This is a genomic window from Sulfitobacter sp. JL08, assembly GCF_003352045.1.
In the GTDB taxonomy this organism is placed as follows: domain Bacteria; phylum Pseudomonadota; class Alphaproteobacteria; order Rhodobacterales; family Rhodobacteraceae; genus JL08.
The window spans coordinates 3,984,488-4,042,158 of sequence record NZ_CP025815.1 but is presented as its reverse complement, the minus strand read 5'-3'; the positions used below and the strand labels follow the sequence as shown (position 1 = coordinate 4,042,158).

General features: G+C 55.8%; 48 protein-coding genes, 2 tRNA genes and 1 pseudogene (2 of these 51 running past the window's edge). 18 read left to right on the top strand and 33 right to left on the bottom strand.

What is annotated here, in order from left to right; translation table 11 throughout:
- The 8 genes from C1J05_RS19835 to C1J05_RS19800 form a co-directional block, all read right to left on the bottom strand.
- Positions 1-936, bottom strand: the 5' end (the start) of a protein-coding gene (locus C1J05_RS19835; RefSeq protein ID WP_114871771.1) for a hydantoinase/oxoprolinase N-terminal domain-containing protein. Its footprint begins 1,071 nt before the window's first position; 936 of the gene's 2,007 nt are visible here — the first part of the coding sequence; the start codon lies at positions 934-936; the stop codon falls past the left edge of the window.
- 76 nt (positions 937-1,012) lie between these two features.
- Entirely contained in the window at positions 1,013-2,062 is a 1,050-nt protein-coding gene (gene queG / locus C1J05_RS19830; RefSeq protein ID WP_114871770.1) for a tRNA epoxyqueuosine(34) reductase QueG, read from the bottom strand.
- Positions 2,063-2,125: 63 nt separating this feature from the next.
- Complete coding sequence (gene fzlA, locus C1J05_RS19825; protein ID WP_114871769.1) at positions 2,126-2,791, bottom strand: FtsZ-binding protein FzlA; 666 nt, start codon at positions 2,789-2,791, stop codon at positions 2,126-2,128.
- A 58-nt stretch (positions 2,792-2,849) separates the two neighbouring features.
- Positions 2,850-3,599: a monofunctional biosynthetic peptidoglycan transglycosylase gene (gene mtgA / locus C1J05_RS19820; RefSeq protein WP_114871768.1), complete on the bottom strand. Its 750-nt coding sequence runs from the start codon at positions 3,597-3,599 to the stop codon at positions 2,850-2,852.
- A 157-nt stretch (positions 3,600-3,756) separates the two neighbouring features.
- Positions 3,757-8,289: a glutamate synthase large subunit gene (gene gltB / locus C1J05_RS19815; protein ID WP_114871767.1), complete on the bottom strand. Its 4,533-nt coding sequence runs from the start codon at positions 8,287-8,289 to the stop codon at positions 3,757-3,759.
- The gene (locus tag C1J05_RS19810) at positions 8,286-8,723 is read right to left on the bottom strand and encodes a GFA family protein (protein WP_114871766.1); all 438 of its coding nucleotides are present in this window, start codon (positions 8,721-8,723) and stop codon (positions 8,286-8,288) included. The genes gltB and C1J05_RS19810 overlap by 4 nt, the downstream gene beginning before the upstream one ends.
- Positions 8,720-9,121: a GFA family protein gene (locus tag C1J05_RS19805; RefSeq protein ID WP_254684659.1), complete on the bottom strand. Its 402-nt coding sequence runs from the start codon at positions 9,119-9,121 to the stop codon at positions 8,720-8,722. The genes C1J05_RS19810 and C1J05_RS19805 overlap by 4 nt, the downstream gene beginning before the upstream one ends.
- Before the next feature lie 38 nt (positions 9,122-9,159).
- Complete coding sequence (locus C1J05_RS19800) at positions 9,160-10,593, bottom strand: NAD(P)-dependent oxidoreductase (protein WP_114871764.1); 1,434 nt, start codon at positions 10,591-10,593, stop codon at positions 9,160-9,162.
- Between the two features lie 233 nt (positions 10,594-10,826).
- Here C1J05_RS19800 and C1J05_RS19795 point away from each other — a divergent pair, with 233 nt between their 5' ends.
- Complete coding sequence (locus C1J05_RS19795) at positions 10,827-11,630, top strand: undecaprenyl-diphosphate phosphatase (protein ID WP_114871763.1); 804 nt, start codon at positions 10,827-10,829, stop codon at positions 11,628-11,630.
- Here the strand turns inward: C1J05_RS19795 and C1J05_RS19790 are convergent.
- Positions 11,621-12,607 carry a complex I NDUFA9 subunit family protein gene (locus C1J05_RS19790; RefSeq protein WP_114872473.1) on the bottom strand — a complete coding sequence of 329 codons (987 nt, stop codon included), beginning with the start codon at positions 12,605-12,607 and terminating at the stop codon, positions 11,621-11,623. The two genes, C1J05_RS19795 and C1J05_RS19790, sit on opposite strands and share 10 nt — an antisense overlap.
- A gap of 218 nt (positions 12,608-12,825) precedes the next feature.
- On the opposite strand from C1J05_RS19790, the gene C1J05_RS19785 reads away from it, so the two are divergent.
- The 5 genes from C1J05_RS19785 to C1J05_RS19765 all read left to right on the top strand — a co-directional run bounded on the left by C1J05_RS19785 (position 12,826) and on the right by C1J05_RS19765 (position 17,119).
- Positions 12,826-12,911, top strand: a tRNA-Leu gene (locus C1J05_RS19785).
- Positions 12,912-13,012: 101 nt separating this feature from the next.
- Positions 13,013-14,149 (top strand): hypothetical protein, encoded by a 1,137-nt coding sequence (locus C1J05_RS19780; protein ID WP_114871762.1) that lies wholly within the window; start codon positions 13,013-13,015, stop codon positions 14,147-14,149.
- Positions 14,150-14,268: 119 nt separating this feature from the next.
- Entirely contained in the window at positions 14,269-15,087 is an 819-nt protein-coding gene (locus tag C1J05_RS19775; RefSeq protein WP_162798148.1) for an FkbM family methyltransferase, read from the top strand.
- A gap of 60 nt (positions 15,088-15,147) precedes the next feature.
- Positions 15,148-15,831 carry a sulfotransferase family 2 domain-containing protein gene (locus tag C1J05_RS19770; RefSeq protein ID WP_114871760.1) on the top strand — a complete coding sequence of 228 codons (684 nt, stop codon included), beginning with the start codon at positions 15,148-15,150 and terminating at the stop codon, positions 15,829-15,831.
- 292 nt (positions 15,832-16,123) lie between these two features.
- The gene (locus C1J05_RS19765) at positions 16,124-17,119 is read left to right on the top strand and encodes an O-fucosyltransferase family protein (protein ID WP_162798147.1); all 996 of its coding nucleotides are present in this window, start codon (positions 16,124-16,126) and stop codon (positions 17,117-17,119) included.
- Positions 17,120-17,313: 194 nt separating this feature from the next.
- Here the strand turns inward: C1J05_RS19765 and C1J05_RS19760 are convergent, their stop codons facing one another.
- Complete coding sequence (locus C1J05_RS19760; RefSeq protein WP_162798146.1) at positions 17,314-18,333, bottom strand: glycosyltransferase; 1,020 nt, start codon at positions 18,331-18,333, stop codon at positions 17,314-17,316.
- Positions 18,334-19,165: 832 nt separating this feature from the next.
- On the opposite strand from C1J05_RS19760, the pseudogene C1J05_RS19755 reads away from it, so the two are divergent.
- From C1J05_RS19755 to C1J05_RS19750, 3 genes and pseudogenes are all read left to right on the top strand, one after another.
- A pseudogene (locus C1J05_RS19755) lies at positions 19,166-19,291 on the top strand (recombinase family protein); the annotation flags it as partial.
- Between the two features lie 283 nt (positions 19,292-19,574).
- Positions 19,575-19,733, top strand: a complete 159-nt coding sequence (locus tag C1J05_RS21615) for a hypothetical protein (RefSeq protein WP_162798145.1) — start codon at positions 19,575-19,577, stop codon at positions 19,731-19,733.
- A 581-nt stretch (positions 19,734-20,314) separates the two neighbouring features.
- On the top strand, positions 20,315-21,427 hold the full coding sequence (locus C1J05_RS19750; protein ID WP_114872472.1) for an alpha/beta hydrolase: 1,113 nt from the start codon (positions 20,315-20,317) through the stop codon (positions 21,425-21,427).
- A gap of 274 nt (positions 21,428-21,701) precedes the next feature.
- On the opposite strand, the gene C1J05_RS19745 is transcribed toward C1J05_RS19750, so the two are convergent.
- The gene (locus tag C1J05_RS19745) at positions 21,702-22,727 is read right to left on the bottom strand and encodes an AraC family transcriptional regulator (RefSeq protein WP_114871757.1); all 1,026 of its coding nucleotides are present in this window, start codon (positions 22,725-22,727) and stop codon (positions 21,702-21,704) included.
- 79 nt (positions 22,728-22,806) lie between these two features.
- Here C1J05_RS19745 and C1J05_RS19740 point away from each other — a divergent pair, with 79 nt between their 5' ends.
- Together C1J05_RS19740 and C1J05_RS19735 are read left to right on the top strand one after the other, a co-directional pair.
- Positions 22,807-24,414, top strand: a complete 1,608-nt coding sequence (locus C1J05_RS19740; protein ID WP_254684658.1) for a DUF1254 domain-containing protein — start codon at positions 22,807-22,809, stop codon at positions 24,412-24,414.
- Between the two features lie 71 nt (positions 24,415-24,485).
- Positions 24,486-25,508, top strand: coding sequence for a DUF1254 domain-containing protein (locus tag C1J05_RS19735; RefSeq protein WP_114872471.1), 1,023 nt, complete (start codon positions 24,486-24,488; stop codon positions 25,506-25,508).
- 413 nt (positions 25,509-25,921) lie between these two features.
- Here the strand turns inward: C1J05_RS19735 and C1J05_RS19730 are convergent, their stop codons facing one another.
- From C1J05_RS19730 to C1J05_RS19645, 18 genes are all read right to left on the bottom strand, one after another.
- Complete coding sequence (locus tag C1J05_RS19730; protein WP_114871755.1) at positions 25,922-27,592, bottom strand: adenylate/guanylate cyclase domain-containing protein; 1,671 nt, start codon at positions 27,590-27,592, stop codon at positions 25,922-25,924.
- Between the two features lie 295 nt (positions 27,593-27,887).
- On the bottom strand, positions 27,888-29,576 hold the full coding sequence (locus tag C1J05_RS19725; protein ID WP_114871754.1) for an adenylate/guanylate cyclase domain-containing protein: 1,689 nt from the start codon (positions 29,574-29,576) through the stop codon (positions 27,888-27,890).
- Between the two features lie 519 nt (positions 29,577-30,095).
- A complete protein-coding gene (locus C1J05_RS19720) occupies positions 30,096-30,356 on the bottom strand; it encodes a hypothetical protein (protein ID WP_254684657.1) in 261 nt (86 codons plus the stop codon).
- Positions 30,357-30,599: 243 nt separating this feature from the next.
- Complete coding sequence (locus C1J05_RS19715) at positions 30,600-30,908, bottom strand: hypothetical protein (RefSeq protein ID WP_114871752.1); 309 nt, start codon at positions 30,906-30,908, stop codon at positions 30,600-30,602.
- Positions 30,905-31,300 (bottom strand): winged helix domain-containing protein, encoded by a 396-nt coding sequence (locus C1J05_RS19710; protein WP_205389001.1) that lies wholly within the window; start codon positions 31,298-31,300, stop codon positions 30,905-30,907. The genes C1J05_RS19715 and C1J05_RS19710 overlap by 4 nt, the downstream gene beginning before the upstream one ends.
- 16 nt (positions 31,301-31,316) lie before the next feature.
- Positions 31,317-31,508, bottom strand: a complete 192-nt coding sequence (locus tag C1J05_RS19705) for a helix-turn-helix transcriptional regulator (protein WP_114871750.1) — start codon at positions 31,506-31,508, stop codon at positions 31,317-31,319.
- A 74-nt stretch (positions 31,509-31,582) separates the two neighbouring features.
- The gene (locus C1J05_RS19700; RefSeq protein WP_114871749.1) at positions 31,583-32,389 is read right to left on the bottom strand and encodes a hypothetical protein; all 807 of its coding nucleotides are present in this window, start codon (positions 32,387-32,389) and stop codon (positions 31,583-31,585) included.
- Entirely contained in the window at positions 32,389-33,582 is a 1,194-nt protein-coding gene (locus tag C1J05_RS19695) for a tyrosine-type recombinase/integrase (protein ID WP_114871748.1), read from the bottom strand. Before C1J05_RS19695 ends, C1J05_RS19700 begins: the two co-directional genes overlap by 1 nt.
- Before the next feature lie 309 nt (positions 33,583-33,891).
- Entirely contained in the window at positions 33,892-34,278 is a 387-nt protein-coding gene (locus C1J05_RS19690) for a hypothetical protein (RefSeq protein ID WP_114871747.1), read from the bottom strand.
- Between the two features lie 287 nt (positions 34,279-34,565).
- The gene (locus C1J05_RS19685; RefSeq protein WP_114871746.1) at positions 34,566-35,474 is read right to left on the bottom strand and encodes a dihydrodipicolinate synthase family protein; all 909 of its coding nucleotides are present in this window, start codon (positions 35,472-35,474) and stop codon (positions 34,566-34,568) included.
- A gap of 22 nt (positions 35,475-35,496) precedes the next feature.
- Positions 35,497-36,456, bottom strand: a complete 960-nt coding sequence (locus C1J05_RS19680) for a D-2-hydroxyacid dehydrogenase (RefSeq protein WP_114871745.1) — start codon at positions 36,454-36,456, stop codon at positions 35,497-35,499.
- The gene (locus C1J05_RS19675; protein ID WP_114871744.1) at positions 36,453-37,796 is read right to left on the bottom strand and encodes an MmgE/PrpD family protein; all 1,344 of its coding nucleotides are present in this window, start codon (positions 37,794-37,796) and stop codon (positions 36,453-36,455) included. Before C1J05_RS19675 ends, C1J05_RS19680 begins: the two co-directional genes overlap by 4 nt.
- Positions 37,793-38,545 carry a maleate cis-trans isomerase family protein gene (locus C1J05_RS19670; RefSeq protein WP_114871743.1) on the bottom strand — a complete coding sequence of 251 codons (753 nt, stop codon included), beginning with the start codon at positions 38,543-38,545 and terminating at the stop codon, positions 37,793-37,795. The genes C1J05_RS19675 and C1J05_RS19670 overlap by 4 nt, the downstream gene beginning before the upstream one ends.
- On the bottom strand, positions 38,542-39,624 hold the full coding sequence (locus tag C1J05_RS19665) for a pyridoxal phosphate-dependent aminotransferase (RefSeq protein ID WP_114871742.1): 1,083 nt from the start codon (positions 39,622-39,624) through the stop codon (positions 38,542-38,544). The genes C1J05_RS19670 and C1J05_RS19665 overlap by 4 nt, the downstream gene beginning before the upstream one ends.
- Positions 39,617-41,260 (bottom strand): hydantoinase B/oxoprolinase family protein, encoded by a 1,644-nt coding sequence (locus C1J05_RS19660; protein WP_114871741.1) that lies wholly within the window; start codon positions 41,258-41,260, stop codon positions 39,617-39,619. The genes C1J05_RS19665 and C1J05_RS19660 overlap by 8 nt, the downstream gene beginning before the upstream one ends.
- Entirely contained in the window at positions 41,257-43,350 is a 2,094-nt protein-coding gene (locus C1J05_RS19655; protein WP_114871740.1) for a hydantoinase/oxoprolinase family protein, read from the bottom strand. Before C1J05_RS19655 ends, C1J05_RS19660 begins: the two co-directional genes overlap by 4 nt.
- Positions 43,351-43,559: 209 nt before the next feature.
- Entirely contained in the window at positions 43,560-44,747 is a 1,188-nt protein-coding gene (locus tag C1J05_RS19650; RefSeq protein ID WP_114871739.1) for a winged helix-turn-helix domain-containing protein, read from the bottom strand.
- Positions 44,748-44,751: 4 nt separating this feature from the next.
- A complete protein-coding gene (locus C1J05_RS19645; RefSeq protein ID WP_114872470.1) occupies positions 44,752-45,777 on the bottom strand; it encodes a LacI family DNA-binding transcriptional regulator in 1,026 nt (341 codons plus the stop codon).
- Between the two features lie 120 nt (positions 45,778-45,897).
- On the opposite strand from C1J05_RS19645, the gene C1J05_RS19640 reads away from it, so the two are divergent.
- The 6 genes from C1J05_RS19640 (at position 45,898) to C1J05_RS19615 (ending at position 51,078) form a co-directional block, all read left to right on the top strand.
- Positions 45,898-45,974, top strand: a tRNA-Arg gene (locus tag C1J05_RS19640).
- Between the two features lie 146 nt (positions 45,975-46,120).
- Complete coding sequence (locus C1J05_RS19635; RefSeq protein ID WP_114871738.1) at positions 46,121-47,332, top strand: aromatic ring-hydroxylating oxygenase subunit alpha; 1,212 nt, start codon at positions 46,121-46,123, stop codon at positions 47,330-47,332.
- Between the two features lie 71 nt (positions 47,333-47,403).
- Positions 47,404-48,273 (top strand): ABC transporter permease, encoded by an 870-nt coding sequence (locus C1J05_RS19630; protein ID WP_254684656.1) that lies wholly within the window; start codon positions 47,404-47,406, stop codon positions 48,271-48,273.
- Complete coding sequence (locus C1J05_RS19625; protein ID WP_114871737.1) at positions 48,270-49,106, top strand: ABC transporter permease; 837 nt, start codon at positions 48,270-48,272, stop codon at positions 49,104-49,106. Before C1J05_RS19630 ends, C1J05_RS19625 begins: the two co-directional genes overlap by 4 nt.
- 23 nt (positions 49,107-49,129) lie before the next feature.
- Positions 49,130-50,221: an ABC transporter ATP-binding protein gene (locus C1J05_RS19620; protein ID WP_114871736.1), complete on the top strand. Its 1,092-nt coding sequence runs from the start codon at positions 49,130-49,132 to the stop codon at positions 50,219-50,221.
- Positions 50,222-50,295: 74 nt separating this feature from the next.
- Positions 50,296-51,078, top strand: a complete 783-nt coding sequence (locus tag C1J05_RS19615; protein WP_254684655.1) for a methyltransferase domain-containing protein — start codon at positions 50,296-50,298, stop codon at positions 51,076-51,078.
- A gap of 67 nt (positions 51,079-51,145) precedes the next feature.
- Here the strand turns inward: C1J05_RS19615 and C1J05_RS19610 are convergent, their stop codons facing one another.
- Positions 51,146-52,210 (bottom strand): ABC transporter substrate-binding protein, encoded by a 1,065-nt coding sequence (locus C1J05_RS19610; RefSeq protein ID WP_114871735.1) that lies wholly within the window; start codon positions 52,208-52,210, stop codon positions 51,146-51,148.
- A 157-nt stretch (positions 52,211-52,367) separates the two neighbouring features.
- Between C1J05_RS19610 and C1J05_RS19605 the strand changes: the two genes are divergently transcribed.
- Positions 52,368-54,404: an oxidoreductase gene (locus C1J05_RS19605; RefSeq protein WP_114872467.1), complete on the top strand. Its 2,037-nt coding sequence runs from the start codon at positions 52,368-52,370 to the stop codon at positions 54,402-54,404.
- On the opposite strand, the gene C1J05_RS19600 is transcribed toward C1J05_RS19605, so the two are convergent.
- The 3 genes in view from C1J05_RS19600 to C1J05_RS19590 are tightly spaced (at most 22 nt apart) and all read right to left on the bottom strand, a layout consistent with a single transcriptional unit that may run on beyond the window.
- Positions 54,401-55,804 carry an aminotransferase gene (locus C1J05_RS19600; RefSeq protein ID WP_114871734.1) on the bottom strand — a complete coding sequence of 468 codons (1,404 nt, stop codon included), beginning with the start codon at positions 55,802-55,804 and terminating at the stop codon, positions 54,401-54,403. The genes C1J05_RS19605 and C1J05_RS19600 overlap by 4 nt on opposite strands.
- Positions 55,805-55,826: 22 nt before the next feature.
- Complete coding sequence (locus C1J05_RS19595; protein ID WP_114871733.1) at positions 55,827-57,032, bottom strand: aminomethyltransferase family protein; 1,206 nt, start codon at positions 57,030-57,032, stop codon at positions 55,827-55,829.
- Positions 57,032-57,671, bottom strand: the end of a protein-coding gene (locus C1J05_RS19590; protein ID WP_114871732.1) for a phytoene desaturase family protein. Its footprint extends 926 nt past the window's final position; only the last 640 of its 1,566 coding nucleotides appear in the window; its start codon lies off the right edge, out of view; its stop codon occupies positions 57,032-57,034. Before C1J05_RS19590 ends, C1J05_RS19595 begins: the two co-directional genes overlap by 1 nt.

Sequence of the window (57,671 nt, the reverse complement as noted above, 5' to 3'; positions counted from 1 at the left end):
CCCCAGACCGGTCGTGCGCATCGCGACGGCTTCGACCATTGTCCGGTAAGGCCCGACACGTGCGCCACCCGGATCAATGGCGGGCCGCCCGTCTTTCAGAACGGCCACATCCGTGGTGGTGCCCCCGATATCCGAAACCAGCGCGTGATCCGCCTTGGTTAACCACCGCGCCCCGACAATAGACGCCGCAGGCCCGCTCAGGATCGTTTCAATCGGCCGCTCCCGTGCCATCTTTGACGATATCAACGCACCATCACCCCGAACGACCATCAAGGGTGCGGATATGCCCAGATCGCGCAGTTTGTCTTCGGCCCGCCCGATCAACCGATCGATCATGCCGATCAGACGCGCATTCAGAACCGCTGTCATCGCGCGCTTTGGGCCATTCAGTTTCGCCGACAGTTGATGAGACGACGAAACAGGCCGGCCTGTCACCGAATGGACAAGTTCGGCGGCGCGCAATTCGTGTGCCGGGTTGCGGGTTGCGAATTGCGCCGCAACGGCAAATCCCGAAACATCGTTTTTATGGTCTTCCAGAAAGGCAACCAGCGCCGTCTCGTCCAATGGTGCCGCCTGTCCGCCTGCGTGATTGTGGCCCCCGCCCAGCACCAGATAGGGATCGCCTTTCAAGGCTTCCAACAGGCCATGTGTTGCCAGATCGCGTTCCTTGAAACCGATATAGATCAAGGCAACACGGCCCCCCTGACCTTCGACAAGCGCGTTGGTGGCCAGTGTCGTCGACAGCGACGCCATCGCGATGTCCGCAACATCAATGCCTGACCGGTCCAGAACCGCAGCCACCGCGCCGCCGACGCCCACCGCCAGATCGTGCCGCGTGGTCAGCGATTTGGCGCTGGCAATTACGGTTTCATCATCCCGGATCAGAACCGCATCTGTATAGGTGCCGCCCGTATCTACGCCCAACAATACTGACACGTCTGTCTCCTTCCTGTTTGATAGCGGTTTAATCAAAAGACGGGACGTTGCCAGTCTTTAAACGGCATTGGATGGCCTATTTTGCCGATCCGGCCCGGCCCAGCCGGTCAATCGCCCAGCGTGCCGCATCGGAAACCGCCGGATCCGGATCCTCAACCAGCGAGCGGGCGGTTTCTGTCAGGCCCGCATCGGCCGAATTTCCCACGGCGTAAAGAACATTTCGCACAAAGCGGTTGCGACCGATCCGTTTTACGGGCGAACCGGAAAACAGGCTGCGAAACCCTGCATCATCCAGTTTCGCCAGATCAGCCAGTTTTGGTGCTATCAGGTCATCGCGTGCGGCATATCTCATGTCGGATGCTTTGAGTGCAAACTTGTTCCATGGGCAAACAGCCAGACAATCGTCGCATCCGTAGATGTGATTGCCCAGCAACGGCCGCAGATCTGTGTCAACCGGGCCGGAATGTTCGATCGTCAGATACGAAATGCAACGCCGCGCGTCCAACTGGTAGGGTGCAGGAAACGCGTTTGTCGGGCACACATCCAGACAGGCACGGCAGGATCCGCAATTGTCGGTTTCCGCGGGATCGGTCGGCAGTGTCAGAGTCGTGAAAATAGACCCTAAAAAGGCCCAATTGCCCCATTCCCGACTGACCAGGTTTGTGTGTTTCCCCTGCCATCCCAGCCCTGCTGCCTGCCCCAGCGCCTTTTCCGGAACCGGTGCGGTATCAACAAAGACCTTCACTTCGCAGGGTCGCTGTTCGATCAGCCAGCGGGCCAGCCTTTTCAGGCGTTTTTTGACCACATCGTGATAATCCCGGTTTTGCGCGTAAACCGAAATGGCGCCACTTTCGGAGTGGTTCAGCACGTCAAGCGGGTCGTGTTCAGGCGCATAGCTGTCGGCAAGCATGATAACGGATTGCGCTTCGGGCCAGAGTGCGGACGGATCACCGCGCCAGTTCATCCGGTCTGCCATCCACGACATCTGTCCGTGGTATCCAGACTCTACAAAGGCATTCAGCCGCGCGCGCACCTCTGGCACGTCCCACGGGCGGCACAGTTTGCAGGCAACAAATCCAAGGTTTCGGGCTTCCTCGATCAGCCTTTTCTTCAGATCGTCGCTCATGTCGAAAGTTGAGGGCCGGGGGTGGCACCCTTCCTGCAAAGGCAATTGATCGCGGCGGAAAGATCAGAAATCAAGGTCATTGTAATGGCGTGGCGGCGGAAAGCCGGGGACCTGATCGGCCAGTATGGACCGGAATGCAGGCCGTGATTTGATCTTGGCATACCAGTCCTTGACCACGTCAGAGCGGTTCCAGTCGACGTCGGAAATGTAATCCAGTGAACTCAGATGTGCAGCCGCGGCAAAATCAGCCAGTGACATGTGATCGCCGGCCAGCCAGCGGCGGTGATCCAAAAGCCATGTCATGTAATCAAGATGGTACTTGATGGCCTTGGCGCCGTCCTTGACGTTCCGGCTGTCGGGAAACCCATGCCCCATGACCTTTTTGTTCACCCGTTCGTACAAAAGCTTTGATGTCACTTCGTGATGGAATTTGTCATCAAACCAGTTCACCAGGCGGCGCACTTCCAGGCGGCCCACTGAATCCTTGGGCAACAAAGGCGGTTCGGGTCGGGTTTCTTCGATGTATTCGCAGATCGGGCCGCTTTCGGCCATCATCAGCCCGTCAAGTTTCAGCACCGGCACCTTGGCGGCGGGGTTGCGACGCAGAAAATCCGGATCCGCCTCCCAGTACCTCTCTTCAACCAGTTCAACCTCGATTTTCTTTTCGGCAAGGCTCAGCCTTACTTTCCGGCAGAACGGTGACAGGGGAACATGAAATAGGCGGGCCATGCATTCTAATCCAGATCGAACAAAGGTTCTTCTTCAATGCCCGCTGGCGCGTGATATTTCAACTCTCGAAACACGCTGACCGGCCATCCGCGCGGATCGTGGCCGCCCCGTCCTGAATGGAAGCGGCACGTTTGCGCGTTGTCGCGGACGGATCAGAGGCGGATCGTGTTTTTGGTGCGGGAAGGATGGCGGCCAGTCGTGCTGCCTGAGCATCTGACAACCTGTCAGGCGTTACACCAAAATAGTGATCTGCCGCCGCTTTCACCCCAAACACGCCTTCGTCGAATTCGGCGACGTTCAGGTAGACTTCGATGATCCTGCGTTTGGACCAGATCGCTTCGACCAGCGGCGTCAGGCCCGCCTCCAGCGCTTTTCTGATCCATGTGCGCCCATGCCAAAGTAAGACATTCTTGACTGTTTGCTGGGTGATCGTCGATGCGCCGCGATTGCTGCCCGCTTCGATTGCGGCCTTGATCGCGGGTAGATCAAACCCCCAGTGGTTGCAGAAATTCGCGTCTTCCGCAGCAACGACAGATCGTGCCATCGCCGGATTGATCTGCGTCAGCGCGACCCATTCCTGTTTCACGCCGCCCAATCGGCGGGATTCTGACATCATGTAAAGATTTGTGGGGGGATTTACCCAGTTCAACAGCAAAACAGCCAATACGAAAAAGGCGAAGATCGCCAATGCGCCGCGCGCGGCCCAGCGCAATACGCGTCTTATCGGGCCGGTTTGGGGTGTCTTGCCCGCCTTGGCCTTGGATTTGGTTTTGGACCGGGTCGTTTTTGATTTCGATGCCTGTGACATGTGCCTAGCTATAGGCGGCAGCGCGCCCCGAGAAAAGCGCAAGATCGCGCAACCGGCAGCCCGGCCGCTTTGAAAAACGACCTGACGGATCGGCGATACAAATCAGGGCGCGGAACCGGTATCCGGACCGCGCCCCAGAAAGACGTGTGAAGAACTGCTATTCCGCGGGCATTGCGGTATCCGACAACCCCAGCGGAGCGGCGAGGTGGACCAGCATTTCTTTCGGGCAGATCTGCATGAAATTGCCAATCTCAAGATCCCAGTGCTGTAGCAGGTCGATTGCTTTGCGACTGCCGGTTTCAGCAGCATGGCGCTGCACCAGTTCTTCCAGTTCCTTCAGCCAATGCGGCACTGTTACAGGGCAAGTTACAACAGTTTCCATGTTCATCAGCGTTTTCGAATGGCCGGTCGGGTCGTACAAGTAGGCCATACCCCCCGTCATGCCGGCCGCGAAATTCGCACCGATTTCACCCAGAATGACCGCAACACCGCCTGTCATATATTCACACCCGTTGCTGCCACAGCCTTCGATCACGGCCTTGGCGCCCGAATTGCGCACGGCAAACCGTTCGCCGGCGCGACCTGCCGCAAACAGATAGCCGTCGGTCGCGCCATAGAGCACCGTGTTGCCGATGATCGTGTTCTTGGACGCATCCAGCGGGCTGGCCATTGGCGGGCGCACAACGATCGTTCCGCCGGAAAGACCCTTGCCCACATAATCGTTCGCATCGCCACTGACCTCAAGTTTCAGCCCCGGTGCCGCAAATGCGCCAAGGGATTGGCCGGCAGAGCCTGTCAACTTGACCGTCAGATGGTTGGGTTGCAGCGTGTTGCGCATGCCAAACCGTTTCACGATGTGGCTGGACGTGCGGGCACCTACCGTGCGGTGAGTGTTCTGCACCGCATAGGACAGCTGCATTTTTTCGCCATCTTCCAGGAATCGCGCCGCATCGCGGACGATTTCTGCATCCAGCGTATCCGGCACGGCATTTCGTGGCCGGTTGCGATCGTAAACGATTTCAGATGCGCCATCTACGGTGATCAGCAACGGGTTAAGATCCAGATCGTCCAGATGCGCAGACCCGCGCGATACCTGTGTCAGAAGATCGGCACGGCCAATCACCTCGTCCAGGGATCGGGCACCGATTGCAGCCAGCAATTCACGCACTTCGGTGGCATAGAACGTGATCAGGTTCACAACCTTGTCTGCGTTACCGGTGAACTTTGCCCGCAATGCATCATCCTGCGTGCATACGCCCACAGGGCAGGTGTTGCTTTGGCACTGGCGCACCATGATGCAGCCCATCGCGATCAGCGCAGCGGTGCCGATACCGTATTCTTCGGCACCCATCATCGCGGCCATGACAATATCGCGGCCGGTGCGCAAACCGCCATCGGTGCGCAACGTGATCCGGTCGCGCAGCTTGTTCATGCTGAGAACCTGATGTGCTTCGGTCAGACCCATTTCCCATGGCAGGCCCGCGTATTTGATGGATGTCGCAGGCGACGCTCCGGTGCCGCCATTGTGACCCGAAATAAGGATAATGTCGGCTTTTGCCTTGGCCACACCGGCTGCAATTGTCCCGACACCCGAGCTGGCGACGAGCTTTACAGTCACCTTGCAGCGCGGGTTGATCTGTTTGAGATCATAGATCAGCTGGGCCAGATCCTCGATCGAATAGATGTCGTGATGCGGCGGCGGTGAAATCAGTGTCACACCGGGGGTGGAATGGCGCAAACGTGCGATCAGTTCGGTCACTTTCATGCCGGGCAACTGGCCGCCTTCGCCGGGTTTGGCCCCCTGGGCCACCTTGATTTCCAGTTCTTCGCATTGGTTCAGATATTCGGCCGTTACCCCGAAGCGGCCGGATGCCACCTGTTTGATCTTGGCAGACGGATTATCGCCGTTGGGTTCGGGTACAAAATGGGCGGGGTCTTCGCCGCCTTCGCCGGAATCCGATTTGGCACCGATCCGGTTCATTGCCACGTTCAGCGTCTTGTGCGCCTCGGGGCTAAGGGCGCCAAGCGACATGCCAGGGGTGACAAACCGCTTGCGGATGCTGGTGATGCTTTCCACTTCCTCGATCGGTACGGGCGCGCCCAATGGCTTGATCTCAAGAAGGTCGCGCAGATGAATGGGCGGATTGCTTTTCATCTTGGCGCTGTATTGCTTCCACATTTCATAAGATGCCTTGTTGCAGGCCATCTGCAACATGTGCATCGACGTGGCTTCCCATGCGTGGGTTTCACCGCTTGTGCGCGCCTTGTAAAAGCCTCCGATCGGCATGACGGTTCCGTCACCCTGCCAGCCGCGTGTGTGCACCTCTTCGGCCTTGCGCTGGATGCCGACCACGCCAATGCCGGAAATCCGGCTTGTCATACCGGGGAAATATTCGGCACACATGGCCCGGCTTAACCCGACGGCCTCGAAATTCAGACCGCCGCGATAGCTGGAAATGACCGAAATGCCCATTTTTGCCATGATCTTGAGCAGACCCTGATCAATGGCTTCGCGATAACGCGCAACTGCTTCTGTCAGCGGACCATCCAGCAATCCGCGACTGATGCGGTCGGCCAGAGTATCCTCGGCCAGATAGGGGTTCACGATAGTTGCACCGCACCCGATCAGAACGGCGAAATAATGCGGATCAATGCATTCCGCCGACCGCACCGTGACAGAACAGAATGTGCGCAATCCCTTGCGGATCAAGTGGCTGTGCACGGCGCTGGTTGCCAGAATCATCGGCATCGCAACCTTGTCGTTGTTCGACAGATGATCCGACAGAACGATATGCCCGGCGCCGGATCGCACGGCATCTTCGGCTTCGGCCCTGACGCGGGCCAAGGCGGCATTCAATGCCCCGGTTCCGGGCGCGAAACTACAGTCGATCTCGACCAGATCGGCGTTGAAATGTTCGCGCAACTCTTCAAACTGGGTGTTCCCGATAAACGGGCTTTCCATCACCAGAATTTCGGTCTGGTTGCTGTCTTCGTCCAGCACGTTCTTCAGGTTTCCGAACCGCGTCTTAAGGCTCATCACGCGGTATTCGCGCAAACTGTCGATGGGCGGGTTTGTGACCTGCGAAAAATTCTGGCGGAAAAAATGGCTAAGCGGCCGGTACTGTTTTGACAACACGGCCGAAGGCGTATCATCGCCCATGGACGCGAGGGTTTCCTTGCCATCTTCGGCCATAGGCGCAAGGATTTGTTCAATTTCTTCAATGGTGTAACCCGCTGCGATCTGGCGCTTACGCAACTCGGGTCCGTCAAACACAGCTTTTTCAGTGACGGCAGACAGGTGCTGATCCAGTTCCTTGATCTTGCCGACCCATTCGCCAAACGGCTGCGCATCCGACAGCTTATTCTTGATTTCGGTGTCGTGATACAGCCGACCCTCGGCCATATCGACCGCAATCAACTGACCCGGGCCAAGCGCGCCTTTTTCAACAACGCCAGCTTCGTTGATCGGCACCATTCCGGCCTCGGATCCAGCAATCAGCAAGCCGCTGCCTGTCACCACATAGCGCATCGGGCGCAGCCCGTTCCGGTCAAGACCGGCGCACACCCAGCGCCCGTCCGTCATGGCCAGTGCGGCAGGGCCGTCCCATGGTTCCATGACCGAATTGCAATAGGAATACATATCACGCCACGCCTGCGGCAGTTCGATGGCCTGTTTGCTCCAGCTTTCAGGGACAAGCATGGTTTTTGCCATGGGCGCATTGCGCCCCGCACGCACCAGAACCTCGAACACGGCGTCCAGGGCGCCCGAATCCGATGATCCCTGGGGAATGATCGGTTTGATATCTTCCGCCATGTCCCCGAACGTGCTCGACGCCATGCGAATCTCGTGGCTTTTCATCCAGTTGACGTTGCCCTTGAGCGTGTTGATTTCGCCGTTATGGGCCAGCATCCGAAATGGCTGGGCCAGCCACCATTGCGGGAACGTGTTGGTGGAATAGCGCTGGTGATAGATGGCAAAGGCGCTTTCAAACCGTTCATCCATCAGGTCGGGATAGAAAACGGCAACCTGTTCGGCCAGCATCATGCCTTTGTAGATGATCGAACGGCATGACAAAGACGCGATATACAGACCCTGTACATGGGCCGCAGCCGCAGCTTTTTCGACGCGGCGCCGGATCACGTAAAGCTCGCGCTCAAAGGTTTCCTCATCAACGCCTTTGGAATTGCTGATGATGATCTGTTCAATTTCAGGCCGCGTCGCGTTCGCCTTTTCGCCCAGACAGGTGATATCGACCGGAACGTGCCGCCATCCGTAGATGTAATAGCCCATGCGCAGCACTTCGGTTTCCATGATCGTGCGGCAGGTTTCCTGTGCGGCAAAATTGGTGCGGGGCAGAAACACCTGACCCACCGCAATAAGCTGATCCATACGTGGCGTGTGCCCGGTTCTTTCGATCTGGTTGTAGAAGAACGGCACCGGAATCTGTACGTGAATGCCGGCCCCGTCTCCGGTCTTGCCATCAGCATCCACCGCGCCGCGATGCCAGATCGCCTTGAGCGCCTGAATCCCCTTTTCCACGACTGTGCGCGATGGCGACCCGTCAAGGGACACAACAAGACCGACGCCACAGGAAGAATGCTCATCTTCTTCGGAATAGAGACTGTTTTCAGCCATCCATTTGCGCTTTTCTTCTTCGGCCCGCACCCACGCATCATCAAATTTTGTCATGGTGTATCTTCCTCTCGAACGAAGGGGTTGTTCTTTTCATAATCCGCTTTGGTGATCCGATTGTGATCGCCGCGAAATGCGTAACCGGTGGGGCATTTGTCTGCGTAAACTTCTCGGACAAGGCTTGCATCGCCCGCGTTGTCAAACAGGCCCGGCACAAGTTCGATAAATCGTGCATTCGCTCCGGAGGTGTCGCGCAGCCAAAGTGCGGATCCGCAGTGGTCACACCAGGCGCGTTCGGCAAAAGAAGACGACTGGTGGCGTTTGACGGGGCCGCTGACCTGTACATGATCACTATCGACCGCAATGCCCATTTGCACCGATCCGCTCCAGCGGCGGCACATATCGCAATGACACGCCGAAATCGCGTCCAGTGGGGCTGTGACGGTCACGCGGACTTCGCCGCACAGGCATCTGCCGGTCGTGTTGGTCATGATGGCCCACCAGTGCCGGATGTAAACAGCGCAATTGTTTCCGCTTCGCTCAATCGTTGATGATCGCCAGCCAGCGCATAACCGTCCGGTTTCTGGTCGCTGTTGAATTCAAGGTTCAGCGTGTTGCCGGCCGCATTCTGAAACAGGCCCGCCGCCAGATTGCGGTGTCGGTCATGGACCGTCATGTACCAAAGCGCGGACCCGCAGGTGTCACAAAACGCCCGTTCGGCCCATTCGGAAGACCGGAAAACTCTGGCTGGCCCGTCGACGGTGATCGTATCCTGATCACAGGGGATCGACATGAACATGCTGCTTGTCCAGCGGCGGCACATGTCGCAGTGGCAGGCCCGGATAACCGGCGCACCGCGCTGGGCGCGCAGAGTGACGGCACCGCACATGCACTGTCCTGTTATGAACCCGTCCTGTTTCATGGCTGTTATTCGGCCGCCACAGCCGCCGCCGCGTTGAACTGGTCAAGTATGGCCGCCGCTGCATCGCGCCCGTCCTTGATTGCCCACACCACAAGGGATGCCCCGCGCACAATATCGCCCACGGCATAAACCCCCGGCAAAGCCGTGGCGCCTGTCGTGAAATCTGCCTTGATGGTGCCCCAGCGTGTAACTTCAAGTTCTGGCTGGTTCCAGAGTGTGGGCAGGTCTTCCGGTTCAAAACCCAGCGCCTTGATCACAAGATCGGCGTCTTCGACATAATCGGCGTCTTCGATCACTTCGGGGGCCTGACGCCCTGTTGCGTCCGGTGCGCCAAGACGCATCTTTTGCACCATAACACCTGTCACGGGATCGCCTGCAAAACCTTTGGGCGCGCTAAGCCATTCAAACACAACACCTTCTTCTTCGGCGTTCTGCACTTCGCGTTGTGATCCGGGCATGTTGGCGCGATCCCGCCGGTACAGACACTTGACCGACACAGCCCCCTGACGGACAGACGTGCGGACACAATCCATTGCCGTGTCGCCGCCGCCAATCACGACAACCCGCTTGCCCTGGGCATTCAGCGCGCCGGAATCGAATTCCGGCACGGCATCGCCGAAACTTTTGCGGTTGCTTGCCGTCAGGAATTCAATCGCGCTTACAACACCCTCTGCGGCGCTGCCGGGGGCCTGCAGATCGCGTGTCTTGTAAACGCCGGTCGCAACCAGAATTGCATCATGGCGCGCGCGCAGGTCTTCGAACGAAATGTCTTCGCCCACGTTGCAATTCAGCTCAAACTTGACGCCGCCTTGTTCCAGCTGTTCGTTGCGGCGCATCACCACGTCTTTTTCCAGTTTGAAACCGGGAATACCGTAGGTCAGCAATCCGCCTGCGCGGTCATAACGGTCATAAATAGTGACTTGTATGCCGGCGCGGCGCAACACATCCGCCGCGGCCAGACCGCCGGGGCCGGCACCGATAATTCCAACGCTTTCGGCGCGTTCCTGACCCGGATCAATCGGTTTGACCCAGCCTTTTTCCCATGCCGTATCCGTTAGGTACTTTTCGACCGAACCGATTGTAACTGTGCCGTGGCCTGATTGCTCGATCACGCAATTGCCTTCGCACAGGCGATCCTGGGGGCAGATCCGTCCGCATATTTCGGGAAAGGTATTCGTGGCCTGGCTAAGCTCGTAGGCTTCTTGCAGACGGCCTTCGGCAGTCAAACGCAGCCAGTCGGGGATATTGTTGTGCAGCGGGCAATGGGTCTGGCAATAGGGCACCCCACACTGGCTGCACCGGCTTGCCTGTTCCTTTGCCTTTTCGTCGGCATATTCGGCATAGATTTCATCGAAATCGGCGCTGCGCGCTTGCGCATCCCGCTTTTCGGGCATGATCCGCTCAATGTTCACGAATTTAAGCATGGGCTGTTTGGCCAAATTTCCGACTCCCCTTGGCGATCCCGACTCGGTCCAGTGTCTTTAAAACACCTGTAAACGATAAAAAAGTCAGTAATAGTGACCTAGTTTCAATTATTTTGGCTTCCGGCACTGCGCCTGTGGTCAAAAATGCAAAATTTAGGTAACAAATGTGACCTAAATGCTGTCTTTCCATTTGAACAAAAGAACTTATACGGAGGGCAGGCAGTAGACGTGTGCGAAAGCTGAACGGTATGACTTTGTTCAATTTGATACTTGTAGCCCTTGTCCAGGGGGTGACCGAGTTTTTGCCTGTGTCGTCTTCCGGCCACCTTATTCTGCTGCCGTCACTGACCGGGATGAACGATCAGGGGCAGGTTATCGATGTTGCCGTTCACGTCGGATCGCTTGTGGCGGTTGTGATGTATTTCTGGACCGACGTGAGGATGGCCCTGCATGGCCTGAAGCGTCTGGCCGTCGGCAAGGTTGACACCGATGGCGCCATACTTGCGTTCTGTCTGTGTCTGTCCACACTTCCGGTTGCGGTTGCGGGCCTGATCATCGCGGTGGCCGGATGGGAAGAACACCTGCGTTCTGTCGCACTGATCGGGTGGACCATGCTGATTTTTGGTGTGGTTCTGTACTGGGCCGACAGAACCGGACCAAATGCTAAAACCAGCGCGCACTGGACAGCAAAAGATGCGGTTGTCATGGGATTGTGGCAGGTGCTTGCCCTGCTTCCGGGAACATCTCGATCGGGCATAACGATCACCGGCGCCCGGCGTCTGGGCTACAAGCGAGAGGACGCCGCCCGGCTTGGCATGTTGATGTCAATCCCGACGATCCTTGCCTCCGGCTTTCTGGTCGGAGGGGAAGTGTTCGCAACAGCAAATGTGGAAACCGCCCGCGCCGGTGCGATCGCAGCCGTATTTTCGTTTATCGCCGCTTTGGTGGCGCTGATGCTGATGATGCGCCTTTTGCGCAGTGTCAGTTTCACGCCCTACGTGATCTACAGAATCGCCCTCGGGCTGGTTCTTCTGGTCATCGCCTATTCCTGAGCGCGCATTTTCACCGCGGATTCCTTGATGGTGTCATATTGCCCGGACGGACGGAACCGCCACAGATAATCCGGCAGCACAGCCTCAAGCGCGGTGGCTTTGATCCCCAGATCCGCCAATCCCTTTGCGCCTTCGGAAACAATGTTGTCATTGCGCAGATTGCGCACCTGATCGCAGGTGATCTGGGCCGGGATCAACCCGAACGACACAGTATGGGTCATGTCAAAGACAAATCCCATGATCGATGCGGCCCAGAACGGTATGTTCAGAACCAGCCGGCGCCGGCGGATGACACCCAGCATCTGGCCCATCAATTCACGGAACGTGCTGACATCCGGACCGCCCAACTCGTAAACACCGCCCGCAGCCTTGCCTGTGGCACCCAGAACGGCGGCCTGCGCGACATCATCGACATAGACCGGCTGGAACAATGTATCCGCGCCCACAACGGGCAGAACCGGGCCAAAGCGCGCCATGCCTGCAAACCGGTTGAAAAAACCATCCTCGGCCCCGAACACAATTGAAGGACGCAGGATCATCGCATCGGGCATGTGTTTCAGAACACCCGCTTCGCCCAGAGCCTTGGTGCGGGCATATTCACTGTCGGATTCTGTGTTGGCCCCGATGGCAGACAGTTGGACAAGACGCGATACGCCTTCGGCCGCAGCCAGTCTGGCGACACGTTCGGCGCCTTCGGCCTGTACCGTATCAAACTTGTTCTTGCCGGCTTCCGCCAGAATACCCACGCAGTTGATCACCGCATCGGCCCCGGACATTGCGGCGGCAACAGACGCGTCATCGCGGATGTTGCACAGGATCGGTTCGACCTGTCCCACGACGCCGTAGGGTTTCACAAACATCGCTTCGTTCGGTCGCCGCACCGCCACGCGAACACGCCAGCCTTCTTTTGCCATGCGCCGCGCAACGTATCGGCCCACAAAGCCGGACCCGCCATAAATGGTGACCAGTTTGGACATCAAATGCTCCTGCGTTTCTTGGTTGCCCAGATGTATCGCCCGCACGCTCTGCAAACAAGGTGCAAAAACGCCGCTGTCCGGCAAGGCAGAATTAAACACGCGGATGAAAGGCAAAGTTTTGGCCCGGTTTGCCTGCCGTGGTGGCAGTGTGAATAATCCGGAGAAAAGGCAATTGACACGTCTGCGTCACCATCGTAAACGCACATTTCACGACACCGGCCCAGGTGGCGGAATGGTAGACGCGCTAGCTTCAGGTGCTAGTACTCGCAAGGGTGTGGAGGTTCGAGTCCTCTCCTGGGCACCACTATACCTTCAAAAATTCCTTATATAGCTGTTTTTACTTGCCTTATCGACTTGAGGTCATGCGATTTCACATACATTATCGCATACAAGGCACATACAATCATGGCTTTATCAGTGGAAATCAAGCACGTAACCAAACTCAAAAATGGCTCCTATCTGTTTCGACGGAGGCTTCCGGCTAAAGTCTTCAGAGCCACCGGGCATGAGTTCTTCGAAATTACAATGCGGAGTAAAGACCCGTCCTCTGAGAGTTTCGTGAAGGAACATGCCCTGCTATTGCGAGAGTGGAAAGCGCTGTCGGATACCTACAAAGCGTCCATAAAGGCGACAGAGCTGTCACCCCAGCAAGCCTACAACGAAGCCCTCAAGAAGCGCGCAGAGTTGCTGAATGGAGTCGTTGGCCTGTCGGAGGCAGACGCAGTATCGGTTATCCTCGAACATAGCGGAGACCAGTTCGATAGTTTGACTCGACGCGTATTGGCGGACCCAAAAGTCGCAAAGCCTGCCTACACGTTGGCAGACGCCCGCGTGAAGTATGTGAAGGACAAAGGCATTGGGTCCAATATCAAGAAGATGCAGCGCATTGACAGAGCCTTTGACCGACTAGAGGAAGCAATAGGTCCCCCAAAGGAAATCGCATTGGTGGACCTCAAGAAGAAACATGGAGAGAAGTGGTTAGATACACTGAAGGATTATCGACAAGCTAACGGGCAACCCTATGCAGTCGACACCATGAAGCGCATGACGAACGATCTGAAGGCCGTTGTGAATCATGCAATCACCTTCGTGGACTTTGACAAGCCGGTTTCAAACCCGTTCACGAAACTTCCCTTCCCCTCAAAGGAACAGATCAAGGCTGTAGAGCGAAAGGCATCTATGCCCGATGACATGATGCATTTAATAACGGCTCGAATAGCCCAGCGCGCCCGCGTCCCAGATTTATTGACAATATGGAAGATGCTCTCCGTAACCGGATGTAGGCTCTCTGAAGTTGGCTTCCTCCAGATGAAAGACATCGACCTCGACGGAAGCGAAAGTGAAGGCATTCCAGTGGTTCATGTTAGGCCGAATGAATTCAGACGAATAAAAGACTTGGCCACAATGCGCACCTTGCCGCTTGTCGGAAGAGGCCTTGAAGCTGCACGCCAACACGCAGCCAAAAGGGCGGCTGAAGGTGCTGGACCGGGCGACGCTCTCTTCCCCGCATACGCAAAAGTGACCTACCACTGCGCAGCATAGCTCTGGTCGATCACGCCACCTGTTCAAACTCATAATTGGGAATGCCACAAAACCCCTCTAGGCATCAGGAAAACATCGTGTTATCGACATCGCCAAAAAGGAACAGACGAGTCTTTAGCATGGAAAAACAAGACAAAAGCTCTGAAGGCTCGGACGCAATACCAGAGGTTTTGGTTCATACTTTTGCGAATGGAATCAGGGTTCCACAGGATGCGCTGCTGTCGGTTCAGCGCGACCGCTACGAGACCTTGGGCAGCGGTAATGTACATGAACCGGAAGAGGAGGCTTGGTTTCAAACCATCCTAGAGCAAACTGGAGACACAGGAACATATGTCGATGTAGGTGCTGCCATCGGCTACTACGTTGCGTTGGTACTTAGGTCAAAGCTGGAGTGGAAAGTCATATCCTTGGAGCCAAACCCCGATATGCGGGTTTTTTTGAGTCAGACTCTTGACCTCAACAGCATCGATCGAGCCAAGGTTTATGTGATTCCGAAGGCGCTGTACGACAAAGATGGCAGCGCACCCTTTCGGTTGCAATCTTTCGGCTCCGCTATTCTGGAAAATTCCTCTCGCGAAAATGGGCATTTTGATTTCTTGAAAAGAGCACTGATGACGATTGTAAGGCCTCTTGGAAAACAGAATGAGGGTGAGGTTCTCAATGTTCCGACTCTTAGTTTTAGAGCGCTGGCGAGGGAAGCCGGTGGTCCAATCGATCTATTGAAGATGGACATTCAGGGTGGCGAAAGAACGGTTGTACCTGCGGCTGAAGAGTTTCTCAACAACGGTGCCGTTAAATGGCTAATTATTGGAACTCACGGGGATAAGGCACACGATGCCTGCATCAGGACGCTGCGCCAAAAGTTCGAAATCGTTGATGACAGACGAGTTGTTCGAGGCCAACCCGATGGTCTGATAGTCGCGCGATTCCGAGAATGAGATTTTGACCTACTAATTGTTCGCTCAGGCGGGATAGATATCTTTAATTGATGTTGAACCATGATAAGCAAGCTGCGTAGTAAATTCGAAAAGTATTCAACAAGGCAAAACGCCCTACAGCAAGTGCGGGAAAACGGGTTTTGGTTCGTTGATATACCGCGCACCTCTTCCTCTTCGATTAAGGCGGAACTCGGCCTCCACTTCGGCCCCGCATATGGGAAAGCCAACTTAATCGAAACGGAATATGCCACGAAACAATGGTTGAATGATCATGTGCCAGCCAGAGAAATGCGCACAATGATTGGTAAGAAATACTGGCAGGATTTGTATACTTTTACCTTTGTACGCAATCCCTATGACAGGATTGCATCTTTATACCATTACTTGAGAAAGCGTAGTGAGATTCCCAGAGAATGGAGTTTTTCAGAGTTTGTTCGCAGACTCTTAAACGCTAACAAAAAAACAGAGTATTTCCGTTTCCACGGGCTGAGATACGGTGCTGCAGATTTTGTTTTGGGCAAAGATGGAACCGTTCTTGTTGAAAATATTTTCAAATATGAGAATCGGAGCGACGGTATCAGACAGATAGCTGATAAGCTTGGGCTAAAAGAATTCGGTGAGTGTCATGTCCAAGGCGCTTCTCCGGTAGGTCAAAACTACCGCATAATGTACGATGATCAAACACGGGAACTGGTTTCGCAACGCTTTGCGACAGACCTTAAGTTGTTTGATTATAGATTTTGAAACCCCACAAACACGAAAGGCTGCACAAGAACTGTTGAATGTCACCCAGAACTGACCCGGTAGAGGTCAGAATTGTCACTGAGAAATGACGCATGCCCAGACATTTCGGAGCCACGGTCCGATGTGAGCGAGCGATAGAGGTCTTTGCGCAGTTTTCAAAGGTAGGTACTATGACAACTCCATCGCCGAAACCTTCTCAAATGTATGACATCTCCGAGAAGACCGTCTAGAAGAGGCGCAAGCACCATAGTGCAGAAACTTATGCAACAACTCTGTGCAAAGGGTAATCATCATGGCCAACCTTCTTTCGCTTTTTCGCCGCCCCAAAAGTAGGCCTGGTGGCTATCTCCTGATCAAACGGTGGGGCGCAGGATTCTGGTCAGATGTGGACATGGTTGTGACTCACCTTCTCGCAGCTGACTTGATGCAGAGAAAACCCATCGTACAGTGGGGCACGGAGGGACCATATGCCAATGGCACAGCGGACACTTTTGATTTGTACTTTGAACCTGTATCAGACACCCTAGCTTCAGATTTAAGCGGTTCAATCTACCCGACGAACTGGACCAACTCAAACCTCTTGGATGAATTACCATTCCCTCATACCGGTGAGATCCATGAAATATTTGGCGGCTATCATCTTTGTGGGGAAAAGGGTCTTGTGCCGAAATCAGACCGGCTGTTCAGATTTCTCAGGCATCGTGAAGAAGATATTGTCGTCGTCTATTGCTGGCAAGATGCTAACAGAATCCTGCGAAGGTCCCCGCGTCGCCGAGCCACAATGCAAGATTTACGGATCGAGATGATGCGAGATCGCATTATTTTGAAACCCGAATTGCAGGACCAGATCGCCACCTATCGCGCCACGAACCTGGATGGGCACCCGGTGATGTCCGTGCATTTACGCGGCTCCGATAAAGTATATGAAAACTCTCTTTTAAATGCTCAGAATGAAGCTGCGTTCGCATTGTCACGTGACTGGATCGAAGGTGATGGGAGAAACCTAATTTTTCTCGCAACTGACACCGCCAGATACGTTAATCGCTGGAAGGAGGCGTTCGGTGAGGACCGGGTCAGGTTACAAAACTGCCTGCGAAGCGAGCACGAGACGCCCAATTTCCTGCGGGAGGGATCGGACGGATATCGCAATGGATGCGAGGTCATCCTAGATACCTATATTGCAGCGGGATGCGACCGCTTCGTCGGTAATTCTAGCTCCACTGTGGCTAGATATGTGGCGGCCATTGGGCAATTTCCACCGGATCGGTTGCATTGGCTGGATCAGTAAGTGAAGGACCGGCTAATATGTGCAGATCGCACACACTAGTGTTCCCCAGACCGACCCATCCAGCAGGTTGTGTGATGGCTTCAACAAACACCACCTTGGCACACTGCGATGCCATCGGGGGCACGCTTCCACGCCGTCAACAAAGACGGAAAATCCTGCCTCGGGACGGAGTTCTGCTACATATGCCCAGATTACTATACGTCACGGTCCATTCCGCCTACCTGCCTCATTTGATCGTGCCAGGCCGCCAGCGCACGTGACTTTGCTTTTCTCAACCGCAACAGCGCAAGTCTTCGCGTTACGTATTCCCTGATCGGGTTCTTGTATTTAACATAGTCTTGACGGTTTAGATGGGAAACATTTTTAATCGAAAAATCATTAATCCCGAAGTGCTCGCTAAGAAATTCTTTATATTTATCAAAATACGGTATTCTTTTTGGATTGTTTGTCGAATACCAAGGCTTACCTCCAGAAACAAAATGAAGCAGGATTGGGTCGGCTTGCTCCAAAATATCGATGTATTCATCTGACATTGGAAAATTATATCTTGGGCTGAGCAACTTGTAGCGATGACTGAAGATCATATTCAAAAATGATTGGTCATGCATTTTAAGAAGATGCCGATTCGTCTTAATCCTTTCTGCCGCTTCATCTGCTGGCAAGATATCTCTGTACTTCTGGCCGTCCAGCAAAAGCATGCCGGAGTTAAAATATCGGTCAGGCATTTTCGCGACTCGCTTAGTATACCGTCGCAATGAGCGACGTTTTTTTGATGTCCCCCAAAGGTTGCTATCACGCACAGCTCCAATTGCGCACCCGGTAAGATCAGATTCAAAAATCTCCTGTAATCCTTGGCGCCGCAGAAAGATATCAGCGTCAAGATAGCAAATTCGGTCATACTCAGATAAAAGATGTGGCAGAAAAATACGTATATACGCCTCGATAGAAATTCTGCCGTCAACTCTAAATTGGTCTGTATCGTTGATTGTAACTCGTCCAACCCGCAAACCATTTACCAATTCAGGCGGAACGTAGATATCCTCTGTGCACAGAACGCAAACGTCAAATTTTCGGTCTTTCTCACTACTAATTATCTGACGTGCTAGGAGCATACCTGGTCGAAAGTAATTAGCGTCGCCAGCGATAACAACTGCGTTCTTGAAGGTTCCGGGATTTTCGAAATTAACACTGAAAGGTAACTCAATGGATGGCAAGTGGAGTCCTTTCAGTTATCTGATCTATAGCGACTCTTTTGTAGCTATGTAAACCGAGAATAATTCTCTTATTGGAGCGCGTCCATCTTAACCGAGTTCACGGTTCCCGACTTCACTTCTGTCCCACAGGTGCTGACTGCTGACACATAACCAGCAGTGTTCGAACATAAAAACTATGTAAAAAAAGGGGCAGAGCTGGAGCCTAACGCTCTGCTCTGCCAATGAGCAGCCCCACTTGAGTGGTCCAATTTGAAAGTTAGTGCATGATTGGCCTTTGGTCCATCGGTACGATGGCCTCTGGCGCGGGTGGGCGGTAAACCGGTAGTTGCCTGCAGGATAGTATCAAGGGTTGGTCTTATACCCAATGGGGGTGAGGAACGTGGAATAGTTTTTGGCAAGGTGGCCGATGGAAGTTCCGACATGGTTTGGAAACAATTCTCAAAAGGTCACAGTGTTTCACCACAAAATTCTGAGGCCCAGAGATATATAAGAGGGGCCGCGCGCACCCCCCGTACTGCCCCCAGGCAGCCATTTTCTAAAGAAGAAATGTCTCTTTAGTTCATGCATTTAAATGGATTACACAATCTTCCTCAGCCGACAGATTTACCTGCAAGAAAACAACCCCTATCATCCACTTCCGATCATCCGGTCAATCATTCCCACCACATCGGCAACCAACATCGACAAGCCTGACATATCCCTCAGGGTTTCCCACTGGGCTTGCTCTAGTGGGAACTCCAACACACCCCAATTTCCTTCCCATATAAATGATGTTGACGTTCTTGGAGCGTTATCCCATAAAGTCTTAGACTCTTATTGGAAGGATTGAACCATGATCATCGGATACGCACGGACCTCTACCACAGACCAGAAGGCAGGACTTGAGGCACAACTCAGGGACTTGAGGGCTGCTGGCTGTGAGAAGGTATTCACGGAGGAGGTGTCGTCTGTCGATGTTGTGGTACCCCCTTAGATCGCTTCAGCCTCCCCTGAGACCCGCCAAAGGCATGGGGGGGAAACGCAAGAGCCTCGCTATTGATAAGGCTCTCGCATTTTTCTGGCTCAGATATCCCTGAAGTATGTCGCATCAGGATCGGGGCTGAAGGTGAAGCTGAAGGCATCTTTGTAGCGGCCACCGGTTGATGAGACCTCAGTTGCTCCAGTGTCCGCCATAGCTTACCAAGAAAGGTGATCATTACCTCAGGAAACTCCTTATCATTGGCATGACATCGCGCGCATTGATGGCAAAACTTCATCCCGAGAAAGTCGATATCTGGACCGCGAGGATGCTCGCTGGAAAGCCGGTTCGGCTTGCAACAGTTGCCATGGCAAACAAAACGGCGCGCGTGATCTGGGCAATGCTGACGAGGCAGGAGAATTACCGGCAGCCGATCACCTGATCGGGAAACCTGCCAGAAATGCAAGACGCATGATGTGATGACGCGGAATAAGTCAACCAAGAGCGAGGACACTCCGGGAATGACGATGGCCTCTTTAGGCCGTGAAGCCGATTGGAACCTCGCTTGCGGAAATCATCAAGGCCAGTGGCAGATCACCACGTGAACAGGCCGGACAGACGACTGTACTGATTAAATGCCGCAATAAACGTCAAAAATGTCTTGCAATGCAGGAGCCATCCACAGAGGTCATTTAAAACCAGACTGAGGCGCCAAATTCAAACCGCCCTTTCGCCGCGAGCGTTTTCGACCATCGAGGAGCGGACAAAGTTAGCTTTCGCTACGGTTGCGCGAATGTCTGCTTTGCCAATCGCCACCCACAGGCCTTTCTCTTACTGAAAAACCCTCAAGGGATAGTAAATAAGAAAAGTTGCTGCACCAATGTTTAACCAGAGGACAAATCCAACGGTAAACATTGTTGTACTCAGCGCTACTGCTATGAGTACCACTCCCGTTTGACATAACTTTGTAAGGAAAAATGGTATGTATTTGGTTTTCCGTACTTTCAAAGTATGAGTGCAACCATGAATATCAGAATCATTTCACAACACTTAGCGGTATTTCTTGTACTAATTCTGGCAGGATGTGGCCGTGCTCCGCAACTTATTGGCATAATGAACCCGGAGGTCTCCCTAGACTCCGTCGAAGAACTTACCAAACACAGGATTTTCCTGATGTCGACTCGGGACGCGTCCGATGTATCAGGTGTATTCTACTCGTCCGAGAGGGCACCAGAACTTGGACTTGCCTCGGTTGATGCGACCGTGCCGCCAACCCATATCACTGGGGTGCTGGAACGCCCCAAGAGGTTGCCACCTGATCCGCGCACAGAATTTACCGTCGTCAACCCGACAGTGTATGGCAATGAAGCGGCCTTTATTGCTGAAATCAATCGCGAGCTATCGAAACGTTCCCCTGGCAAGAGAGAGATTCTCATCTTTATCCACGGCTTCAACAACACAACAAGTGATGCGACTCTAAGGCTCGCTCAGTTTGTAGAAGACACGGGCTTTTTAGGTGTGCCCGTGCTTTTCACCTGGGCTTCAGCGGCAAAAGGGAGCGAGTATGTCTATGACCTCAACAGCGCTCTCATCGCGCGTTCGCAAATCGGGAATATGGCCGCGATTCTCAACAAAACAAGAGCTGAGAAAGCCGACATATTTGCGCATTCTATGGGCACATTCCTCGCCATGGAGGGGCTCGTAAAGCAACATGCATCCGGCCGCTTGGGCAAAGGAACCGAGATTGACAATATCATTCTTGCGTCACCTGACATTGATCTGAACTTGTTTGAGACCCAGATTGCCGAACTTCCGCCTTCTATCGTCAAGAAGATGTATCTCTTGGTCTCTAGGGATGACTTCGCGCTACGCTTCTCCCGCCGGATCGCAGGTGGCGTCCAGCGTGTCGGCGCAGCGGACACGGAAGAGTTAGATCGCCTTGGTGTTACCGTCATAGACCTTTCCAGCATAGAAGATTCGAGCTCCGGTAGCCATTCCAAGTTTGCGGGTTCTCCCGAAGTGGTTCAACTAATCGGCGCTGGCATGAACTCGAGCCGCCGTTTCGGCAAAACTGGCAGCAGTACTACATTCGAGGAACTTTTGGCCAACGTGCCGGTTACAGTGGTAAGAAATTAGAGGTGTTGTAGGTTCCGCCAGACGAGTCAGGTTAGCTAGCAGACTTTCTCTGATATCCTCGCCGAAGGAGCAGATTAGGGTGTATTTTCCGGATCGTCATTTACGCGAGGCTTTCTGACAGTGTGTCTGAGCGGAATTGTCTGCCTTTCGCTGCGGTCGCATCGTTGCGCTGTTAGCTGACGAAAAATCCGATTGTTTGGTAATAAACGCGCCTTCGCCTCTATTCCGTAGCGATTGCTTTTTTATTTCGGCTTAAGCGATGTTCAGCCAGAAACTAATTTTTCCTCGACATGCGCCGAGAAGAACCCGGCGTCATTCCAGTCCACTTTTTGAATGCGCGAATGAAGTGTTGCTTCGACGTGTAGCCAACCTTTTTTGCGATTTCAGCAACCTTGGCTTCGGTGTTAAAAAGGAAATCTTCCGCAACCTGCCTGCGCGTTTCCTCCAGCATTTCTCCGAAGGACCTACCTTCTGCTTTCAACCGTCTTTGCAACGTCCTGCGCTCCAAATGAAGTTGATCTGATATTTCTCCAAGGTCGGTTATGCCGTCTTTCACAAAGTTTTGGAGGGCTAAGGAAAAAGCGTCTGAAAAACTGCTGGGCGGTTTGCTCTCCGCCAGGTTGCGCAAGTCGCTGAACGTGAACGGGTCAGAACCTGAGGAGCCATCCAATGAGCCGGACACAATGTCGGTCAGACAGCCTATCATTTCGACCCCGGTTTCAATGCCTTCAACATCCACACAGAAGAACTGGCTCAGATGCTCAGCGCGCGCTCCGTTTGCGGCTGCTATGCGGAGAACCGCGGGTCTCCAGTCCGGCCCTTCAAAACTTCGGATCAGGTTCATCAACAGGGCTGCCACCCCATCGCATTGTTGCCGTGACCCAAGAGCCCTGGGTGTGGGAGGCTGATAACGCAAATCAAATCGGTCGCCTTGAATGCTCAATCTTAAACTTGACCCGTTTTCATGGTACTTGAGTGTGCGTGCGGCCCTTCGCAATGCTTCGGCCGAAGTTGGTGCCGACATGGCATAGCGTCCGAACGATCCAAGTTCTGCGAAAGGTAGTGCGTCACCCAAAATTGCCCCGAGAAGGGGCTGATTGCTTTGACGGGCAACTAATTCCAGCAGCCGGACGTACTCGGCATTGGGCAAGTACGCATCAGCGTCACTCTTCCAGCGGCTGGAAAAACCACCAGCCTGCAAAACCTCCTCAATACTGTCTGTTCCCAAAAGATCTTCCATCAATCCGACAATAGCGGAAACCTCTTCTCCACTAACAAGCGATATTTCGGCATTGCGCATGCGACTGCCTTCTGGCTCAGGTCAGCCAGGATTTGGCCGTATCCAAACATATAGAACATTTTGTCGGGAATTGGCACCTGTGAAGCATAAAATCCACTGGGTGGCGGTCTCCTTATCGAATAAAAAGTTCAGCAAGAAAAAAACCCTCCTCCATAAAATCGCGGTTAGAAACATGAAGTACACAAAATCGATTGCAGCACTTACGCTCCTGGCGTCGACGCTTTCGGCGCCGATCGTCACAGCTCAATCCTCCGATCCGGCGTTCAAGGCAGATGTGCCCGAGAGCATCTTGACGCCGGACGAAGTCGAAACGCGCCTCGGCACCTTGCGTTTCAAAGATGGTGCGCCGGATGCCGAAACGGTCAAGCTGGCCTATGACAATCTTGACTTCATGCGGGGGGTCACCGCGTTTCTGGATGCAATGCCTGCTGCTTCTATCCACAGCATCTGTCGTGGCTATGAAGATGTGGGCATGGGGCCGCAATCTGTCGGCATTTTTGAAGATCTCATGGATGCCCGTTCGGTGTTCCTGACGCCCAATTCGACTACGGTTTACGTATCCAAATGCTACGACTTGGAAGATGGACCGATCGTGGTGGAGGTGCCCGCTGGTGTCCTCGGGCCCATGGATGACGCGTATTTCAGGTTCATTACGGACTTTGGTGTCACCGGGCCGGACGAAGGTGAGGGCGGAAAGTATCTATTCGTGCCTCCCGGCTATGAGGGAGAATTGCCCGAGGACGGATATTTCGTTTTCCATTCACCAAGCTATACAACCATGCAACTCATCCGTGCCTTCGTCGGCGAAGACGGAATCGAGGCAACTGTCCAGCGTGTGAAGGACACCATGCGAGTCTACCCATGGGAGCAGCGGGGCAATCCGCCGAAGACCGAGTTCGTGAACCTCTCCGGTAAGAAAATCAACACCGTTCATGCCAACGATTTCAATTTCTACGAGGAAATCAACGCGGTTATCCAGAAAGAACCGGCAGGTGCACTTCCGCCTGAACTGGTCGGTACCTTGGCCGCGATTGGAATCAAGAAAGGTCAACCGTTCGAGCCAGACGCGCGGATGCGCGAGATCCTCACGGACGCGGTCGCAGTCGGCAATGCCACCGCTCGGTCGATCATTTTCGCGCAACGCGATCCCCGCGGATACTACTTCGAGGACCGGCAGTGGAAAACTAACTTCATCGGTGGCAGCTCTGAATTTTACAATGATGGCGAGCGGATGAAGGATTCCCGGGTTCTCTTCCACTACTACGCGACGGTCATTACTCCAGCGATGGCGAAGCCTGCGGTCGGAACAGGGTCGGTCTATGGCTATGCCGAACGCGATGCGAACGGCGACTATCTGGACGGTGGCAAGACCTACAAAATCACGTTGCCTGCGCCGATCCCAGTGAACAACTTCTGGTCGTTCATGGTCTATGACAACCAGACGCGGTCGATGCTGGAAACCGATCAGAAAAGTGCCGGTATCGACAGCAACAAGCCTGATCTGGTGGCCAATGATGATGGTTCCTACACGGTTTGGTTCGGACCTAAAGCGCCGGAAGGCAAAGAAAGCAACTGGGTGCAGACCATGCCTGGCAAGGGCTGGAACACCCTGATACGCCTCTACGGCCCGCTGGAGCCGTGGTTCGACAAGACATGGAAACCAGGTGACTTCGAACTGGTTGAATAATCAAATGAAATCCCCTGGCGCGTCCGCAATTTTGCGCCGGGGTTCGAACTTCTTAGTGAATGGAAAAGATAATGAAAGCCACTATTCTCAAAACGGCTGCGGGTGTGCTTGTCGGAACTTGCCTGGCGTTTTCAGCGACTGCACAAGAGCTGGTGACTGTCGAAAACTTTGAACGTGCAGAAACTGACCGGACCATGCAAGCCTATGTCGATGCCGACGGGTTCGGGCAGTTCTACCACATCCGCCAACCCACGCCGCTGGACGAGCAGAATGTAGTACGCATGAACCTCGATACACTCTATTCGTTCGGCGTTTTCGACCTGACAAATCCTGTCACGATCACGCTGCCGGATACCGGCGAGCGTTTTATGTCGGCGTTGATCATCAATCAGGACCACTCGATGCTGCCGGTGGAATATTCACCGGTCGAGTTCACCCTGACACAGGAACAAATAGGTACGCGCTATGCGATTATCGCACTTCGAACCTTCATGGACTCCAAGGATCCTGAAGACGTTGCAAAGGCGAATGCGTTCCAGGATCAGGTTGTGGTGAGCCAAGCCGATATCGGCAGGTTTGAAGTGCCCGAATGGGACGAAGCCTCGCTGCTGAAGGTCCGGGGGGCTTTGGCCCTGTTGGCGTCCACAGTGTCTGATACCAGAGGCTTTTTTGGAGACCGGTCCAAGCTCGACCCTCTGGAATTCAAGATGGGCACGGCAGCGGGCTGGGGCGGCAACCCCAAGGAAGGCGCGATCTACTTCACGCATTCGCCGGCGCAAAACGGCGGCGCAACACCCTATAGTCTAACGGTTAAGGATGTGCCTCTCGTCGGAAACGGGTTCTGGTCGATCACGGTCTACGGTGAGGACAACTATCTCAAGCCGAATGATCTGGGCGTGAATGCTCTCAACAACGTCACCGCCGAGCGGAACGAGGATGGCAGCATCACGTTTAACGCGGGTGGCTGTGAGGATGGACGCATCAACTGTATCCCGATTACGAATGGCTGGAACTATGTTGCGCGCACATATCGTCCGGAGGCCGAAATCATCTCCGGTGCGTGGGTGTTCCCCGAGATGGAGCCTACCGAGTAGCAGCTCGAAACGGCGGCCGCTTCTTTAGGGGCTGGCCGCGTGAACTGCATCCCCGTCACACCGGGGTGGAGATCTGCCGTCCGGCTCTACCAACCTCGGGAAGAAATCCTCGACGGCATCTGGACGTTTCAAGAGGTGGAGCCCATCGACGTAAACTGACCTAACTCATCAGTAAGGATAGCGGTATTTGCAAACGGCGGTTCTGTCCTGCGACCTGAATATTCGCCGCTTGTCCCATGCTGCGGGCTGCACCAATGGCCGTTTCTCTCGTCGCGCGACAGCATGACGGTTTTCGCTCTCGCCGCATTTTTTGTGCTGCGCGCGCGCGCGGCATAAAATCACAATGGCCGAGTCGGGCTCGGGCCAGCCGTTCGCTACGTCGTCCATTAATTACTGCAACTCGGACTTTGCAGTCATTTCATATTTTCGAATAATGAACCAGAACCTGGAGCCAGTGCTTCACGTAGCCATAGGTGGCTGTCGGGCACGGTTGGTTCCTGAACAAAAAAGTTCTCCCCATCATCCAAGAGCGAAGCGGCTTGATCCTCCGTCTGCGCTTCCGCATCGCGACCAAGGGCCTTGAGAGCAAGGATGAGCAGTTTTCTGAAACCGCGCACACTCGGCTTCAGGTCCATCATTTCTTTAAGCGTAGAAATCGTGCCTTCAAAATCCTCACCACAGAACTGGGCGACGGCCATGTGCAGGCGGCGGTAGGCCCAGTAGGGATCGTTCCTCAACTCCGTACCTTTGCTCATGGCCTTAACTGCTTTCTCAAAATCTTCCGCAAGTATGTAGGCATACCCAAGGCCGATGTGCGCTTGCGGATAATTCGGACTGAGGTCATAGCAGCGTTTCGCATCCGACATGACTTTTTCGGGGTCGCGTTCAGTAATACTGCGAAAAAGACATCTGGTGAAAAATACAAAATCACTTTGTGGCATCAATTCCACTGCAAGGTCGTGCGCGGCAATCAATTCGGCCAGCTTGTCACCTTCGATAGCCTCGAACCGAAGTTTGTAACGCATCACGACACCTATGGCCCACATGCTCAGGCTCATGCCGTCTTTGGGGTTCAGGCGTCGGGCGCGGTCCATGACCGAGATGCAGCGTTCCAGATCGGGGATCGTACATTCGTAGAATAGACCGGCCGCTCTTGTGCGCAGCTCCGATATACTGAGGTTTTCGTCCGGAATTTCGCCAATACGGTTATTGTCCAGCGAGTTTACAAAGAGGCGCAGCTTTGCATCGACCTGCGCAGACACATCGTCGCAAAAACTAAAGAGATCAGTGGCATCCCCTTCGAAAACATCTGCCCAGACCGTTGATGCGTCGTCGCGCAGTATAAGCGAAAGATTAACGCGCGCCCGCGAGCCGGAAGCGCGAAACCTGCCACGCAGCGTATAGGTGGTCTTTTCGGATGACCCAACAGACATGTCACGCACTTTAATGCCGGTTCGACGGGATAAGCCATGAACGATCTGTTCGTGCAAATCTTCTGCCGCAGCGGCGTTTTCCTCCGTGGTGGGAGCGGCGACTAGTTTCTCTACCCCGATCATCGGAACCTCGTCCGACCGGCGACCAGCAAACAGTTTTTCGGGCCGCCACTGGAAGCACTGAAAAGGGCGTGGGATATTTTTGAGCTTGAATGTCCCCGCATCCGAAAAGCCCTGACACTGTTTTTCTGACAGCTGATTGTACACGTCTGCCGAAATCAAAACACCACCGGGCGGTGCTTCTGTCTGCAACCGGCAAGCGATGTTCAAACCTGCTCCGTACAAGTCAGCTTCGTCGCGAACGATATCACCCATATGGATGCCAATACGCAGCCGAGTTTTCGGGTGTTCCGCAAGCCCGTTCTGAATTTCCAAAGCCGCGAGCACACTGGCGGCGACAGACGGATAGGCAATGATCCAACCGTCGCCCATCCGCTTCAAGACCTCGCCCTCATGACGTTCCACAACAGGCTCTAGCAATCGATCACGCAGTTCATGAACAAGAGCAATCGTGGCGCTTTCGTCCTGTGCCATCATTAAAGAGTAGTCGGCAATATCAGCGGCTTGAATAAATGCGAAACGGCGGGACATTTTGGTTTCCGGTTTCCTCTGATGCAGCGAATTGAAAAATACACTTTAACAAAAATTCTTACGCTTGAAGCCTAAAGAACTTTTGCAATGCAAGATAGTCCGCCGACCTTCTACATTATCCCAATCCGGCAGCTATGGGCTCGTTGCCGTCATTCTCCGCGCATTGCTTCAGCGTCTGCTCTGCGGGACAAACCGGCCATCCTACCCTGCCGCCGAATGTCTGGAAATCGGGCGAGAACTGTCGGCATTTTGGCGCGGGAGATCTGTCAGCAATACTTTCGTGCAAGCCTTCAACTTATTCAGGCATACCAGCCAATCGCAGACCCTCGTAGAAGCGCTTGCCGCCAGTCGAACCCGCATAGTTGTTTACCGCCATTCTTTGAGAAATCGTCTGTTCGGGAACAAGTTTCCGATAGGTTGCCAATGCCTCGGCTGCTTCCGCCTCCATGCCCTTCAAGGCACAGGCCGCGGCCAGAGAAGCGTGAAGAGTCGGATATTCGTGGGCAGTGGTCAAACCCTTATTAGCGTAAAGAATAGCTGAATCGTCGTCACCGAGGTGAACATAAGCCGTACTCGCACCGCCGAGCGCTGCAATCAGATAGGGGCTGAATTTTCCAAGCCGTTCGGTTTTGAGAAAGCAATCCAGGGCTTCTGCGGATCGCCCGGACCATAACAACCCCCACCCGGCAAAGACCAGCACTTGCACATCAAACGGCGCGCGGCGCAGGCATTCCTCAACCTTGCCCACGACTGGTGCAATCTGCTTGTCCTCCGAATATCTAGCGACGGCTATGCTGAGGTCCAGCAACGGGTCTTTCGCACGCAACGGCTCTGCCCTTTGTGTCCATTCAGGCAGCATGTCGAAATAGGGTTTCAGTTTTTTTTTGAAACCGGTGGTACCGCCGCCGATGGTCATGAAAATCGCTTCGGCATAGGCTTCGGCCAGCAAGGGGTCTTTTTCTATCGCGGCGGCATAGTCGGACAGAGACGCAGAGAAAGAAGCTTCGCTGACAGTCCTATACGCCATCATTCCACGCAATAGGCACTGCTCAGCGGTCAAAGTGTCGTAGTCCAATCCGGCAAGCTTAGATGTTTCTGTCTCGAGCAATGTCCCGATTACGTTGGCCGAAATCGCTTCGCTGGCGTCGTCCTGAAAATCGAAGCTGTCCGAAAGAGAGCCATCCTTCTTATGCTGCCACAATACCTGCCTAGCTGGATCCAGAACCTGTATTTCCAGCCGTAACTTGTCCCCGCTGCTGCGCAATGACCCCTGCAAATGATAGCTCAGCTCGCTGCCTGCTCCGTCCGAGACCACATCGAGCCATCGAATGGCGGAGAGGTGCGCCCCCAAATCGAATACCAGCGCGTCGGCAAGTTCCTGAACTTCCTGGCGGTCTGCTGAAGCCTTGATGGAATGGATCGCGAGCTTGGGAAATCCTGCCCGTTCGCCGGTGTTTCCACCGAACCAGGGGGCCTGCACATCGGTGGTCATGATCGAGCCACGTATCCAAATGTTAATAGGCCGTGCAATGTTCTTGAGTTTGCGTTGCCCTGCGTCGTCAAAGGACGGCGTCAGAGTGCCGTCAAGGCTGGCGTAGGTGATATCCGAAATCGCGATACCACCGGGGTTTGCAATTGCCTCGAGACGCGCGGCGATGTTGACCCCTTCCCCGAAGATATCGTCTTCTTGGTGGATCACGTCTCCGATGTGCACGCCGATCCGCAACTTAAGTTTGTCCAAGTTTCGCAGCTTGTCCTGGACTTTCATTGAGCAGTTGATCGCATCGACGACACTTCCGAATTCAACTAGCCAACCGTCGCCCATACTCTTGACCACTTTACCTCGGTTCCCGAGGACCTCAGGTCCGAGAATTTTGGTCCGAAATTGCGAGATTGCGTCCAGAGTACTGGCTTCGTCTTCGCCCATCATTTTGGAGAATCCAACGACATCGGCGGCCAGAATTGCAGCAAGTTTGCGGTCCATCGCAGTCTCCCCAACGGGACGCCCTACTTAATCGCCTTTGGTAAAGCCAAGTCAACAACCGCTTGCGGAAGTGGCAATTCCGAAAGTGAATTTGCGTGCTGGCAGGTCAAGACCGCTCCCAGAAGCGAGTCTTGTAAGGGATGTTTCTAACCCTTTGCCAAGCCTGACTGGAATATCCGGATTTTCCGCGTGGACGCGGCTTAGCTGCGTCGAACAAATAGGCGAGATGGGCTCGCAGCTGCCGTTCGCCGCATTTGTCACGAAGGTCCGGTTTGCATCGCCAACGTGAGTTTTGATTGAACACCTGACGGAGCCTTTCCCGCACCGTTTCCTTTCAATCAAATGTCCTGCCTATGGCTATATGTATATATGTCCTGTTTTTTGTGACGCGGATTTGCGTTTTTTGGCGAAATGCGTCACAATTTTTGGGACAGTTTTGCCTGTTTCCCACTGTTAAAACAACGCACCGTCACACTCACAGTGACAGGGTGTCCTGTTTTTTGTGCGGGGCTTTCGTTTTTAGGTCCATGACATGAAGCGCTTGAGGGCCTGTTTCATATCTGGCGTTGCTTCTTCATCCAATGCCCACATGGACGCTTTGCCAATACCGGACGGGCCAAGATGCGGCCCCTGCGTCATGCGGATAAAGCCGCGTTTCTGAAGTTCCTCAAACCATGACCCGACCGTATTGCGGTGAGCGTTCAGCGCCTTGGCCGCATCACGGTGGCTGAGATGGATACGCCCGTTGTTCACTCCATTGTAGCGTCGTTTCAGTTCCACGTAGAGCGCCCTTGGCCCCGGCTTCAGTGTCGCCCACGCTTTAGAGGATTGCAGCCATTCGGGAAGCTGGACGTGACGCCCAGCGCCTCGTTTATGTTTCTTGTAGGATTTAGTGGCCATCCAATGACGCCTCCCCATATGCCAGGAGCGCATAGGAACGGGCGCTGGGTTCGGGCAGGCCATGCTTGCGCATGATGCGCCGTACGGCTTGTGAGGGCGGCTTGGACTGTTTTTTATCGCCCATCATGCTGTCCGGCCTATCGTGTCCGGCAGTTCCGCCAACAATGACATAACAGCAGGTTCAATCTCACGGCTCAGCAAGGCGCACGCTCGGATTAGGGCTTTTCGGGTGGTGTAGTAGCCCAAGGCCCGCCAAGGCCGTTCTGCGCCACCTGATTTGCGCCGCTGTGTAATCCATTGGATGCCATCCTTGCAGACAATCACGCGGTGTTTATGGTCCAATACGGCGACTATTGCCCCGTAGGTGTCGGAAGTTTCGTGACAGGCTTTGCGCTTGATGCGCGGGTCGATCTGTGAGGACGTGCTGTTCATGCTGCGCTCCTTTCCTGCAAAACGGACAAGGACACATCACACGCAAGCGTGTAGCGGGCGTGGTGGCCGGAGTATGCGCCGCTGTAGGAAAACATTTCTGTATTGATTGGAATACCCATGCCGCGTAGTTCGTGGACATAGGTTGACCAACGCGACGCGGGTTGTTTAATCGGGATGCAGCCTTTCGGCCCGGCCTCGCGCGGTTGGTCTAACGCCCATGTGTCGCGGCCCTCGGCTTCAATAGTGAAGAGTTCGCCGCACTCGGTCGTAACGTGATATAGCCAAGCCCGCTTTGCGCGGCCCGCGGCCTGTGCTATGTCTGAGGAGCCCGCCGCATTCGCATAGCGGCCATCCAGCCCCGGTTGCGGTTGTCGCCGCGCCGGGGTTTCCATTTGCCCGCCGTCCATATTAAGCGGCCTGTTCGCGCAGGTTGCGCAGGTTGCGCAGGTGGGCGTCAACTTCGCCTTCCGGCCAGTAGATCCGGCCTCCAAGCTTGATGGGCTGTGGCAGTCGGCCAGCGGCAAGGTCGGCATAGATTGCGCTGCGTGAGCGGTTGCCCAGTTTGGTGCGAAGTTCAGTTAGAGTGAGATAGGTCTGCATTTTGCACTGTCCTTTCTAGTAAGGTGCAGTGCATATTTGACCGTCTTTATTCTGTTTTCGATTGCGGGCGGAAATCAGAAATTGAATCGCAAGGCGTCCGCAGTTTTCCATTTATCGCGTGCGGCTTGAGGGGGCGGGTCACAGTAGCCACCACATGGGTCTTTGCGCCGGACAATCAATTTGTGTTCAAAGAGTTTCTTAGCCAAATCAGCCCAAGATTCGGTTGGATTGTCGGCGTGGGCGTCAAGCGTCCGCAGGTATTCAAGCCATTTAGCAGGGTGACGCAGCTTTTTTATAATACGGCCATGGCGGTACTTCTGTAACCCTTTCAGACAACTTTCAGCGTCCTCAAGCTGTCGTGCTAATGGTCGGTCAGTCGAAAACGCAATGACAAGTTGGTGCTCTTCCAACTTTGTTTCTTGAAGCACCCTATCCCCATGTTCGCCGCTAACGTCCCATTCATAGCTGTCGAGGCGCTCGACGTGTTTGTCAAAGTTCGCGACATTTCCAATGCGTGGATTGAACAACACAATGTATCCGAATTTTTTTTGCTCTTCCGTAAGGAATGACACATGAAATCGAGGGTCGTCAGGCTTGTCCGGCACTTTTCTCAGAATGTACGCCTGTTCTTTCGGTGTAAGTTCGGGTCTGGCGCAGTCTCGCTCCCATTTTGCCAATCTGTTCTCGTATTGCTTGTCTTTTCGCTCATCAAAAAGTATTCGCACATCATCGCGCCGTCTAAAAAACTCCCAGCGCCAGCGGCCCAAACTCCAAGCCTTTACATCGCCATATGCCGCTGCGTCGCGCCAGTCTGGGATGCCCCATGTCGCCGAAGTCGCAGGTGTCGCAACGGGGAGGTCGTCAGATTTGTTGTGCGCCATCAGCCCGCCCCCATCAACTTCACAACCTGCCCAGCGCCACCGGTCACATGATCAGCCCAGCGGTCGGCCAGTTTTGCGCGCTGTTCGAGAAAGTCGGTTCTGCGATAGGCGCGCACTACGCCGCCATCCACCACATGCGCCAGCATCCCCTCGGCCACTTTGTGCGGGGCGTCAGTCGCGTCGGCCAGCCATATGCGCAAGCTGGTGCGGAAACCGTGCGGTCGCGCTTCCAGCCCCTTGCGTTCCATATGCCGCGAAAGCGTCATGTCGCTAATCACGCCGGCGCGCGTGTTCGGAAACAGATAGCCGTTGCGGGCGTGCGGGCGCGCAAGGTCAATCACGCGCTTGGCTTCTGCCGACAGCGGCACGCGAAAATCATCGGTCGCGCCTTTACGGCCTTTCATCGCTTCGGCTGGCACGGTCCAAACGTCGCCTTCAATCTGGTCAAGCCGCAATTTGCGCAACGGCCCCGAGCGGACACCGGTAAGGATAAGAAGGCGCAGCGCCAGATGGGTCAGCGTCGGTTCTTCGAGACTGGCATAAAACTCTGGCACATCGCGCCAGTCCATCGCCGGGATGTTCTTCGGCTGATGCCGCGTCTTGCCCAGAAGCGCCTTTGCCTTGTCTGTCGCCTGCAAGTCCACATCCAAGCCCAGTGCCGCCGCATGACGGAGCACGATAGAAAGCCGGTTCAAAGCCTTCCGCGCCGTGTCGGCCTTCGTGTGCCAGATGGGGGCCAGTGTGTCGCGAATGTCGCGTTGGTCGAGGTCCGTCACCGGCACACGGCCCAGCTTGGGCAGAACGTGAATGTTCAGAGGCGACAACCACCGCCCCGCAGTGCCATCACCCTTGAGTTCGGCCTTGCGGGCTTCAAACGCATCGGCGGTCAAAATCGCCAAAGTGATATCCTCGCGTCGCGCCGCCCTTTCTTCGGCTTCACGTTCCTTTATGGGGTCACGCCCCGCCGCCGCCAATTTGCGCCAACGTTCTGCCTGTTTGCGCGCCTCGGCCAGCGTCAGCGTCGGAAAGCCCCCCAGCCCCATCTCGCGCCGCCTGCCGTGAACGGTCACACGTTGTACCCATTGCGCGCCACCATCTTCACGCTTCACGAACCAAAGGCCCGCGCCGTCGCAATGCTTGCCCACGGGTGCGGTTTTTAGAAATTGCGAAGAAAGCCTGTTTGTCGCCCGCATTTCTTATCCCCCTAAATATCCACCCTAAGCTAGTAGATAGGAACGGACAGGGCAAGACTGCAATGGACAAGAAACGCCCTAAATAAAGGTGGATAAGAACAATTCAGGACATGAAAATTCTATTTAAAACAAGTACTTGGTTCCTCTCCTGGGCACCAAAATTTCCAAGATACTCGTCTGTATTTCAGCTCTCACGATTGAGTAGTGGAAAATACTACCAGGCAAGCGACCACTTATGCCTCCTACACACGCGTTAAACCGTGCGTCTGTTATTTTTCCACACTACAGAGGTGCCCGTTGGTGTCTCCGTCAATTGCTTGTATTCAGGCAACCGCTGTCCATCCAAAGTTTGAATGCGTCTTCAGGAAAGGCACTGCCATATATGAACTTGGCACGACAAGCGTCGCTGAGAGTGTCAAATGCTTGCTCTGGAATATTCCTGATATTCAGGAAGTATAATCTTTTTGATTTCAGGCCGCTTTCTTCTCCAAAATCCACGTCATAGTGCAGAGTAACTTCACCCCCATCCCTATCAATTGAATCAAAAATGCGCGTGAAGTCCTCGTAATTTTGGGGGATCTTTTCAAGATCGTCCCAACCATCCAAGAAAAACAGCAACAAGTCGGCATCTTTGATACTTTCGCTTTTGGGGTCATCATGCAGATACCCAAGCTCATCGGCCTGCTGGAACGTCAATTCGAATTCACTTGATCCCGGTCAAGCTAGAAAACGAATTTTTGCCTCCTTTTCGATCAAAAATTCCTTCTGAAAATTCGACATTTTTTCATCACTAGCGAATGCGGATTGAACAAATGCTGTCACATTCACTCCGGTCCAAAAACAAAGAGCAATAAGGAATCGAAAGTTTTTGAAACAAGTTTCACCAGCGGTGCAATTCAAGCCAAACCTCCGTTTTTCAACCAAAAAATTGCAGTTGAATTGTTCACGATGTCTTTCTCATCCTCGCCAAAATTCGAGGTTTCTCAAAGTGACCATTTCAGCGTTTTGTTGATTTCAACGCCGATGGACGGATCGGCGCGGTCCATCGGGGCGCGCAGGTTAAGCCATCTTGCTTCGCCGCTGGCGGCGGCCATCATGGATTTTAGCGCGGGGATCAGACCCGCGTTCTGCACGGCCATACGGTGTGCATCGATTGCGGGTGTCAGTTTTTTGGCCGCAGATGTTTCACCGGCCAGAATATGATCCTGATACTGGCGGATTTGTTTGATGTTGGTGTTGCAGGTTGCCGAAATGCATCCGGCGATGCCAACCGCTGATCCCTCGGCCAATCGTGTTTCCGATGCCGGAAAAACAGCCAAACCCGGTGCGGCGGCCAGAACGTCCAGCGTGTTCTGCCAATTGCCCGAACTGTCTTTGTAGGCGCTCACAATATCGGGAAACGCGGTGTTCAGGCGCGCCGAAAGCGCTGGTGTCATCGCCACGCCGGTCATTTGCGGGATGTGATACAGGCAGATGCGCAAGGCGTCTGATCCGACACCTTCGATCAGATCACTGAAGTACCGATAAAGGCCTTCATCCGTGGTCGCGCCCGCGTAATAATGGGGTGGCAGAACCATTGCGGCGGCGCAGCCAAGATCAACGGCATGGCGGGTCAGCGCAATTGTGTCTGGCAGGGCGCCAACGCCTGTACCGGGCATCATTTTCGACGGGGGGACATTGCCGGTTGCCACCAGATCTTCCAATATTGACATGCGTTCCTGCATCCCGTTGCTGACAGCTTCGCCGGTTGTGCCGAACGGGGAAATATAGTCGGCCCCGATTTGCAGCTGCCATGCCGCATGCGCCAGATAAAGATCGCGCGCGATGGATTGATCATCGTTGTAGGGTGTCAGGATCGGTGTGACGATGCCGTGAAATGCGCCTTTGGACATTCTAAAACCTTTTTGTAGTCATTCAGTAGCCGCGATGCGGATCAACAATGTTGTGCAGCGGTGCGCCCTGCTGAAACCGGACAAGATTGTCCGAGAACATCAGGATCGATGCGTTCTCCCAGCCGTCATAAACGCTTGAACAATGCGGCGAAACAACCAGATTTGGCAGCTCCCACAGCGGGCTATCTTCGGGCAAAGGCTCTGTTTCGAACACATCAAGACCAGCGGCAGCCAGATTGCCCCGCGTCAACGCATCGATCAGGGCGGATTGCACGACGACACCGCCGCGCGAAACATCAACAAGCAGGGCACCGGGTTTCATGGTGGCAAAGGCTGCCGCGTCCAGTAATCCTCTGGTGCTGTCCAGAAGGGGGGTGCAGACAACAATGGCGTCCGCGCTGGGCAAAAGGGTTGCGATTTCATCCGCGGCATAGACATGATCGACATTGTCCATCGGTTGCGGGCGCGCACGTGTGCCGATCACAGTCATGCCAAACGCCTGCGCCAGCGCGGCAACGGCCTGACCGGTTTGCCCCAATCCGATGACCAGCAGCGTTTTGCCGCGCAACGGCGTGACAGTCCTGTTCCGCCAGATGCGGGCGGATTTGTCAGCATTCAGTCCGTCGATATCCAGGGTGAAATGCAACAGGCAGCCAAACGCAAACTCGGCCATCATGCCAGCTGCGACACCGGCAGCATTGGTAACAGTGATCTTGTCCGTGTCCCACTTGCCCAGATGATCCACACCGGATCCGCCGACGGACAGCCAGCGCGGCGCATCAGGGCCCAAGACCGCCTGCGCCGGGTAAGACGGTGTTCCCGCAAAACGGGTAGAAAACACCACGTCAGGGCGGTTATCCCGCAGGCATTGCGGCAATGCCTCGTATGTATTGCACGGTACGAAGGTAAGATCGGGATGCCGCGGTGACAGCAGATCGATACAGGGTTGCGGATGGTCTGTGTGAATTACGACAGTGGTCATTCCGGCCCCTTTTCCACGACATGCGACAGACTGGAAAACAGGGTGTCGGACTGCACCAGCCCCATGCCGGCATCCCAGATCGCCTGACTGCGGCCAGGTCCGAAAGACGGATTTACCATCGCGTCAAATTTTTCCCTCAGTTCTGTCTGGTCCATCGGTGCCTCGGGCCCACCTCTGGCATGAACATCACCGGAATGAAAGCTGCGCCCGTCGCGCAGTGTCATCGTCACATCCGACCAGCGCCCGGCAGGAAAGCGATCAGAATGGCGCGCCGTTTCGCTGACTGTGATCCGTGTCAACACCTGCGCGGTTTCCGGGTCGGACAAGGCCGCGCCGCTCACATGTTCGGGGGCGATGCGCCCATGACGCATCAGAACAGCGACAGCAAAAGGAAGCGAATACTGCGCCTGCGATGTGGTTTCCGGCATACCGGAATAAAGACATGCCGCCTGACGGAATGTGTTGATATGGACAGACGCAATCTGATCCGCGTTCAGGTCGTGGGTGGTGAGCAGCGCGTGTGTGGCATCAATCGCGGCATGGGCCCACCGGCAGATCGGGTGGGGCTTGATATAATTCCGCTCAATGGTCCAGTCGCCCCCCAGATCGGCCCAGTGTTGCGCAACCTCGTCTGATTCCACCGTGATGGCGGGCGCGCCCAGAAATCCGCGTTCGGCCAGCAGCACGGCGTTCACGCCGGTCAGCGCACCGATCCCTGATCCATCGTGCAACATGGTGGGGTTTGCAATTTCGCGCATCATCTGGCTGCGCGGGCCGTGGTATTCCGCAATGCCCAATCCCTGCCGCAGCGTCGGCGTATCGTGATTGCGCAGTCGCGCCCCCAAAGCGGCCACGCCCAAGGCGTTCCATGCGCCGGATGTGTGATAGTCAGACACTGTTGCGTGCAATGAAATTCCGGCGCGGGCCGCAACTTCGTATGACATGGCCAAGGCCGTCAGCGCCTGCCTGCCGGTCAATTCCGGGCAATGTGCGGCAAAGGCAAACAGCGCGGGCACGACAGCACATCCGATATGCCCGAGGGTCGGATTATAGCCGTCATGCGCATCCAGATTATCGATCTGGGTGGCCGCAGCAAAGGCCGCGCCAGACAGGCTGGCATGGCGCCCGTCAAACAGGATCGGGGCGGCAAAACCGGCGCCGCTGGCCGCGTGGAAATCAACCGCAAAATCGCGCGCGATCCGCCCGGCATCCAGATGGGTCGCGCCCGCGCATACCCCCAATGTGTCAACCAGCAGCGTGGCAGCCATCGCCAGCGCGCTTTCGGGAACCGACAGGTCGGGATCAAGAATGAAATCTGCAATTTTTTCCATCTGCGTCATGCCGTTCCCCTTTCCAGCGATGTGAACAGGTTTCCAAACCCGTCTGCGTATCCCAGCCCAAGGTGATGCAAAGCCTGAAACAGCATCGCCTGATTTGACGTGATCACCGGCTTGCCCAGTTCGGCTTCAAGCCGGTCGATGATTTCCACACTGCGCATGTCAGTGCACGACAGAACAATCGCCTGCGCGTCCGGATGATCGGCGGCGCGCCCCAGATCGAAAACCTTTTGCGGCGTCAGTTCGCCCTGACTGTAATTGTCCAAAGTGCCCATAACTTCAGAGCGGTGCAGGGTGGTTACTCCGCAGCTTTGCAGAAAGGCGACTGCGTCATCATTGATTTTTGGAACATAGGGGGATGCAAAGCCAATTCTGGTTGCGCCCAGGGCCTTCAGCGCAAAAACCAGCGCCCCTGCCGCAGTCACTGTTGCCGCACCGCTCAAATCCGTGATCTTGCGCGACAGGTCGGCATCAAATTGCGGTCCGTGCGTCAGCGTGGCAGAGGTACAGCCGTACATCACCACATCCGGCCTTACCCCCAGCAACAGGGCCAGCGGTTCATCCAGATCGGATGCACCAAGACCGGCCATTTGTTTTTCGTCCGGTATCTCATCGCGATCATATCCGCCCAGACGCGCGTAATGAAACGACACGCCTTGCGGCCGCATAAGCGCCATGTCCGCCTCAAGGTTTGTATTGGTAAAGGGCACAAGAACCCCGATACGGGCCGTCCCGCGGGAAAGATATCTCATTTGGTGCCTCGTTGTTCGTGCCATTGTTTCAGGGTTTCTATAGCAAGCTTCATATCCTCTGGGGGTCCTATTGTTGCCCGCAGGCATTCCGGTAATCCGTACCCGGCCATGCCGCGCATGATCACGCCGCGTTGTCGCAACGCGCTGTCCGCACTGTTGGCGCTGGCGGCGCTGTCAAACCGGATCAGGGCAAAATTCGTCTGGCTTTCAGGTACTTCAAGGCCCAGTTGACGGCAGGTTTTTATCAGCTCTGTGCGCAGGTCCGCCGTCAGGCTGCATGTTTTTTTCATGTATTCCTGATCCTGCATCGCTGCGGCGGCAGCGGCCTGGCTGACGGCACTGATATTGTTCGGGTTCAGCAATTTGCGTGTTTCGCTGGCGATATGTTCGGGAAAAACGCCCCACCCGACACGCAGGCCCGCCAGACCGTAAGCCTTGGAAAACGTGCGCAGAATGACGGTATTGCCCGATTGGGCCATATCAAAGACCGGTTCGTTCGAAGTGGCAAACTCTCCATAGGCCTCGTCAATGATCAATAGGGTATCGCGGGGCAATGCGGCCCGCAGATCGCGCAAATCCTGCGAAGGGATCACGGTGCCTGTCGGGTTGCCGGGGTTTGCGATGCACACGATTTTTGTGTCGTCCGTCAAAGCGGTCAGCAGGGTATTTGTGCAAACGCGCAAATCCGGTTCCGGCGCAATCAGATACCGTGCCTGCGTGACATGCGCCATGGTCCGGAAAAAGGCATAGCTGTAGGCGGGGGCCAGTATCGTGTCTGTCGCGCTGGCATAGGCATGCAGCAGCGCGGCAATCAATTCCATTGATCCAGCCCCGCACAGGATCATGGCCGGATCGATGGCATGGACCTGCGCGATGGCATTGCGCAGATCGGTCCAATCGGGATCAGGATAAAGCGCGGCCTGACCCATTGCCGTGATCGCCGCTTGGCTGGCGCGGGGGCTGGGCGGGCGCAGACTTTCGTTCTGGGACAGGGAAATCAGCCGTGTGCCGGGTTCCGCCGTCAGGTTGGCCAGCGCATAAGGGGCCATATCGGCGATATGTGCGTTCGCCTTAAGCATTTCGCTGCGCCTTGTCCCTGCTGACCAGCCCGAACGCGATATCGCGCGCGATATCCTCTGGCGCGCGTTGGGCCGGATCACCAAATCCGCCGCCGCCGGGCGTTTCAAACACAAGCGTTTTTCCCGCAGGAATGCGCACCTCGCCCTTGCCGGGCAAATCGGGCCCGTCCATCCCGATACGCACACGACCGGGCGCACCGGCATGCCCGCCGTTGCGTCCCCGTGCCGGGTTCTTGATCCGTTCAACCGACAGAAACAGCATAATGTCTTCGTCCGTAGCGGATATCATTTCGATGTGCTGGCCCAAACCGCCACGAAATGTTCCGGCACCGCCACTGTCACAGCGCAATTCGCGCTTGGTGATCAAAACCGGTGCGACCGCTTCGGTCATTTCAACCTGACTGCCCCAGACGCCGCTGGGAAAGGCTGTGGCCGACAAGCCATCGGCGGTCGGGCGGGCCCCGGTGCCGCCATTATAGACCAGTTCCAGCGCGAATTGGGTGCCACCCGATTGAACCGCATCAGGTGTGTGGCGCAATGGCAGATCATACATGCACGATGCGCCTTCGGACGGCACGGAATGGGGCAGGGCCTGATGCAGACAGCCATAGACCAGATCAGGCGTCATCTGCCCGATCGTATGGCGCATTGCGACCGGGGCGGGTGCCACAGCATTCAAAATGCATCCTTCTGGCGCCGTCACCTGAAACGGTTCCAGTGATCCGGCATTGTTGGGAATGTCCGGCCCGATAATGCAGCGCAAAGCAAAGACGGAATACGCTGTCGCATAATTCAACGGAACGTTGATGCCTTTTGCCGAGCACCCCGATGTTCCGGTAAAATCAAGCGAAATGCCCGTATCAGACACTGTCAGCGTGGCACAAAGATCGATCGCGGATTCGTATCCGTCGATCCCGATCGTGTTCTTGTAAACGCCGTTAGGCACTTGGGCGATTGCCGCCAGAGTACCGGCGCGTGATGTGGCAATAATATAGTCGGACAAGGCGTTCAGATCCTGCAATCCGAATTCTTCCATCATCCCGGACAGGCGGGTTGCACCCGTTTCACAACACGCGACCAGCGCGTAAATGTCGCCTTCATTGGCAACCGGCTCGCGCGAATTGGCTTTGACGATCTCCATCAGCAGCGCGTTGATCTCGCCGCGTTCAACCAGTTTGCAGGGGGGCATCAGCAGCCCTTCGTCATAGATATCCGACCCTTCGGGACCCATCCCAAGGCCACCCAGATCGACCAGATGTGATGTACACGAGGTAAAGCCGATAACGCGCCCCTGAAAGAAAACCGGCATCATCAACAGGAAATCGTTCAGATGCCCCGAGGCGATCCAGGGATCGTTGGTCATGTAGATATCGCCCGGTTGCATCTGTTGCAGATCAAACCGGGCGCGCAAGGTTTTGACGGCTTCGGCCATCGTGTTGATGTGCCCGGGTGTACCTGTCACGGCCTGTGCCAGCATGCGGCCCTGAAGATCGAAGATTCCAGCCGAGATATCGCCGCACTCGCGCACGATCGGGCTGAAAGCCGCGCGGATCAGGGCCTGACCCTGCTCTTCGACAATCGCCAAAAGCCGGTTCCACATCACTTGCAGGCGGGTGTTGGACAAATCGTTCATCATACGCGCTCCTCTTGCGTCAGAACCAGGGTGCCGTTCGCGTCAACGCGGGCACGGAAATCGCGGCTGACGAATGTTGTAGTTTGCGGTTCAAGGATCAGGGCAGGGCCGTTCAGCGTGTCGCCGGGCCGCAGCGTTTTGCGCAGGTAGACACCGGCCTTGGCCGGCTGGCCGGTGATATCGCAAATGATCGTTCGCGTGCTGTCGGGCTGCGCATCGTTTTGTGCAATATCCCTTGTTTCGGGGCTGGGTTCCTGCGCGTGGGTTGAAACCGTCAGCGCCCAGTTCATGATTTCGATTTTCATTCCGGGGACGATGCGCGAAAACTGCTGGCTGTATTCCCGTTCGAACGATGCCTTCAATCCGGCAATGTCGCTGGCGGCCAGTTTCCGTTCTGGCAATGCAATTTCAATTTCGTGCCCTTGTCCGTGATACCGCATGAAGGCGCTGCGTTTCTGGTGCAGTGGCTGATCGGGGGCACCTGCGCGCACCACGGCGCTGGCCTGTTGCGCCATCTCTTCGAAAAACCGGTTCAGCGCCTCGGTATCCAGATCATCTAGGGTGGCGTAGCGGCTACGCACAATTTCGAAGGATACGGGTGCAAAAAGGAACCCGACAGCAGATCCGACGCCGGGATCGTGCGGGATCAGAATGCGTGAAACACCGGCCCTGCGCGCAACGCGGGTTGCGTGCAATGGCCCGTTGCCACCAAAGGCAATCATCGTGCGTGTCGCCAGATCCTTGCCGGATTCAATCGCGTGCATCCGCCCGGCGCTGGCCATGCTTTCGTCGACAATTTCGCTGATGCCAATTGCAGCGCCGATACTGTCTGTTTGCAACGCTGCTGCCAGGTATTGCGCCAGCGCGTTTTGCGCGGCACCGGCATCGATCTTCAGGCGTCCCTCGGCAAAGCGATCAGGGTCTATCAAGCCCAAAACAACATCTGAATCCGTCACTGTCGGTTCGCTTCCGCCCTTGGCAAAGGCCGCTGGGCCCGGTTCGCTGCCCGCGCTTTGTGGTCCGACCTTCAGCCGGCCCAGCCGGTCAACGGACGCGATCGAACCGCCGCCGGCCCCGATCTCGATCATTTCAAGCACGGGAATGCGCACCGGCATGCCACTGCCCTTGATGAACCGTTCAGCGCGCGAGATTTCGAAATTCCGCGCCGTTTGCGGCTGAAACCGGTCGATCAGACACAGCTTGGCCGTGGTACCCCCCATGTCGAAAGACAGCACTTCGGTTTCACCGCTTTGCGCGGCAACACGCGCGGCCAGAATGGCACCACCGGCAGGCCCGGATTCAACCAGACGGATCGGGTGTTGCACCGCCGTTTCCAGCGTGGTCATCCCGCCACCTGCTGTCATCATCAGGATCGGGCAGGTCAGGCCATGGGCCGCGAACCGGTTGGCAAAATCCTTCAGGTACCGCGACATCAGCGGTTGAACATATGCGTTGGCAACGGTGGTGCAGAGCCGTTCAAATTCGCGGGCTTCGGGGCTGATATCACTTGATACCGACACCACCAGATCGGGCCGGTGATGCAGGATCAGCCGGGCCAAGGCCTGTTCGTGATCCGCATTTGCGTAACTGTGCAGGAGGCAAATTGCCACCGCATCAGCCCCACAGGCATCCAACTGTTCCAAAAGAACGGGCACGGCATCGGTATCCAGAGGTGTCAGTTCCTGACCTTTTGCATTCATGCGCCCGCCGATTGTCAGGCTGCGGTCCCGCGTGACCAGCAAATCGGGCTTTGTCAGGTTGATGTCATATTGGCTGTATCGGCGCTCATAGGCGATTTCCAGAATATCGCGGAAACCGGCCGTCGTGATGGTTGCCACCTGCGCCCCGCGCCGTTCGATCAGGGCGTTGGTTGCCAGGGTCGTGCCGTGGATAAATCCGGTCACATCGGCCATCTGGTGTCCGGCCAGGTCCAGCGCGATGTGTGCGCCATCCAGCGCACCAATTGTCGGATTTTCCGGTGTGGTCGGGGTTTTGGCGGTGGCAAGAACCTCCAGCTTGCCATTCATAAGAACCGTGTCGGTAAACGTGCCGCCGATATCGACGGCAAGGCGCAAACTGGATTGAGATGTCATTGGGTGTCTTTGAAAAAAGGGCAGGGCTGCCCGTGTCTAACAATGGCGAACAGGGGCGTTTTGGCCCCGCCCGTTAAACAACCAGATCGCAGCCGGTCGCGCGGCGATTGCAAAGCTGGGTTTGAACAATGCTATTCAAAGGGGTGTCCGCCGATCCAAAGATACAAGAAAACCGTGGCGAAAAGTTTTGAGTCTGTCAAATGATCAATTCAAGGACGCAGCCAGCCGTCGGCAAACTCGATCCGGGAAGTTCCGGCAAGACGGCCAATCCGGACCAGTTCAGCGCCCAGTTTCTGTGTCCTTGTGTCTGACCACCTGATGTCTTTTTCCGGCCAGACCGCCCTGACGATCAGCTTGTCCAGATCACGATGCGCTTTCATATCGATCCGTCCGACCAGCCTGCGGCCCTGCAATAACGGAAAGACATAATAGCCGTAGTTGCGTTTGGCTTCGGGCGTGAAGACCTCGATTCGATAGTGAAATCCAAACAGGCGTTCCGCGCGCGCCCGGTCCCGCAATGCCGGGTCAAACGGGCTAAGCACCCGGATGCGGTTTGTCGGCTCGGGCGCTGAGTGTGCGCTGGTAAAAACATCGGGGCGCGCAAAACAGCGGCGCAGGGATCCGTCGGCGCTTTCAACATCCAGTTCAGCCAGATGTTCGGTGCACCACGCCTTGGCCTCGGCGGGTGTGACAGTTGCCCAGAATGCCGCGATTTCGCCCGAGGTGGCAAAGCCCAGCCGATCCAGCGCGCCCGCGCATTTCCAGTAGATACTGGTCTGGGGATCAGGGCGATTGTCTATCAGGGTCTGGTCAATCACGCGCTCTGTCAGATCGTATTGCTTTTGAAAGGCGTTGCGCCCGGTGACGGTCAGCGCGCCGCTGCGCCACAGATATTCCAGTGCGGTTTTGGACGGGTGCCAATCCCACCAGCCGCCCGATCCGCGCTTTTCATGTTTGCCAACATCCGAAGATCCCACAGGGCCATGATCACGGACATGGCGCAGAACTTCTTCGAACTGGCTTTCAAATCCGTCGCGCCGCCAGTTGCGCCACTGGTTCTTCAGCTTTTGGGCGTCTCGTGCCTGCCGCAGGTGCCAGTGCGGATAAAACTCCATCGGGATCATCGCGGCATCATGGGTCCAGTGTTCGAACAGGGCCTGATCTTTTTCATATAACCGCTTCAGATCGGCACAGCGAAAGGACGGGCGTCGTGCAAACAGGATCAGATCATGCGCGCGGGCGACGGTGTTGATGCTGTCAAGCTGGACAAACCCCAGGCGTTTGATCAGTTCGCCTAGGATAGGCCCCTTTGCTGGCCCGGCGGGGGGGTCGGCCAGGGCATGCCGGTCCAGAAACAAACGCCGTGCATCGGCATTTTTCAAAATCGGTACAGGCACCCGGTCAACGCCGTTTCAGCGTGTCGCCATAGGAAATTTTCGGGGTCAGCGTAATCCGGGTTTCGAAATCTTTCCGGTTCTCATCCATCGCATCGCAGATGATCTTGGCCGCCGCCCGCCCGATTTCGAGACGGCAGGCATCCATAGTGGCCAGCTTGCGTGGCAGGCCTTGCAACAATTCGACCCCGTTAAAGCCAGCAAGGCCAATCTGCCCCGGAATGTCGATGCCCTGCTCCAAAAGATAAAGCAAACCCCCTGCACCGATCATATCGTTCGAATAGTACAGAAAATCCAGATCGGGGCTGCGTTCCAGCATTTGCTGGGTCATTTCGCGACCCTTTACCAGTGCTGATCCACCGGAATAAAACGCTCTGTCCTCGATCTCGACACCGGCCTTGGCCAGCGCTTCGGTGAATCCTTCGAACCGTTTGCGCGCGCGGTGGTCCAGCGGCATCTTGGTGCCCATGAACCCGATATGCTGATACCCCGCCTTCAGGATTGCCTGCGCCATTTCGCGCCCCGCGCGACGATGTGAAATGCCAACCATCGCGTCCACCGGGCGGCCGTCGACATCCATGATCTCGACCACGGGAATGCCTGCGTTTTCCAGCATCGCGCGGGCCGCGTCGGAATGTTCCAGCCCCGCGATAATCACGCCGGATGGCCGCCACGACAACATCTCGTAAAGCACTTGTTCTTCTTTTTCAGGCAGATAATCCGTCACCCCGACAACCGGTTGCAAGGGCGTGTCTTCCAGCACCTGATTGATGCCTGTCAGCACCTCGGGGAACACCATATTGGACAAGGACGGTATGATCACTGCCACCAGATTGACCCGTTGCGACGCCAGCGCGCCGGCGATCTTGTTGGGCACGTAGCCCAATTGCTTGGCCGCCGCCAGAACACGTTCGCGGGTTGCATCCGATACATCGCCCCGATTGCGCAGAACCCTGCTGACCGTCATTTCGGACACGCCGGATGCTTCTGAAACATCGCGAAGGGTCAGCGGGCGTTTGGTTTCTGTGCTCACGGGTATGTCTCGATTGATTGATGCTCTTGCGATCTTTGTTACCGCAAACGGGGTTGCCGGTACAAGCGTGATGCAAAATCCATGACAATGCCGGATCATATCGCTATGACAGGCCCGCGTGACCCCGTGGCTCAACTGGATAGAGCAGCCCCCTCCTAAGGGGCAGGTTGCAGGTTCGAATCCTGCCGGGGTCGCCATTACCTCTGTTTTTTGCGATTGAATCGGTGCTGAACGGCGCATGTCGCCAGTCTGGGCATGTCCGCGCTGTATTTTTTATTTGAGCACTCAAACATTTTTTGGTACGAAGGATCACGTGAAACTTGGTGCCCGGAGGCGCTTTCCCATGAATGACCAAGATCCGAATTTGAACATTCCCAACAACTGGGACCGCAGAGGCTTGCCTGCGTGGAGCTTTTTCAACCCCGAAATGCTCGAGATGGAAAAGGACATGTTGTTCAGGCGGCACTGGCAGGTTGTGTGTCATGCAAGCGATGTGCCCAACACGGGTGATTTTCTGGCCTTTGACATCGTGGGTGAACGCGCGCTGATCATTCGCGGGGAAGACGGCGAAATCCGAGCGTTTCACAACCTGTGTCGCCATCGCGGATCGCGTGTGGTCGGCGAAGAAAGCGGCACTTGCAAATCCGCGATTATCTGTCCGTTTCACGGGTGGGCCTATAATCTTGATGGCACTCTGCGCGGCGCCGCGCAGCCCAAGACCCTGCCCGATCTGGACCCTGTGGAATTCGGGCTGAAACCGCTGGAGTTCGAGGTTTGGAAAGGGTTCGTTTTCGTGCGCTTCCAACCGGGGCCGCAACCTTCGGTCAAACAGATATTGTCGCGTCTGGAAGCGGAAGTGGATCAGTACAACACGGAAGATTTTGTGCCCACCGGCGACGGGTTCTGGGCCGAAGAAGTCAACGCGAACTGGAAATGTGTGCGCGATGTGGACAACGAAGGCTATCACGTGCCGATGGCGCATCCCGGATTGCAGGATCTTTATGGCGGGAATTACTATGACGAACCTCTGACCGACGGATCAAACCGGTCGTTCGCCACCTTCCGCGGCAGCCCCGGCCGTTTGTGGAGTGTGCGTCAGTACAAGAATATTCTGAAAAGCCCCGACAATCTGGATGACACGCACAAGGACGCGTGGCTTTACATCGGGATGTTCCCCAATTTCGTAATCAGCCTTTATCCGGACTCGATCAGCTTTTATCAGGAGTTTCCGATTTCCAACGGGAAATGCATCCAGCGCGGTGCGGTTTACAAACACAAGAACGAAGACCGGCGCATGCGGTTGTCGCGGTATCTAAGCGGGCGGATCGACAGGCTGACCACCAAGGAAGACGAACAACTGATCGAATGGACATGGGAGGCTGCATTTTCCAGCGCCTATGATGGTGTTGTTCTGTCCGATCTTGAATACGGGGTAAAAGCCTATCACGACGAATTGCGCCGCCTGTTCCCGGTGCTGACTCAGGAAGAGCCAGCGGCGGGTACGGTAGAATCGCAGAACGCAGCCCTGCTGGAAAAAGTAAAGGGCGACAGGTGATCCGAAATATGCATGAATTGTCACAGCACCCCGGTTCCGGGGTGGTGGCATCAGCGCTGGGGATTTCGTGATTGTCGGTTGAAATCAGCAAAGAGCATCGTCAGGGGCTGACCCTGATCAGCCCGACCCTTATCTATGCACTGATCATGCTGGCGGCACCTTTGCTGATGGTGCTGACCTTCAGTTTCTGGACCCAGAACTATCTGGATATCGACCGGACTCTGACGCTGGACAACTACCGCGAGGCATGGTCGCAGCCGATCTATCAGGTGCTGCTGTACCGTTCTCTCCGGATTTCGCTGATCGTGACATTCGTGACGGTTCTGCTGGCGTTCCCGATCGCCTATTATCTGTCCTTTCACGTGAAACGGCGCAAGGCGTTGTGGCTGTTCCTGATCACCGTTCCGTTCTGGACAAGCTATCTGTTGCGGGTGTTTCTGTGGAAGGTGATCCTGGGGTATAACGGTGTGCTCAATTCCACATTGATGAACCTGGGTTTTATCGACGAACCGCTGACCTTTATCCTTTACAATGCAAACGCGGTGGTGCTGACCCTGGCCCATGCTTGGGCGCCGTTTGCCATTTTGCCGATCTTCGTTGCACTGGAAAAGATCGACAGGTCCCTGCTGGAAGCGGCCGAAGATCTGGGTGACGGGCCGATGCGCCGGTTTTTCCGTGTGACATTGCCTTTGGCGATGCCGGGCGTCGTGGCGGCCACCCTGATCGTTCTGATCCCGACTGTTGGCGATTTCATTACGCCGCGTCTGGTGGGGGGAACAGACGGGTTGATGATTTCCAACATGATCCAGATCCAGTTCGGCAAGGCCAATAACGCGCCGCTTGGGGCTGCACTGGCGGTTACGTCGATGGTCGTGGTCGCCTTTATCAGCGTGCTGATATTTCTGGCCGGTCGCCGGTTTGGCGGAAAGGTCCAGAGATGAGTGTGAAGCGGCGCAACTACCTGTCGGTGAACTGGCTGCTGGTTTATGCCGTGGCCTATATGGTGTTCCTTTATGCGCCGGTCATCCTGCTGCCGCTTTTTGCATTCAATGACGCGACGATCATCGCCTTCCCGCTTAGCGGTTACACCACCAAATGGTTCGATCTGTTGTGGGAAACCGATGCCTTGCACGGTGCCGTCAGGAACAGTCTGGTTGTTGCCGTTTCAACGGCTGTGATCAGCACCTTGCTGGGGGCCTGCGCTGCGCGAGCGATGGCGCGATACCGGTTCCCGATGAAAAAGGGCATTGTCGGCTTTATCATGCTGCCGCTTGTGCTGCCTGAAATCATCGTGGCCGTTGCGTTGTTGGTGATGCTAATGCAATTGGGCATGTCCCTGTCATTGTGGACGGTTGTCGCGGGGCATGTTCTGATCTGCACGCCATTTGCCATTGCCATTCTCAGTTCGGCGTTTCAGGGGCTGGATCAAAGCCTGGAAGAGGCCTCATTCGATCTGGGTGAAACCAAATGGGGCACGTTTACGCGGGTGACATTGCCCTTGGTGATGCCCGGTATCGTGTCCAGCCTGCTGATCACGTTCACCATTTCGCTGGATGAATTCATCATCGCGTTTTTCCTGACCGGAACCGACGTCACGCTTCCGGTCTATATCTGGAGCCAGTTGCGCTTTCCGACCAAACTGCCTTCGATCATGGCGCTTGGAACCATATTGCTGGTTCTGTCGATCCTGTTGCTGATGGCGTCCGAATGGTTCCGCCGCCGGGCGGCGCGCCGGCAGGGAATGGATGCGTCCGCATCCGGTGGATTTATCTAGCACATGTACAAAGCGAAATCTGAATGACCCCCAAAACCATCATCAACCTGAACGACGTCACCAAGAATTTTGGCTCGGTCCAGGCCCTGCGCGGGATCAACGCCGAGATACGGGAGGGCGAGTTCTTTTCCCTGCTGGGTCCGTCCGGCTGTGGCAAGACGACATTGCTGCGCATGATCGCGGGTTTCGAAGACCCGACAACAGGATCCATCGTGATTGACGGGAAACCGATGGAAGGGATCACCGCCAATCACCGGCCAACCAATATGGTGTTTCAAAGCTACGCGATTTTTCCACATCTGAGTGTCGCGGAAAACGTGGGCTACGGATTGAAGCGCAAGAAACTGTCCAAGGCCGAAATGGCCGAAGAGGTCGAAAACGCGTTGGCCAAGGTCGATCTGCAAGGATACGGCACCCGCGCCGCGCACGAGTTGTCGGGCGGGCAGCGCCAGCGCGTTGCTTTGGCACGGGCACTGGTGATGAAGCCAAAGGTCGTATTGCTGGATGAACCGCTTTCGGCACTGGATAAGAAACTGCGCGAACAGATGCAGGTGGAATTGCGGGCCTTGCAGCAATCGCTGGGGATCACGTTTATTCTGGTCACCCACGATCAGGAAGAAGCGCTGATCATGTCCGACCGGATCGCCGTCATGTTCGAAGGCGAGATTGCCCAGATGGCAACACCGGAAGAATTGTACCGCTACCCCAAAACGCGTCGGGTGGCATCCTTTATCGGGGTGATGAATTTTCTGGATGCGCGGTTTGTTCAAATGGCGAATGATCACATCACATTCGAAATCGCCGCACTGGGGCAGGTAGATATACCCCGCGCGCAGGTGCCTGACGGATTGACACCGCAAACCATCGAAACCGTGGGTATCCGCCCTGAAATGCTGACTGTGTTGTTTGATGGGGCGGCATCCGAACGGACAGTCAACGCCGAGGTTGTGAATACATCCTACTACGGGGACATGACGTATTATGACGTCCTGCTGCCCGATCAGACAAAGCCGGTTACAATTTCCATGCGCAACACGGCGGGACGGTCTGTGGTAAAACCGGGAAACACCGTGTCCGTCGGGTGGGGTTCGGATTCGATTGTTTTGTTCAATTAGGGCAGCAGATGCACGCGACCTGCTTCAGGTACAAAGACAGGCCCGTCACCCGCGCTCGCTGTTAAGAAAGGGAAATGACCGTGTCAGATGATCTCTATGATGATGCCCATATCGCATTTCTGGAACAGATGTGGGGGGAAGGGTATCTTTCGCCCGGCGGCCCCGAAGAGGTATCGCGCGTTCTGACGGGTTTGGATCTGGCCGGGAAAAACGTTCTGGATATCGGGTGTGGGTCGGGCGCGATCACCTTGTCTCTGGCGCGGGATCACGGCGCGGGCCACGTTGTTGGCGTTGATGTCGAAACGCCGGTGTGCGATGCGGCGCGCGCGCGGATCGCTGCGGCAGGTCTGCAGGACCGGGTGTCGATCAAACAGGTGTCGCCGGGTCCGTTCGAATTTGACGATCAAAGCTTTGATGTGGTGTTTTCCAAGGATTCGATCATTCATATTCCGGACAAGGATTTCCTGTCGGCCGAAGTTTTCCGTGTTCTGAAGCCCGGTGGCTGGTTTGCAGCATCAGATTGGCTGATCGCCCATGATGATACACCCTCAGAAGACATGCAGCATTATATCAAACTCGAAGCGCTTGATTTCGCAATGGCGTCTCCCACGCGGTATGCGGAAGCCTTGCACGGGGCCGGTTTTCAGGATGTCACCCTGTCCAGCCGCAATGCGTGGTATGCACAAGTCGGCGAACAGGAACTGGCCTATCTGATCGGCCCTGACCGGTCAGATCTGGAAAACAAACACGGTGCGTCCTTTATTGCCGACCAGATCAAGACATGGACGGCCATGGTCAAGGTGCTGAAGTCCGGCGAACATTGCCCCCACCACATTCGCGCGCAACGTCCGGCCTAGGGTGCGGGCGAAAAAAATGCTGCCAGACCGTGGTCTGACAGCATTTCCGTTCACGATGTGCGGTGCCTTAAAAACCGGCTTTGATCAATTCGAATTCCGCAATCATTTTCTCGCGCAGTTCCGATGGGACGGGCGCTTGCCACAATGTGCCATCACGCAGGCTGTCGCTGGTTTCCAACCCGACAGCGGCCAGATCTTCCGCGCTCATTCCGGAAAGGGCTTCGGCATTGCTGTGGCCATAGCCCCATGCGTTGACGATGTATTCCGCCGTCTTGGGTTCAAGCCATGCGTTGATGAAATCATAGACCTTGTCTTCGGATCCCGGCCCTTCCGCCATTTTCGTGTAACCGCAGACCCAGCTTGACGATCCTTCGGCAGTGTCGCGTTTCATCGCAATCGGAAAGCCTTCGTAGCTCATGGTTGAAAACGTTTCGTTCCAGGCCCATGACAGATAGACTTCGCCGCTTTGCATCAACTGCGCCAGCGTCGCCCCGTCAGACCAGTAGGTGCGCACATTCGGGTGCACCTTGCGCAGGAAATCGGATGCCGCCTTGAACTGTTCGTCGGTGGCCGTAGTCCAGTCCTTGACGCCTGTCGCCAGAAATCCAAGGGCATAGGCGTCATCCACGTTGTCGCCGATGGAAATACGGCCTGCGTGTTTCGGATCGGCGAATGCCTGCAGCGATGCCACATCCTCTTCGCTCAGCAATTCGGTGTTATAGGTCGTTGCCGTGTTGCCCCAGTCGATCGGGACGAAATAATACTCACCGTCTTTCTTGAACGCTTCGATTTCGCGGAAGTTGGGATCAATATCATCCCAGCGATCAATCCGCGATGTATCAAGCGGCGCGATCAATCCGGCCTCGATCCACTTTGGAACCGATTGGGAACAGGGATGCGCCAGATCGGCCTTGAACCCCGAACGCAGTTTCTGGAACGCTTCTTCTTCATCGCCGAAGAACGCGAAAGTCGGGCCTTCGCCGTGGGTTTCCGTGTAGGCGGTATAAAACTCCGGGTCTTCATATCCGGCCCAGTCAAAGACAACCAGTTCCGCATCTTGTGCATGGACCATGGTTCCGATGGCCGCGACCGAACACGCCAAGGCCGCGCTGATGGATTTAAAGTGATTCATAGTTCTCCCCTTTTTTGGTTTTCTTGGTTCAATTGGACGACGTCAGGTGATGTTATTTGTATTTCCCCAAAAGGCTAAGGGGGATTCCGTGTTGACACAAGTTTTTATTGAGCGCTCAAATAAAAACAGCAACCCTTGGACATACGAGACTGAAAATATGCGCGATCCAGCCCATGATATTCTTTTCCAGCCGATCCAGATCGGGCCTGTCACCGCCAAGAACCGGTTTTATCAGGTGCCCCATTGCACGGGTATGGGATGGCGTCGGCCGAATGCACTGGCGGCGATGCGGGGGATCAAGGCGGAAGGTGGTTGGGGTGTTGTGAATACTGAATACTGTTCGATCCATCCCAGTTCGGACAATGAAGGGCACGCCAACGCCACCTTGTGGGGCAAGGAAGATATCGACGCCCACCGCTGGATGACAGAGGCGGTGCATGAACATGGGGCGCTGGCAGGCGTTGAGCTTTGGGTTGGTGGCGGAATGACGGTCAACCTGGCCTCGCGGATGCCGGCGCTGGGGCTGCGTAACCGTCCCCAGACCGACAGCAGCGTGTTCCACCCCGGCCAGACCCGCCGGATAGATAAACAGGACATCCGCAATATCCGCAAATGGCACCGCGATGCGGCACTGCGCGCGTTAGTGGCCGGGTTTGACATCGTCTATGTCTATGCCACGCATGGCTATCTGCTGTCGGATTTTCTGAACGCAGATACCAACACGCGCAGTGACGAATACGGCGGAAGCCTGCAAAACCGCGTGCGTCTTGTGGCCGAAATAATCGAAGATACGAAAGACGCTGTCGGGGACAAGGCGGCAGTCGCCACTCGGTTTACCGTCGATCTGGAAGACACCGAAACCTATGATGCGTTTTCACTGCTGTCTGATCTGCCCGATCTGTGGGATCTGACAGTCCATGATTACGGCGTCGAAATGGGCGCGTCGCGCTTTGTGAAAGAAGCTGCTCTTGCCAACAGCGTGGCGCGCGCCAAGACACTGACAGACAAACCTGTCGTGGCGGTGGGGCGTTACACCTCGCCCGACACGATGGCGCGGGTCATTCGCGACGGCACACAGGATCTGATCGGCGCGGCCCGCCCGTCAATCGCCGATCCGTTCCTGCCGGAAAAGATCGCGCAGGGGCGATCAGACGATATACGGGAATGTATCGGGTGCAACATATGTTATGCGCAGGAATCACTGGGTGTCCCGATCCGATGCACCCAAAACCCGACAATGGGCGAAGAATGGCGGCTTGGGTGGCATCCGGAAAAGACCGGGCAATGCAACAGACCGGAAAAGGTGCTTGTGGTCGGGGGCGGGCCTGCCGGGCTGGAAGCGGCACGGGTTCTGGGCGCGCGCGGGCACAGCGTGATTCTGGCCGAGGCGAACAGGCAACTGGGCGGGCGCGTAACCCGTGAATCCCGATTGCCCGGCCTGTCTGAATGGGCGCGGGTGCGTGACTGGCGCATCGGGCAGATCGCCAAACTGGACAATATTGCGGTTTACCCCGAAAGCCGGATGCGCGCGGATGATGTGATCGCGTTAGAAGTGGATCATGTCCTGATCGCAACCGGAGCGCGCTGGGCTTCGGATGCGATCGGGCGCCATAGCGATTTTGGGTTCGATCCCGTTGATCCGAACATGATCGTCAATGCGGAAACCGTTCTGGACGGAACGCAGATCGGCGCGCAGTCGGTCGTCATTTATGACGATGATCACTATTACATGGGATCGGTGTTGGCGCTGGAACTGCGCGGGCGCGGGCATGATGTAACCCTTGTCACACCTGCGGGGCGCGCATGTGCGTGGGGCGCGCATACGTCGGAACAAATGCAATCCAACGCCGCCCTGATCAATGCCGGGGTAAAGATCGTGACAAACCAGCAGGTCGCGGGAGTTGGAAACGGACAGGTGCGGCTGTGCTGTGTGTTTTCCGGCCAGGCGGATATGATTACCTGCGATGGTGTCATCCCGTTGACCCGCCGGCTGCCGGTGACGGATCTCTATTCAGACCTTGCAGACCGGCAGACGCCAAAGATGAAAACGCTGCTGCGCATCGGCGATGCGGATGCTGCCTCGACGATTGCCGCGGCGGTTTACAGCGGGTACCGCGCGGCAATGGATCTGGGCCGGAACATCGATCCGGCGCAGACACATGGCCGGCGCGAGCACCCGACCTTGTTGCGCTAGGCGGCGTCTGCCATATCGTCTGTCACCTTCTGAAGTGCCTTTTCCAGAATATCGAACATCTCGTCGATCTGGTCCTTGGTGATGATCAGAGGCGGCGAAAACACTGCCATGTTGATCAGCGGGCGCACCAGCAGTCCCATTTCCTCGCAGGCTTCATCCAGCAACGCGCCCAGTTTGCGTTGCGCTTCCAGATTGCCGCCGTCTTCTTCGGGGCGGCCTTCGATACAGCCCAGCAATCCCATGCCGCGCACATCACCGACAATCGGATACTTGATCAGATCATGCAGGCGCTTCTGGAAATGTGGCGTCACCTCGCGCACATGCTCCAGAATACCTTCTTCTTCGATGATCTCGATGTTGGTCAGGGCGGCGGCGCAGCACACCGGATGCGCCGAATAGGTATAGCCGTTTGAAAACAGCACATCCTGATCCGGCCCCGTCATACGCTGCATGATCCGGTCGGATATGATACAGGCGCCCAGCGGCAGATACCCCGATGTCAGGCCCTTGGCGCACGTGATGATATCGGGCTGGATGCCGAAAACATCTTCACTGGCGAACCAGTGGCCCAGACGGCCGAACCCTGTCACCACCTCGTCCGAGATATAGATGATGTCATGCTTGCGGCACACCTCAAGCGTGCGCTTGTGATATCCGGGCGGTGGGACGATCACACCGCCGGAACACAGGATCGGTTCGGCGATGAACGCGCCCACGTTTTCCGGCCCAAGCTCTGCAATCGCGTTTTCAAGATCGGCGATCTTTTCATCACACCATTCCTCAACGCTCATCCCTTTGGGGCGGCGATAAGGGTTAACGTCGGGCAGGAATTCAACCAGACGGCTTTCCACGTCGAACCGATTCTTGTCGCGTTCCTTGCCCGTCACGGTCGATGCCAGATAGGTTGACCCGTGATAGCCCTTTTCCCGCGCGATCACGATTTTCTTGTTCGGGCGTCCCAACCGGTTGTTCAGAAACTGGACAGTGCGCAGGGCGCTGTCGACGGCGGTTGACCCGCCGGTGGTGAAAAACACATTGTTCAGATCGCCGGGTGTCATTTTTGCGATCTTGCGGGCCAGAACGGCCGAGGGTTCGGTTGTTGTGGTCCAGGGAGAGTTATAGGCCAGCCGCATCACCTGGGCCGATATCGCATCCGCCATTTTCTGACGGCCATAACCGATTTGCACGCACCACATGCCGCCGGGGCCGTCAATGAACCTTTTGCCTGTGTGATCCCAAAGATAAATACCTTCGGCCTGATCGACGAGCATGTTGTCGTAATCGCGCCAGCTGTCCATCGGGCACCAGGGATGAAGCTGATACTTGCGGTCCCAGGCATTCAACTGTTCGGCATCCGGTTCGTTCGGCAATGCGGTGATGTTTTCACTGACGCTTGTCATGGAGTCTCTCCTTGGCGACGGATTAAAACGGGCCGGGCGGTGTGGCCCGTGCGCGTGCGTTCTGAAAGAACGGCTTGTTTTCGATTTTCAGCGGGACAAGGCGCCGGTCCCAGCGGCCTTCTTCGTTCACGTACACTTCGACCCAGAGATCGGATGTGATGGCAAATCCGTAAGGCGCCTTGAACTCTGCCAGCGCGATGTTGCGTTTTGTGGTGGGCGACCAAACCCCGGACGTGACAAACCCGACCTCTTTCTTTTTGCGGTGATAGATCAGCGCGTCCTGCGCGGGTTTGAAACCGCCGATGTCGATCTTGGCCAGATGATAGCGGCGGCCATCTGCAACCTGTTTCAACAACGCGCGGCGCCCATTGAAATGGCCCTTGTCAAAGGCCACCATCTTTTCAAAACCCAGTTCGATCGGGGTGCGCCCGCGATGCAGACGCATCACCGCATGAACCGGCTGGAAATCCACGCCGGCAGCGATGAAGCCCGCCTCGATCCGCACGATGTTCAGCGCTTCGGAACCGATGGCGCGCACGCCCCAATGATCGCCCGCGGCCCACAACCTGTCCCACAATTGTGTCGCCTTGTCCCATGGCACCCAGATTTCATAGCCCAGATCGCCGGTAAACCCGGTGCGCGACACCCACAGATCGGGTTCCACCTCGCGCCAGTCAAAGGGTTTCATATCCGCAACCGCACCAAGGCCGGCATCTTTCAGCAGCGAAAACGATGTCGGCCCCTGCAAAGACAAGGCCGCGACCAGATCGCTTTCGTCGATCACCTGAACGTCAAAACCCCATGCGACGTCCAGCAGCCAGCCGAACATCGGTTCCTGACAGCACAACCGGTAATCGTCCTCGGCAAAGCGGAACAATGTCCCGTCGTCGATCAGCATGCCATCTTCGTCGCACCACATCACGTAGCTGACGCGGCCATCGCGGATTTTGCGCACATCGCGCGTGACCAGACGGTTGACCACGGCCAGCGCATCCGGCCCGGAAATCCGGTATTTGTGCATCGGTGATATATCAAACAGCGTGGCCTGATTGCGGATCGCGAAATATTCAAACTCGACCGTATCCAGAACCAGCGGCGACACGTAACCGGCCCAGCGCCCCCACGATTTCGCGCGGCTCAGCGGTGCCAGCCGGGATTGGAACGGCCCGTCGATCAGCCCGATGGGCACGCCTGTTTGTTGTGTTTTCTGTTTCGTTGCGCGCGCCATCACACCCCTCCGTCCTGCAAAAGTTGCAGCGCGGCGTTGCGCCCTGCTGCCCCCATCACATCCCCGCCGGGATGGGCGGATGCCCCGCACAGGTAATAGCCGCCAATGCCGAACCGGTAATGGGCCATGCCGTTGGCCGGCCGCACCGTCAGTATCTGGTCAAACCCCATTTCGGCGTGATGCCAGTGCCCGCCGGGCGCACCGGTCTGCGCCTCGATATCGGCGGGGGTCAGTGCATCGGCGCGGGTCACAAGGGCGGACAGGCCCGGCGCATATCGTTCCAGCGTTTCAATCGTCAACTTGATCAGACGCTCGCGCGCGGCGTCGTCCCATCCGCCGTCCAGCGCGTAGGGCACATAGCTGACCACGGCAGACAGCACGTGCTGTCCGTTAATGCTCAGCGATGGGTCCGACAGGCTGGGAAGAACGGCCTCGATCACCGGTTCTTTCGACATTTCGCCATATTTCGCGGGGTTGAACGCCCGTTCGACATAGGTGGAAGACGGGGCAACCAGCAACCGCGCAGCGGTCTGTTTCGCCGACAATCCGGTAAACACGGGCACGCCGCTTAGCACCAGATGCACCTTGGCGGTTGTGCCCTTGTTGCGCAGGTTGCGCATGCGGCGCACCGCTTCGGTA

Excerpts from the sequence above, each read along its gene's own strand:
- queG (WP_114871770.1), bottom strand. The coding sequence starts at position 2,062 with ATGAGCGACGATCTGAAGAAAAGGCTGATCGAGGAAGCCCGAAACCTT.
- fzlA (WP_114871769.1), bottom strand. The coding sequence starts at position 2,791 with ATGGCCCGCCTATTTCATGTTCCCCTGTCACCGTTCTGCCGGAAAGTA.
- mtgA (WP_114871768.1), bottom strand. The coding sequence starts at position 3,599 with ATGTCACAGGCATCGAAATCAAAAACGACCCGGTCCAAAACCAAATCC.
- gltB (WP_114871767.1), bottom strand. The coding sequence starts at position 8,289 with ATGACAAAATTTGATGATGCGTGGGTGCGGGCCGAAGAAGAAAAGCGC.
- C1J05_RS19810 (WP_114871766.1), bottom strand. The coding sequence starts at position 8,723 with ATGACCAACACGACCGGCAGATGCCTGTGCGGCGAAGTCCGCGTGACC.
- C1J05_RS19805 (WP_254684659.1), bottom strand. The coding sequence starts at position 9,121 with ATGTGCGGTGCCGTCACTCTGCGCGCCCAGCGCGGTGCGCCGGTTATC.
- C1J05_RS19795 (WP_114871763.1), top strand. The coding sequence starts at position 10,827 with ATGACTTTGTTCAATTTGATACTTGTAGCCCTTGTCCAGGGGGTGACC.
- C1J05_RS19790 (WP_114872473.1), bottom strand. The coding sequence starts at position 12,607 with ATGTCCAAACTGGTCACCATTTATGGCGGGTCCGGCTTTGTGGGCCGA.
- C1J05_RS19780 (WP_114871762.1), top strand. The coding sequence starts at position 13,013 with ATGGCTTTATCAGTGGAAATCAAGCACGTAACCAAACTCAAAAATGGC.
- C1J05_RS19775 (WP_162798148.1), top strand. The coding sequence starts at position 14,269 with ATGGAAAAACAAGACAAAAGCTCTGAAGGCTCGGACGCAATACCAGAG.
- C1J05_RS19770 (WP_114871760.1), top strand. The coding sequence starts at position 15,148 with ATGATAAGCAAGCTGCGTAGTAAATTCGAAAAGTATTCAACAAGGCAA.
- C1J05_RS19765 (WP_162798147.1), top strand. The coding sequence starts at position 16,124 with ATGGCCAACCTTCTTTCGCTTTTTCGCCGCCCCAAAAGTAGGCCTGGT.
- C1J05_RS21615 (WP_162798145.1), top strand. The coding sequence starts at position 19,575 with ATGGCAAAACTTCATCCCGAGAAAGTCGATATCTGGACCGCGAGGATG.
- C1J05_RS19750 (WP_114872472.1), top strand. The coding sequence starts at position 20,315 with ATGAATATCAGAATCATTTCACAACACTTAGCGGTATTTCTTGTACTA.
- C1J05_RS19745 (WP_114871757.1), bottom strand. The coding sequence starts at position 22,727 with ATGCGCAATGCCGAAATATCGCTTGTTAGTGGAGAAGAGGTTTCCGCT.
- C1J05_RS19735 (WP_114872471.1), top strand. The coding sequence starts at position 24,486 with ATGAAAGCCACTATTCTCAAAACGGCTGCGGGTGTGCTTGTCGGAACT.
- C1J05_RS19730 (WP_114871755.1), bottom strand. The coding sequence starts at position 27,592 with ATGTCCCGCCGTTTCGCATTTATTCAAGCCGCTGATATTGCCGACTAC.
- C1J05_RS19725 (WP_114871754.1), bottom strand. The coding sequence starts at position 29,576 with ATGGACCGCAAACTTGCTGCAATTCTGGCCGCCGATGTCGTTGGATTC.
- C1J05_RS19715 (WP_114871752.1), bottom strand. The coding sequence starts at position 30,908 with ATGAACAGCACGTCCTCACAGATCGACCCGCGCATCAAGCGCAAAGCC.
- C1J05_RS19710 (WP_205389001.1), bottom strand. The coding sequence starts at position 31,300 with ATGGAAACCCCGGCGCGGCGACAACCGCAACCGGGGCTGGATGGCCGC.
- C1J05_RS19705 (WP_114871750.1), bottom strand. The coding sequence starts at position 31,508 with ATGCAGACCTATCTCACTCTAACTGAACTTCGCACCAAACTGGGCAAC.
- C1J05_RS19700 (WP_114871749.1), bottom strand. The coding sequence starts at position 32,389 with ATGGCGCACAACAAATCTGACGACCTCCCCGTTGCGACACCTGCGACT.
- C1J05_RS19695 (WP_114871748.1), bottom strand. The coding sequence starts at position 33,582 with ATGCGGGCGACAAACAGGCTTTCTTCGCAATTTCTAAAAACCGCACCC.
- C1J05_RS19685 (WP_114871746.1), bottom strand. The coding sequence starts at position 35,474 with ATGTCCAAAGGCGCATTTCACGGCATCGTCACACCGATCCTGACACCC.
- C1J05_RS19680 (WP_114871745.1), bottom strand. The coding sequence starts at position 36,456 with ATGACCACTGTCGTAATTCACACAGACCATCCGCAACCCTGTATCGAT.
- C1J05_RS19675 (WP_114871744.1), bottom strand. The coding sequence starts at position 37,796 with ATGACGCAGATGGAAAAAATTGCAGATTTCATTCTTGATCCCGACCTG.
- C1J05_RS19670 (WP_114871743.1), bottom strand. The coding sequence starts at position 38,545 with ATGAGATATCTTTCCCGCGGGACGGCCCGTATCGGGGTTCTTGTGCCC.
- C1J05_RS19665 (WP_114871742.1), bottom strand. The coding sequence starts at position 39,624 with ATGCTTAAGGCGAACGCACATATCGCCGATATGGCCCCTTATGCGCTG.
- C1J05_RS19660 (WP_114871741.1), bottom strand. The coding sequence starts at position 41,260 with ATGATGAACGATTTGTCCAACACCCGCCTGCAAGTGATGTGGAACCGG.
- C1J05_RS19655 (WP_114871740.1), bottom strand. The coding sequence starts at position 43,350 with ATGACATCTCAATCCAGTTTGCGCCTTGCCGTCGATATCGGCGGCACG.
- C1J05_RS19635 (WP_114871738.1), top strand. The coding sequence starts at position 46,121 with ATGAATGACCAAGATCCGAATTTGAACATTCCCAACAACTGGGACCGC.
- C1J05_RS19625 (WP_114871737.1), top strand. The coding sequence starts at position 48,270 with ATGAGTGTGAAGCGGCGCAACTACCTGTCGGTGAACTGGCTGCTGGTT.
- C1J05_RS19620 (WP_114871736.1), top strand. The coding sequence starts at position 49,130 with ATGACCCCCAAAACCATCATCAACCTGAACGACGTCACCAAGAATTTT.
- C1J05_RS19615 (WP_254684655.1), top strand. The coding sequence starts at position 50,296 with ATGACCGTGTCAGATGATCTCTATGATGATGCCCATATCGCATTTCTG.
- C1J05_RS19610 (WP_114871735.1), bottom strand. The coding sequence starts at position 52,210 with ATGAATCACTTTAAATCCATCAGCGCGGCCTTGGCGTGTTCGGTCGCG.
- C1J05_RS19605 (WP_114872467.1), top strand. The coding sequence starts at position 52,368 with ATGCGCGATCCAGCCCATGATATTCTTTTCCAGCCGATCCAGATCGGG.
- C1J05_RS19600 (WP_114871734.1), bottom strand. The coding sequence starts at position 55,804 with ATGACAAGCGTCAGTGAAAACATCACCGCATTGCCGAACGAACCGGAT.
- C1J05_RS19595 (WP_114871733.1), bottom strand. The coding sequence starts at position 57,032 with ATGGCGCGCGCAACGAAACAGAAAACACAACAAACAGGCGTGCCCATC.